The 57,671-nt window shown below is 41.0% G+C and carries 44 protein-coding genes, 2 pseudogenes and 1 CRISPR repeat array (2 of these 47 running past the window's edge); of the genes and pseudogenes, 21 read left to right on the forward strand and 25 right to left on the reverse strand.

All coding sequences use genetic code 11. The features are described from left to right. Nucleotides 1-311, forward strand: the end of a protein-coding gene (locus RM347_RS12440; protein WP_322716571.1) for a phytoene/squalene synthase family protein. The gene continues 520 nt to the left of window position 1, outside the view; 311 of the gene's 831 nt are visible here — the last part of the coding sequence; its start codon lies off the left edge, out of view; its stop codon occupies nt 309-311. 741 nt (nt 312-1,052) lie between these two features. After that, a complete protein-coding gene (locus RM347_RS12445) occupies nt 1,053-2,657 on the forward strand; it encodes a serine/threonine-protein kinase (RefSeq protein ID WP_322716572.1) in 1,605 nt (534 codons plus the stop codon). Nucleotides 2,658-2,832: 175 nt separating this feature from the next. On the opposite strand, the gene RM347_RS12450 is transcribed toward RM347_RS12445, so the two are convergent. After that, nucleotides 2,833-4,737, reverse strand: coding sequence for a serine/threonine protein kinase (locus RM347_RS12450; protein ID WP_322716573.1), 1,905 nt, complete (start codon nt 4,735-4,737; stop codon nt 2,833-2,835). A 163-nt stretch (nt 4,738-4,900) separates the two neighbouring features. Here RM347_RS12450 and RM347_RS12455 point away from each other — a divergent pair, with 163 nt between their 5' ends. After that, entirely contained in the window at nt 4,901-5,389 is a 489-nt protein-coding gene (locus tag RM347_RS12455) for a hypothetical protein (protein WP_322716574.1), read from the forward strand. A gap of 104 nt (nt 5,390-5,493) precedes the next feature. Here RM347_RS12455 and RM347_RS12460 read toward each other — a convergent pair whose 3' ends face one another. Together RM347_RS12460 and RM347_RS12465 are read right to left on the reverse strand one after the other, a co-directional pair. Continuing rightward, nucleotides 5,494-6,528 (reverse strand): hypothetical protein, encoded by a 1,035-nt coding sequence (locus RM347_RS12460; RefSeq protein ID WP_322716575.1) that lies wholly within the window; start codon nt 6,526-6,528, stop codon nt 5,494-5,496. Next, nucleotides 6,518-6,997 (reverse strand): dynamin family protein, encoded by a 480-nt coding sequence (locus RM347_RS12465; protein ID WP_322716576.1) that lies wholly within the window; start codon nt 6,995-6,997, stop codon nt 6,518-6,520. The genes RM347_RS12460 and RM347_RS12465 overlap by 11 nt, the downstream gene beginning before the upstream one ends. Nucleotides 6,998-7,215: 218 nt before the next feature. On the opposite strand from RM347_RS12465, the gene RM347_RS12470 reads away from it, so the two are divergent. Continuing rightward, entirely contained in the window at nt 7,216-7,425 is a 210-nt protein-coding gene (locus RM347_RS12470; protein WP_322716577.1) for a hypothetical protein, read from the forward strand. After that, complete coding sequence (locus RM347_RS12475; RefSeq protein ID WP_322716578.1) at nt 7,422-7,688, forward strand: type II toxin-antitoxin system RelE family toxin; 267 nt, start codon at nt 7,422-7,424, stop codon at nt 7,686-7,688. Before RM347_RS12470 ends, RM347_RS12475 begins: the two co-directional genes overlap by 4 nt. Nucleotides 7,689-7,735: 47 nt before the next feature. Here RM347_RS12475 and RM347_RS12480 read toward each other — a convergent pair whose 3' ends face one another. Next, nucleotides 7,736-7,906 carry a type II toxin-antitoxin system HicB family antitoxin gene (locus RM347_RS12480; protein ID WP_322716579.1) on the reverse strand — a complete coding sequence of 57 codons (171 nt, stop codon included), beginning with the start codon at nt 7,904-7,906 and terminating at the stop codon, nt 7,736-7,738. Nucleotides 7,907-8,032: 126 nt separating this feature from the next. On the opposite strand from RM347_RS12480, the gene RM347_RS12485 reads away from it, so the two are divergent. After that, the gene (locus tag RM347_RS12485) at nt 8,033-9,028 is read left to right on the forward strand and encodes a YgfZ/GcvT domain-containing protein (RefSeq protein ID WP_322716580.1); all 996 of its coding nucleotides are present in this window, start codon (nt 8,033-8,035) and stop codon (nt 9,026-9,028) included. A 5-nt stretch (nt 9,029-9,033) separates the two neighbouring features. Here the strand turns inward: RM347_RS12485 and RM347_RS12490 are convergent, their stop codons facing one another. From RM347_RS12490 to RM347_RS12505, 4 genes are all read right to left on the reverse strand, one after another. Next, a complete protein-coding gene (locus RM347_RS12490) occupies nt 9,034-9,993 on the reverse strand; it encodes a DUF5331 domain-containing protein (RefSeq protein WP_322716581.1) in 960 nt (319 codons plus the stop codon). 55 nt (nt 9,994-10,048) lie between these two features. Beyond that, a complete protein-coding gene (locus tag RM347_RS12495; protein ID WP_322716582.1) occupies nt 10,049-10,381 on the reverse strand; it encodes a (2Fe-2S) ferredoxin domain-containing protein in 333 nt (110 codons plus the stop codon). Between the two features lie 174 nt (nt 10,382-10,555). Continuing rightward, nucleotides 10,556-11,530 (reverse strand): cysteine synthase A, encoded by a 975-nt coding sequence (locus tag RM347_RS12500; RefSeq protein WP_322716583.1) that lies wholly within the window; start codon nt 11,528-11,530, stop codon nt 10,556-10,558. Between the two features lie 103 nt (nt 11,531-11,633). Next, the gene (locus RM347_RS12505; RefSeq protein ID WP_322716584.1) at nt 11,634-12,218 is read right to left on the reverse strand and encodes a Uma2 family endonuclease; all 585 of its coding nucleotides are present in this window, start codon (nt 12,216-12,218) and stop codon (nt 11,634-11,636) included. Between the two features lie 259 nt (nt 12,219-12,477). On the opposite strand from RM347_RS12505, the gene RM347_RS12510 reads away from it, so the two are divergent. The 4 genes from RM347_RS12510 (at nt 12,478) to RM347_RS12525 (ending at nt 18,055) form a co-directional block, all read left to right on the forward strand. Next, nucleotides 12,478-12,804, forward strand: coding sequence for a DUF3040 domain-containing protein (locus tag RM347_RS12510; protein WP_322716585.1), 327 nt, complete (start codon nt 12,478-12,480; stop codon nt 12,802-12,804). A 16-nt stretch (nt 12,805-12,820) separates the two neighbouring features. Beyond that, the gene (locus tag RM347_RS12515; RefSeq protein WP_322716586.1) at nt 12,821-14,902 is read left to right on the forward strand and encodes a dynamin family protein; all 2,082 of its coding nucleotides are present in this window, start codon (nt 12,821-12,823) and stop codon (nt 14,900-14,902) included. A 122-nt stretch (nt 14,903-15,024) separates the two neighbouring features. Continuing rightward, complete coding sequence (locus RM347_RS12520; protein ID WP_322716587.1) at nt 15,025-17,271, forward strand: dynamin family protein; 2,247 nt, start codon at nt 15,025-15,027, stop codon at nt 17,269-17,271. Nucleotides 17,272-17,380: 109 nt separating this feature from the next. Next, nucleotides 17,381-18,055 (forward strand): DUF305 domain-containing protein, encoded by a 675-nt coding sequence (locus RM347_RS12525; protein WP_322716588.1) that lies wholly within the window; start codon nt 17,381-17,383, stop codon nt 18,053-18,055. Nucleotides 18,056-18,210: 155 nt separating this feature from the next. Here RM347_RS12525 and RM347_RS12530 read toward each other — a convergent pair whose 3' ends face one another. Then, nucleotides 18,211-19,923 carry a hypothetical protein gene (locus RM347_RS12530; RefSeq protein WP_322716589.1) on the reverse strand — a complete coding sequence of 571 codons (1,713 nt, stop codon included), beginning with the start codon at nt 19,921-19,923 and terminating at the stop codon, nt 18,211-18,213. A gap of 795 nt (nt 19,924-20,718) precedes the next feature. On the opposite strand from RM347_RS12530, the gene RM347_RS12535 reads away from it, so the two are divergent. The 6 genes from RM347_RS12535 to RM347_RS12560 all read left to right on the forward strand — a co-directional run bounded on the left by RM347_RS12535 (nt 20,719) and on the right by RM347_RS12560 (nt 29,657). Further along, nucleotides 20,719-23,562, forward strand: a complete 2,844-nt coding sequence (locus RM347_RS12535) for a DUF3131 domain-containing protein (protein ID WP_322716590.1) — start codon at nt 20,719-20,721, stop codon at nt 23,560-23,562. Nucleotides 23,563-23,850: 288 nt separating this feature from the next. Beyond that, nucleotides 23,851-24,909: a hypothetical protein gene (locus RM347_RS12540; RefSeq protein ID WP_428850547.1), complete on the forward strand. Its 1,059-nt coding sequence runs from the start codon at nt 23,851-23,853 to the stop codon at nt 24,907-24,909. Continuing rightward, the gene (locus tag RM347_RS12545; protein ID WP_322716592.1) at nt 24,910-26,388 is read left to right on the forward strand and encodes a DUF3131 domain-containing protein; all 1,479 of its coding nucleotides are present in this window, start codon (nt 24,910-24,912) and stop codon (nt 26,386-26,388) included. It abuts the gene before it with no gap. A 59-nt stretch (nt 26,389-26,447) separates the two neighbouring features. Further along, nucleotides 26,448-28,430 (forward strand): glycosyltransferase, encoded by a 1,983-nt coding sequence (locus RM347_RS12550; RefSeq protein ID WP_322716593.1) that lies wholly within the window; start codon nt 26,448-26,450, stop codon nt 28,428-28,430. Nucleotides 28,431-28,516: 86 nt separating this feature from the next. Next, nucleotides 28,517-29,236: a PIG-L deacetylase family protein gene (locus tag RM347_RS12555; protein WP_322716594.1), complete on the forward strand. Its 720-nt coding sequence runs from the start codon at nt 28,517-28,519 to the stop codon at nt 29,234-29,236. A 94-nt stretch (nt 29,237-29,330) separates the two neighbouring features. Then, entirely contained in the window at nt 29,331-29,657 is a 327-nt protein-coding gene (locus RM347_RS12560) for an STAS domain-containing protein (RefSeq protein ID WP_322716595.1), read from the forward strand. Between the two features lie 43 nt (nt 29,658-29,700). Here the strand turns inward: RM347_RS12560 and RM347_RS12565 are convergent, their stop codons facing one another. Continuing rightward, nucleotides 29,701-30,891 carry a SpoIIE family protein phosphatase gene (locus RM347_RS12565; RefSeq protein ID WP_322716596.1) on the reverse strand — a complete coding sequence of 397 codons (1,191 nt, stop codon included), beginning with the start codon at nt 30,889-30,891 and terminating at the stop codon, nt 29,701-29,703. A gap of 150 nt (nt 30,892-31,041) precedes the next feature. On the opposite strand from RM347_RS12565, the gene RM347_RS12570 reads away from it, so the two are divergent. After that, nucleotides 31,042-31,458 carry an ATP-binding protein gene (locus RM347_RS12570; protein ID WP_322716597.1) on the forward strand — a complete coding sequence of 139 codons (417 nt, stop codon included), beginning with the start codon at nt 31,042-31,044 and terminating at the stop codon, nt 31,456-31,458. 67 nt (nt 31,459-31,525) lie between these two features. Here the strand turns inward: RM347_RS12570 and RM347_RS12575 are convergent. The 10 genes and pseudogenes from RM347_RS12575 to RM347_RS12620 all read right to left on the reverse strand — a co-directional run. Then, nucleotides 31,526-33,142, reverse strand: a pseudogene (locus RM347_RS12575) (ATP-binding protein); the annotation flags it as partial. 12 nt (nt 33,143-33,154) lie between these two features. Next, nucleotides 33,155-33,931 (reverse strand): annotated as a pseudogene (locus RM347_RS12580) (PAS domain-containing protein); the annotation flags it as partial. Nucleotides 33,932-33,935: 4 nt separating this feature from the next. Then, nucleotides 33,936-34,460: a Rab family GTPase gene (locus RM347_RS12585; protein ID WP_322716885.1), complete on the reverse strand. Its 525-nt coding sequence runs from the start codon at nt 34,458-34,460 to the stop codon at nt 33,936-33,938. A 50-nt stretch (nt 34,461-34,510) separates the two neighbouring features. Beyond that, a complete protein-coding gene (locus RM347_RS12590) occupies nt 34,511-36,706 on the reverse strand; it encodes an OmpA family protein (protein ID WP_322716886.1) in 2,196 nt (731 codons plus the stop codon). 98 nt (nt 36,707-36,804) lie between these two features. Then, nucleotides 36,805-37,461, reverse strand: coding sequence for a hypothetical protein (locus tag RM347_RS12595; protein WP_322716887.1), 657 nt, complete (start codon nt 37,459-37,461; stop codon nt 36,805-36,807). A gap of 230 nt (nt 37,462-37,691) precedes the next feature. Beyond that, a complete protein-coding gene (locus RM347_RS12600; RefSeq protein ID WP_428850548.1) occupies nt 37,692-42,425 on the reverse strand; it encodes a response regulator in 4,734 nt (1,577 codons plus the stop codon). Between the two features lie 148 nt (nt 42,426-42,573). After that, nucleotides 42,574-43,803 (reverse strand): hypothetical protein, encoded by a 1,230-nt coding sequence (locus tag RM347_RS12605; RefSeq protein ID WP_322722476.1) that lies wholly within the window; start codon nt 43,801-43,803, stop codon nt 42,574-42,576. A gap of 727 nt (nt 43,804-44,530) precedes the next feature. After that, entirely contained in the window at nt 44,531-44,743 is a 213-nt protein-coding gene (locus tag RM347_RS12610; RefSeq protein WP_322722478.1) for a CopG family transcriptional regulator, read from the reverse strand. 56 nt (nt 44,744-44,799) lie between these two features. Continuing rightward, the gene (locus tag RM347_RS12615) at nt 44,800-45,474 is read right to left on the reverse strand and encodes a response regulator transcription factor (RefSeq protein ID WP_322722479.1); all 675 of its coding nucleotides are present in this window, start codon (nt 45,472-45,474) and stop codon (nt 44,800-44,802) included. After that, nucleotides 45,471-45,656 carry a hypothetical protein gene (locus tag RM347_RS12620; protein ID WP_322722513.1) on the reverse strand — a complete coding sequence of 62 codons (186 nt, stop codon included), beginning with the start codon at nt 45,654-45,656 and terminating at the stop codon, nt 45,471-45,473. The genes RM347_RS12615 and RM347_RS12620 overlap by 4 nt, the downstream gene beginning before the upstream one ends. Between RM347_RS12620 and RM347_RS12625 the strand changes: the two genes are divergently transcribed. Continuing rightward, nucleotides 45,586-45,765 carry a CHAT domain-containing protein gene (locus RM347_RS12625; protein WP_322722511.1) on the forward strand — a complete coding sequence of 60 codons (180 nt, stop codon included), beginning with the start codon at nt 45,586-45,588 and terminating at the stop codon, nt 45,763-45,765. The genes RM347_RS12620 and RM347_RS12625 overlap by 71 nt on opposite strands. A 33-nt stretch (nt 45,766-45,798) precedes the next feature. Here RM347_RS12625 and RM347_RS12630 read toward each other — a convergent pair whose 3' ends face one another. Continuing rightward, nucleotides 45,799-47,487, reverse strand: a complete 1,689-nt coding sequence (locus RM347_RS12630) for a DUF262 domain-containing protein (RefSeq protein WP_322722480.1) — start codon at nt 47,485-47,487, stop codon at nt 45,799-45,801. 185 nt (nt 47,488-47,672) lie between these two features. Between RM347_RS12630 and RM347_RS12635 the strand changes: the two genes are divergently transcribed. The 3 genes from RM347_RS12635 to RM347_RS12645 all read left to right on the forward strand — a co-directional run bounded on the left by RM347_RS12635 (nt 47,673) and on the right by RM347_RS12645 (nt 51,296). Next, complete coding sequence (locus RM347_RS12635; RefSeq protein WP_322722481.1) at nt 47,673-50,420, forward strand: CHAT domain-containing tetratricopeptide repeat protein; 2,748 nt, start codon at nt 47,673-47,675, stop codon at nt 50,418-50,420. Between the two features lie 200 nt (nt 50,421-50,620). Then, nucleotides 50,621-50,800 (forward strand): chlorophyll a/b-binding protein, encoded by a 180-nt coding sequence (locus tag RM347_RS12640; RefSeq protein ID WP_322722483.1) that lies wholly within the window; start codon nt 50,621-50,623, stop codon nt 50,798-50,800. Between the two features lie 172 nt (nt 50,801-50,972). Continuing rightward, nucleotides 50,973-51,296: a hypothetical protein gene (locus tag RM347_RS12645; RefSeq protein ID WP_322722484.1), complete on the forward strand. Its 324-nt coding sequence runs from the start codon at nt 50,973-50,975 to the stop codon at nt 51,294-51,296. Nucleotides 51,297-51,659: 363 nt separating this feature from the next. Next, nucleotides 51,660-53,430: direct repeats of the CRISPR family, unit length 37 nt; unit sequence ATTGCAATCAACCAAAATCCCTATTAGGGATTGAAAC. 94 nt (nt 53,431-53,524) lie between these two features. Here RM347_RS12645 and RM347_RS12650 read toward each other — a convergent pair. The 4 genes from RM347_RS12650 to RM347_RS12665 all read right to left on the reverse strand — a co-directional run. Beyond that, complete coding sequence (locus RM347_RS12650; protein ID WP_322722485.1) at nt 53,525-54,742, reverse strand: glutathione S-transferase family protein; 1,218 nt, start codon at nt 54,740-54,742, stop codon at nt 53,525-53,527. 32 nt (nt 54,743-54,774) lie between these two features. Further along, entirely contained in the window at nt 54,775-55,863 is a 1,089-nt protein-coding gene (locus RM347_RS12655) for an ABC transporter substrate-binding protein (RefSeq protein ID WP_322722487.1), read from the reverse strand. Between the two features lie 476 nt (nt 55,864-56,339). Then, nucleotides 56,340-57,557: a chromate efflux transporter gene (gene chrA, locus RM347_RS12660; RefSeq protein ID WP_322722489.1), complete on the reverse strand. Its 1,218-nt coding sequence runs from the start codon at nt 57,555-57,557 to the stop codon at nt 56,340-56,342. An 80-nt stretch (nt 57,558-57,637) separates the two neighbouring features. Then, nucleotides 57,638-57,671, reverse strand: the end of a protein-coding gene (locus RM347_RS12665) for a beta-lactamase hydrolase domain-containing protein (RefSeq protein ID WP_322722490.1). The gene runs 416 nt beyond the window's last position; only the last 34 of its 450 coding nucleotides appear in the window; its start codon lies off the right edge, out of view; it ends in the stop codon at nt 57,638-57,640.

Genomic DNA, 57,671 nt, shown 5'->3' on the forward strand with positions numbered 1-57,671 from the left:
GGTTTGGTCGGGGTTTACAAGCAGTTAATATCCTGCGTAACCATACTGAAGATTTAGGGCGTGGGGTAGAATTCTTCCCAGAGGGTTGGAATGCAGAAAATATGCAAGAGTATGCCCGGCGCAATCTAGCTCTGGCAGAAGCTTATATCAAAGACCTTCCTACCGGCCCAGCCTTAGATTTTTGCCAAATTCCCTTCACCTTGGCTAATGGCACTCTTGACGCTCTTGCTAATGGTAAAGAGAAACTCAGCCGCAGTGACGTTTTCGCACTTATTGAACAGCTAATTAGTGTGAACATGAAAGCCAGCTAATAGTCTCTTAACGGCTCATGAAGACGATTCTCAATTGCCTCCAAATTTGGGCATCCAAAATCCTACAGCGATTTTCTATAGGAGAGCCAATGTGATATTCTCCCTTGACGCTAGCCTCTCCCTTTAGGAGAAGTGGAGACGCCAAAGGTGATAGCTTCTCTACGAGACCCTACGCGTAGCTTGCTTCACCGTAGGGGTATGCTTAGAGCGACTCTGCGTACTCTTACGGTGAAGCAAGGTCTGCACAGTGTCTCATAGAGAGCGTCTGGGATCTCCCCAAGTAGAAGAGGCAGTGCGTTGCAGGAGTTCCCCCTTGTAGCAACTGCCGTCAAGTGGCGTTAACTGGCATTGGGCACTCCCCTCCAATACCTCTGAATATCAATTCTCCAGAATAAGACTACAAATACAATGATGCAAAAACCCTGATTAAACCTAACTTTCTGAATTCCAAATTACCTTAGCGAGTCGGGAGATCGGCACGCCGCCCGTAGCAAGTTTTAAAAGAGCGTCATTAGGATTTATGAATTGGGATTTAGTATAAAGTAAATCAAGTACTATTTAAAGCTTAAGTATAATAATTCATCTGGATCTAGCGATCGCTTTACGTAATATCAGCTAAACTTTAGCAACTCTTTAAAGGTTTTCCAGCAAAAATTACCTGGCAAGAGTCGATCAATATCTAAATAATTGAAAGGGAGTATAACACTCCCCGTGATTATTCGTGCAGCGAGTTGAGAGTGCATGAGCTACTGCTTAAATCCTACCTGTCCCAATCCAGAAAATTTGGTATATAGCCAAAGGTGTCAGTCTTGTGGCTCGCAACTACTGTTGCGCGATCGCTATCAGGTGATCAAACCATTAGGTCAGGGTGGCTTTGGAGCAACCTTCTTAGCCAACGATCAAGGCTTACCAGGAGAACCGAGTTGCGTAATCAAGCAATTACGCCCATCAGGAAGCGCCCCACACGTTTTACAGATGGCCAGAGAACTCTTTGAGCGCGAAGCCAAAACTCTAGGTAAGATTGGCAATCATCCCCAAGTACCAAGATTATTAGACTATTTTGAAGATCATGAACAATTCTACTTAATTCAAGAATATATCAGTGGTGATACCTTGCAAGAGGAGGTGAAACTTAACGGCATCTTGAGCGAAACTGGAGTCAAGCAGTTTTTGAGCGAGATTTTGCCGCTGTTGCAATACATCCACGATCAAAAGGTGATTCACCGTGATATCAAGCCAGCCAACTTAATTCGCCGCACTCAAGATGCCAGAATGGTACTCATCGACTTTGGTGCCGTCAAAAACCAAATTAGCCAAGGTGGGACAAGTCCATCAGGACAGACAGCATTAACCGCGTATGCCATTGGTACTCCTGGTTTTGCGCCTCCAGAACAAATGGCTATGCGTCCAGTCTACGCCAGTGATATTTATGCATTGGGGGTGACATGCATTTATTTACTGACTAGCAAAACTCCTAAAGATTTAGATTACAATCCCAACACTGGTGAGATGATATGGGAGCAGCTTGTGCAAGTGAGTGACCACTTGAGCAATGTCTTGCGAAAAATGTTAGACGTGTCTGTACGTAATCGCTATCAGTCAGCGGCAGAAGTTCTCAGAGCATTGGAAATAGAACCATACTTAGATAGTTTGGCAAAGGGTTTACTGATTAAATCTGATAGTGGATTTAAAGAGCGAACACACAACCACCTGGAAAATTCTGCTGTTTTATCTAATAACCCTTCTACTGCTGTTACCAGTGCAGGAGTGGCACAGGTAGCGGCAGCAATTCGTGCTAGACGAGCCAAGGCAGCAGAAGCGGGTGGATTACACCAGGGTTCTGGAATGGCCAAATCAACTACTTTTGCTAACAGTAACAGTAATGGTTCACAAATTCAAAATTCTAAAGTTGAGCGGAAGTTAGATACCCAAGGTTTATTAACAGCCCATCTGAAGGGAAGACGAGATTTTGCCCTACACAATTTAAGTTTGCTGAATTTGCAAGGTGCTGACTTATCCCAAACAAATTTCCATTCCGCTCAATTGCAAAAAACCAATCTCCAGGGAGCTAATCTCCACAATAGTGACTTTGGTAGAGCCAGTCTGACTCGAGCAAATCTTAAGGATGCTAATTTGAGCAAAGCATACTTTAACCACGCTGATTTAGAAGGGGCAGACTTGCGAGGCGCAGACCTCAGCAATGCTTATCTCAGCAACGCTAACCTTCGAGGAGCCAATTTGTGTGGTGCTAATCTCACCAGTGCCAAAATTTCTGATGAGCAGCTAGCACTAGCAAAAACAAATTGGATGACCGTGCGCCCCAATGGGAAACGAGGCTTGTTGTGATTTGAAAGTGTCAGCTTTAAACCAAAGATGTTTATGCTCAGGCGAAGGCGATCAAAAACTGCGTAGGCACAGCCTGCCGCAGTTTTTGACATTACCAGTAATGATGGTGCCAGTGTTAAGCCTGATATAACGTCAAATTCCAGGAAGTTAGAGAAACAGTAAACACTCGTAACTGTTAAAAGCCGCTTTTAGGAGTTTCTGTAGCATTAGGACTCTCTGTAGTTGTAGGTTGATTAGTATTAGGAAGTTCTTGTTGGGTACTCTTTTGATTACCTTGATTTTCTAGTTTAGGTAATGCTTGTTTTGCTAGATTTTCGGCTGCTTGTTTAAATAATGGTTCTATTCTATTTCGCCAATATTGAGTATTAGGCAACTTTTCTGGATGGTTTCTATAATCTAAAACTTTATCCCATTTACCATCATCTATTGCTTTATTGATCTCATTAGATAACGCCTCCGCTTTAGCCCAATCTTCCTGCCACTGGGCAATCATTTTGCCCGTCTCTTGGATACCAGAAGCAGCATTTGCTGGAACCGATCTTAAAAGTGCGATCGCTCCAACTATATCTCCTGATTCATACTTCTGTCTTGCTTGTTCTATAATATTGGCACTGTTATCATTAGGCTGCGATCGCTCTGTTTTCCCAACCTCGGAAGTTGACCCCTTTGGCTTTTCTGGTAATGGAGTTACTACATCCCTAGATTTTGCTTTTGGCTTGGGAGTCGGTCGAGTCGCAATCAGGGTACTATCATTTAGTATTTTAATTGCAATGCCTTTTTCGCGCAGGCAAGAACCCCATTCTTGATTATTGGTTATCACATCCGAGTGTGCCCAAGCCAAACGACCAGATTTAAGTTTAACTTCTATCCAACGTCCTTTTGTTCGCTTGCCAGTCACCTCAAAACTGGTGTTATCAGCTACTGTTTGCAAAATATTATCAGAATTTATCGAACTAGGTTCAGAACGGATATTAGAATTTCCGACGACAACAGCCGAGCATTTATTTGCTAAGGCAGTATCGTTACCTGTAAGATTTAAAGCTAAATTTTTCACATTTGGATATACATTTGCGACCAAAGCAGCCGCACCACCTGCCAATAATATGCCAATTAATATCGGCCATGGGTCAGATTTACTAGAGTCTTTACGCGCAGGTTTAGCGGGGACAGGATTTGCTGGTGCTACTGCAACAGTGTGCAGCCGAGAAACTTGAGGTCGGGATTTGGCTGATTCTTGAGGTGTGGAAAGTGCTGGTACAGGATTAATCGCGTCTTTACATGCTTGCAGTGCTTCCGTGGCGTTTTGGTAGCGGTCTTTGAAGTGATAACGCACCATTTTGGTTAACACTGCCGCCAGTCGGTAGTTTACGGTTACTGATTGCTGCCAGATGATTTCGCCCGTTTCTGGATCTTCTTGCAATTCTGTTGCCTGTAATCCTGTTAATGCTTGAATAGCGATGATGCCAAGGGAATAGATATCACTGTTGGGGCGGGGTTTACCTTGCCCTTGTTCAGTGGGCATATAGCCAGGAGTACCAATAACTACCGTGGCAGGGGATTGCCCACCCACTGTTACCAGTTGTGTACGTAACTGCTTCACTGCCCCAAAGTCTACTAAAACTAACTTATTATCTGAGGTGCGACGGATGATATTATCCGGTTTGATATCGCGGTGAATCACGCCTTGGCGATGGACAAATTCGAGAATCTCCAGAACTTCCTGCAATAGTTGAATTACTTGGCTTTCACTCCAGCGCTTACCAGGTATAAGTTCCTCAGCTAGGGTATGTCCTTCGATATATTCTTGTACTAGATAGAATTCTTGGTTTTCGTCAAAGTACGCTAGCAGCCTGGGTATCTGGTCATGGTTGCCCAGTTTTTCTAAGGTTTCGGCTTCGCTGTTGAACAGACGTTTAGCAGTATCAAAAACTCTGGGGTCAGTTCCGGGTTTGAGGTGCTTGACAACGCAGATGGGATTGCCAGGCCGTCTAGTATCTTGGGCAATGTATGTTTGACCAAATCCTCCCATCGCGAGGACTCGAATTACTTGGTAACGATGGTCTAGTAGCTTGCCTATCATGTTCACTCCCCAGAGTTATTACCTAATTTTCCAGCTGGTAATAAATATCTCCAAATTTTCTTCAATGAAATCCGCTATCTTGAGAAAAGATTTAGATTAAAAACGCAGCTTTTTAATATACGCAGACTGTTTATTTTTCTTTTAGTGCCCCTGTTTACTACCAATGCCACCTAAAATAACAAACTCAGTTGCATGGCAGCAGGCTGAAATCCTCATGCAACCTGCTTTCATTCGCGTTATCGACAATATCCGCAAGCAGCTTGATGAATCTTCCTGGACGGGAACTTACCACGATGTCCTGATTTGGCCGCCTAGCACCACTGATGAAATCAAAGCATTGGTGACTGAGCTGTTGCAAGCAATGGAAACTGTAACACCTCAAGAAGCAGATGAAATCAGAGAAACTCTGGCTCGTCTGCCGATGCCCCATCCAGGATATCATCTACGTTTGCAGCGTCAACAGCAAGAAGCGAGTATCGATTTGTGGGAACTGTGTTACGAAGTGTGTTTTATTGAATACAGCCCAGAGAAGGAAGGTGCTGATATTGATACTAGTTTAATTGATGAACTCGGTGAAGTCGATTGGCTGCGTTTGGATGCTAAGGCAAAGCAGTTAGTTGAGGAGGCGTTTGCTAAATTGCCAGAAGGGTAACAAATAAAATGCCCTCAGAATAGAATTCTGGGGCTATACAAACGAAACCCACCTGCGTGGGTTAATGAGCTTTTTCAGCCTGTCTTAGCGGCCTACCTGACAGTTTATACTGGCTTCCAACTATTTAAAGATGCTTGAATAGGAGCCAATTCGCTCAAATATTCATTAAGTTTTACTTTCTGAGTTTCAACAGTTGCAAGAATTTGCTCCTTTTCGGCCTCTCTAGTTTCGCGTTCTCTCAACACGTTGTCAAACTGCTCTTGAAACTTGTTCATGTATTCATTAATTTGCTGTTTTGCATGTCTGAAATATTTCGATACCTGTTTATCAATAACTTTCTCTAGTAGGTGTTGGTTTCTCGAAACTTGCTCATCTATCTTTTGCTGAATTAACCTTGCTGTTTCTTTTAAGTCAATGTCGTAAACATTTCCTTGAATTGGAATATCAACATAATAATCTGGTCGACAGCAAGTCCCGCTTATCTTTTTTGATGTGTTTCCAATAATGACATCTTGTTGATGTTGAATTACTGCGTCAATACCTTTAAATTTAAATTTTGGAAATTGAATTTTATTAATATTAAGCTTAATTTCTAAAGTTTGTCCAAGATAATCAGATAATTCATTTGATATCGATTGAATATCATTTTGGATTATTTGTACTAATTCTTCTCGGAATCTTGTTCCATCTCTAAGCAATCTATCTTGCGTTTCTAACCATAAATTCTGAATATGCGGAGCACAAAATTGATTAATTGTAAGTTTAATTGTTTCAGCATGTTTTTTAGACTTAACTCTAATTTTGTATGGATCGGCAATTTTGGTTTGCTCTATCTCCACATAAGAATCTTGGCTATTCAAATATTCGGGAAAAGATTTTGTAAGATAATTTAATAAAGATTCTCCAACTTTAACGCTTACTCTAAATATTTTACTTAAACCTTTTAAACCAGGAAAAAATTCAAGTATGCCTTCAGTAAAATCCTCTATAATTCCTCCCAAATTATCTGTATTAGATTCCTGCATTTCCATTTTTTGAGGATTATTTTGAATTTTGGTTGTTTGATATTTAGCAGACCTAGAGTGAGCAATCTGATCAATTTCATCTTGTATGTTAGTTTTAGCACCCTCAGCAAACATCTAGTTCAAAGCGTGTGGTATTGTCATGATTAGCTGTAGCTCGAAGCTTGTGAGTGTGATCTAGAAATTTTTGCCGAATCACACTAGAGTCACCCTCGGCAATAACAACAGGTTTCTTTTGTCCCTGTCGATACTCTAACAGTCTTGGCGTAGCGCTAGCGTCAATTGGTCGGATATCAGTACGGCAGACTGTACAGGCTTCTGATTCACTTGCCAGAACATCAGCACCAATCACGGCATTCAAAAAGGTACTCTTGCCAGCCTTCATTGCTGCAATCACAGCTACCTGATAGTTTTGCTCTTTCAATGCGTGTAGGGCTTTGTTGATCTCATCCTCAACACTCTGCAAACCTTTGGTATCGTCTCCTTTGCTGAGGCGGCCTTGGCGAATTTCTTGCAGGTACTGTAAAAGACGTGTGCCAGTGTTGTATATGCTGTCGTGTGCTGCTTGAAACTGTTCAGAGGACATAATTAATTATGTGAGGGAAAGTTTAGCTAAAGCACGTACAGCTTAAATTACTAATGAAAATATTTGCCTCAGTAATTGCACTGTCACACTAAAGGCGATCGCAATTTGTTAACAAAATTGCGATGTTGGTAAGGGCAGCTTCTCCATTCATCTGCATATATAGAAAATGAAATAGGACGCGTGCTAGGATCAGGCAAAATGGAGCGATTGGAGCATATATGCCAGAAATAAACTTAGATGAAATTAAACTTAAAGAACTGTTGAAAACAGCAATTTTTGAGGTACTTCAAGAGCAGAAAGAAGTATTTTATGATTTATTCGCAGAAATTATGGAAGATATAGCCTTAGAAAGGGCTATTAAAGAAGGTGAAAAGACTGAAACTGTTAGCCGCGAAGCTATTTTTCAAATTTTGGACAGTAAAGGATGAATATAGAGTTCAGAAAAAGCTTTGAGAAAGATTTAAATAATATTCGGGACGAAGCCTTACTTAAAAAGATTAAGGCGGTTATTGAAGAAGTAGAAAACGCCGAAAATCTAGCAAATATAACTAATATTAAAAAACTCCAAGCAGATGGTAACTATTATCGCATCAGAATTGGAGACTACAGAGTTGGAATTGCAGTATCAGAAAGTGTAGTGATTTTTGTGAGGGTATTGCACAGGAAAGATGTTTACAGGTACTTTCCGTAGTGTAAGCGATCGCTTTCAGCATAACCCCTTTCACTTCTATGCCCCCGTTACAAAACCTCAAACTCTTTTGGTGGTTCAAAATGCAGTGACAAAGCTTCCTCAAGATTAGCCAATGCCTCAGTTTCAGTCTCGCCCTGGCTAGCAATATCAATCTCTAAGCACTGTGCCACAAACCAGTTACCTTCCTGCCATACACTTGCAGTAAAAGTTTGTTTCATAAGTTTTTATTGTTCGGCACTTTGATTATACGCTAGAAGAAAATCGGAGATGCATTGAAGCCGCAAACGCTTATTTGCTAAGATTTCCAGTGCGACAACATTGAAACAGGGCAACTTCTCATCACCATGCCAACATCTACACTTGACGATAAAGACGCAGCAGCTATCGAAGCTGCCAGAGTTGGGGTTGCAATCTGCGATCGCACCGCCTGGGGACGCATCAAAGTGGCTGGCGACGATCGCCTCAACTTCTTACACAACCAAAGTACTAACAATTTCCAAATACTCAAGCCAGGACAAGGTTGTGATACGGTTTTTGTCACCTCCACAGCCAGAACAATTGATTTAGCAACCGCCTACGTTAGAGAAGATGCGGTAATCCTGCTAGTTTCACCCAACCGCCGCCAGTTTCTTATGGAATGGCTGGATAAATATATTTTCTTTGCTGACAAGGTGGAATTATCTGATATTACAGAATACACCAACACCTTCAGCCTCATTGGCCCAGAAAGCGACGCTGTTTTAGAAAAGTTGGGTATTGGCGAACTCATCGGCCAACCTTACAGTAGTCATAAAGTATACACCATTGCTCCGGCTGAGGGCGTGCGAATTGCTGTGGGTAGCGGGTTAGCTGCACCCGGATACACCTTCACTTTCCCCTATACTGACAAAGCAACGGTGTGGAACAAATTGTTAGAAGCTGGGGCGGTAGAGATGAGCGATCGCGCTTGGGATGCATTGCGAATCTTACAAGGTCGCCCCGCCCCAGATGCTGAACTCACAGATGATTACAATCCTCTGGAAGTTGGTTTGTGGCAAACAATTTCTTTTACTAAAGGTTGCTATATTGGCCAAGAAACTATCGCCCGGTTAAATACATACAAAGGTGTAAAACAACACCTTTTGGGTATCCGCCTCAGTGCCCCTGCGTCAGTTGGAAGTGCGATCGCAGTGGGAGATGAAAAGGTTGGCAAACTTACCAGTTACACAGAAACGGCTGATGGTTATTTTGGACTAGGTTACATTCGCACCAAAGCTGGTGGCGTAGGCTTAAAAGTCAAAGTGGGAGAAACTGAGGGTGAAGTCATAGAAATCCCCTTTGTTTCTCACGAGTACCCATAAGTAATTCAAGTCAAAATATCTTCTTCTTTATTCCTAGCGCCGTAACAAAATTCATCTACCCAAGAAGCTAAACTACGGGCATTAGTGGTTGGTAAATTCACTTTGTTTTTAACATTTTGTGGTTGAATATTCGGTTGCTTGCCGTTACTTTTAACCTCAGTAGTAATTGCTAGCGATCGCACTGGTTTACCATTACTGTTAATCTCAGTAGTAATTGCCAGCAATGCGCCTACAGGTATTCGAACAGATGGCGCGTTGCTTTTAACCTCGCTAGCTAACGCCACAGATGGCATAGTTTTGGCTTTGCTGTTGGCTTCAGCAGTCATTGTCAGCGATGTTCCTGAAGGAAAACGTTCAAGGGGCGATGTCTGACGAGAAGCTGCAAAGTCGCTACGTACTGATTGATATTCGTTCAAGAAACCCGATGATGGCGTTTTCACCGGAGTATCTGGAGCAATTTTAGTAGTAGATGCAACTACTAACTCAGGTTTACGGGTGCGATCTACCTCTGTGGTAGCCGTAAATGATGGCACAAGTTGATCGGCGCGTGGCAAGTTTGAATCTAGAGTCTTGGTAAGAGATTGAGACACAATCTTGCTGGCAGTTACAACCGATGACAGATGTTTATCCTCAGAATGCTTCTCATCTGGCGACTCACTCTCAACTTGGCTTATAGCCATAGAATGGGCTGATTTTATTAAACGTAACTCTTCATCAGGATTGAAGTTAAGACCTAAAGCGGCAACTATTTTATCTGGATCGTTATTTAGATCCAGCATAAAAGCAAGTATTTCATCAAACTGGGGTTCTAAAACAGAGAGTGTTGCCAAAATAAAACCAGACAAAGGACGCCGCAGACCATCGTAAGTGCCCCAAATTCGCATTTTGACCAGCCAGGTAATATTTTGATCGTAGTAAATCAGCCACTTTTGTTTTAAGGATTGACGCAGCTGCTGGATATTCATTGGATGCCTCACTTCAGTCAACAAGATTGCAGACCCTGATATTGAAAATTTAGCTTTATTTCTGGGGATGAAACCGATAATAGAGCATCTGTTTAACTCTTTGACCACCTAGCAAATGATTTTCTACCAGTAGAGATACTTCATCGGGTTGAACGCCGCTATACCAGACCATATCGGGCAATACCAGCACCATCGGCCCATTACCACATTGTCCCAAACAACTGCTAGCTGTTATCGTTACACCAGGGATTGGCAAAGCTGCAAAAGCTGCTAAAACCTTGACTGCACCTTGCTTTTTACAAGTCCGATTTTGACAAACCCGCACACATCTGCCAGAAGAGGGTTGGTCTACGATCGGCAAGTTTGATGGTTGAGTTATGTTTGACATTTGTCCTTTGTCCGATGTCATTTGTTCTTTGGAATTTGTCCCCGTCCGCGCAGCGTCTCCCTTAAGAGAAGTTCTGTTCGCCAGAAGTTACAGAAGCGTCTACAGACTTCTCTGTTTGTCATTTGTCAAAAATCCCAAGCTAAGGACTAATAACTAATGACTAATGACTAATGACTAATCTATTGAAAGTCCTTTTGAGGCTAGCCATTCCGGGTTAAATATCCGCGACTGATACCGGGAACCACTATCACACAAGATGGTGACAATGGTATGTCCTGGGCCCAACTGCTTGGCTAGGGCAACAGCTGCACCAACATTAATACCTGTTGAACCACCCATTAACAGACCATCTTTCCTCAGCAGTTGGTAAACTACCCGTAAAGCTTCTTGGTCATCGATTTGGATGGCATCATCAGCAGGTGCGCCTTCCATATTGGCTGTGACACGACCATTCCCGATGCCTTCGGTGATGGAATTTCCTTCTATATTGATTTCGCCAGTTTTGACATAGCTATAAAGTGCGCTACCCAGTGGATCGGCAACAACGCATTTGATTGCTGGATTTTGTTCCTTTAAGTACAACGCCACACCAGCATAAGTACCACCAGTACCAGTTGCGGCTGTCCATGCATTTATTTTACCATCTGTCTGTTTCCAAATTTCGGGCCCTGTGGTTTCGTAGTGGGCGTGGCGGTTGGCTAGGTTATCAAACTGATTCGCCCAAATAGCATTTTCCAACTCAGCAGCGACTCTGCCAGATAGCTTGACATAGTTATTTGGGTCTTTATAGGGTACGGCAGGAACGCGACGGACTTCTGCGCCTAATGCGATCAGTGCGTCTATTTTTTCTTGTGATTGGGTATCGGGAATAATAATTAGGCATTTGTAGCCTTTGGCGTTGCAAATATGCGCCAGTCCAATGCCAGTATTACCAGCAGTTCCTTCTACAACAGTACCACCAGGTTTGAGTAAACCTTTTTTTTCTGCATCTTCGATAATGTAAAGTGCGGCGCGGTCTTTGACGGAACCGCCAGGATTGAGAAATTCAGCTTTAGCGAGGATTTCACACCCTGTTTCTTCACTGAAGCTGTTTAAGCGAATCAGGGGTGTATTGCCAACAGCGCCGACGAAGCCATTTTTAATATCCATTTTGACTATACCTGTGTGAGTATCTATAAAAATTTTGGCTTATAGCGATCGCATGATTTACATCTAATTTGCCTAATTTGCCTAAAATTCTATGATTCGTACACTACCAAACTTTACTCATATTCAAAACAAACCCAGGTAATACCGATTCACCGCTAACAGTCGCGGGATTTTCCAGACATTCCTCTGGTATACCAGGACGATAAATATAGACTCGGCGATGCTTGCGGTCAATTAAGAAGCCTAGCTGTACTTCTGGTTCCCTCATATATTCCTCCATTTTCTCCTTCAACGGTTTGAGGTTATCAGAAGGCGATCGCAGTTCAAGTACAAAATCTGGACAGATGGGGGCAAATCTTTGCTGTTTTTCTGGGGAAAGAGCATTCCACCGTTCCAGTTTAATCCACGAGGCATCAGGTGAGCGCTCTGCACCCGTTGATAGCTTAAATCCTGTACTGGAGTCAAAACAAACACCTGTCCCGTCTTTTTCTGCCCAAACTCCTAGCTGTAAGGCAACATTGAAGTTACGATTACCTGTCTCTGAACCAGTGGGCGGCATAATTGATATTTCTCCAAATTGATTCCGTTCAATGCGTAATTCACGATTAACCTGACAAAAGTCAAAAAACTGTTCGTCTGTCATTTGCATTGAGGGAGGAATTTGCACAACTAAAGGGGATGAAAACATAATGATTTCCTCTAGGTTTTGCTGTCTACCCGACTGGCTTGTATTTCTTATTTTCACGCAAGTCATTCTTTTGGTGAGACGGTAATATTCGTTTTCGCCACAAATTTATGGTACTCAACTCCAGCTTCAGTTCAGCAGCCAATGAAAAGCATAATAGTAAATTTACTGGGGTTGTTAAATATTTACGTAAGTTACTATACAGCATAATTGATGAGTAAATGCTGACATCTTTTCATTGTCTTAGACGGGATGAACACCGATGACATCTGAGAGCAATCGCCAAAAAGAACTTGAACACCGGGAACGCTTATTACGGGAACGAGAAGTTGAATTGCGGCTTCGGGAAATGGAAACTGACATCCATGCTACCGATGCGGCTTTTCATCAAACTGTGAAGCATCAGCCAGAAAATACCCAGAAACCTTGGATGAAAAAACTAATTCTGGGTGGAAAGCTTTTTGCTCTTGGTGTGGTAGCGCTAGTTGCAGTAAGAATAGCCTCAGTATTGGCTGGGTTTATTATTGTTGGTGCACTGGGGTGGATGTCTTACAAATTATTTTTGGAATCTAAAAAAACCAATCTTTAATGAAGGTGTAACTGTTATGAGTAATCAGGTAGCAACTGACAGATTTATCCAAGATTTAGAGCGGGTTGCTCAAGTGCGATCGGAAATGTCTGTATGTTTGAGTAAACTAGCTGAAACAATTAATCAAGCTGAGTTGGCTGGAGATTCTTCATCAGGAAAGCTCAGTTTAGAGCGAGATATTGAAGATATTACAATAGCTAGTAAAAACCTCCGTCAAGGTGTATTTCGCCTTTTAGTATTGGGCGATATGAAACGGGGAAAAAGTACTTTTCTTAACGCCTTAATTGGTGAAAACTTATTACCAAGCGATGTTAACCCTTGTACAGCAGTGTTAACAGTTTTACGTTATGGGCCAGAAAAGAAAGTTACCATTCATTTTAATGATGGAAAAAGCCCACAACAGCTAGACTTTCAGAACTTTAAATATAAATATACCATTGATCCGACTGAAGCGAAAAAACTAGAGCAGGAGAAAAAACAAGCCTTTCCTGATGTTGATTATGCAGTAGTTGAGTATCCCTTAACGTTACTACAAAAGGGAATTGAAATTGTCGATAGCCCAGGATTGAATGATACAGAAGCGCGAAACGAATTATCTTTAGGTTATGTAAATAATTGCCATGCAATTTTGTTTGTCATGAGAGCTTCTCAACCTTGTACCTTGGGTGAGCGTCGCTACCTAGAAAATTATATCAAAGGTCGAGGATTGACAGTTTTCTTCTTAGTTAATGCTTGGGATCAAGTGCGGGAATCATTGATTGATCCTGATGATGTTGAAGAATTACAAGCATCTGAGAATAGATTACGGCAAGTATTTAACGCGAATTTAGCAGAATATTGTACTGTAGAAGGTCAGAATATTTATGACGAAAGAGTGTTTGAGCTTTCGTCAATTCAAGCACTCAGACGACGGTTGAAAAATCCGCAAGCTGATTTAGATGGGACTGGCTTTCCGAAGTTTATGGAAGCGCTTAATACTTTTCTTACCAGAGAACGTGCGATCGCAGAACTTCGTCAAGTCAGAACCTTAGCAAGACTTGCCTGCAATCATACCCGCGAAGCAGTTGCAAGACGTATACCATTGCTTGACCAAGATGTAAACGAATTAAAAAAACGGATTGATTCAGTGGAACCTGAGTTTAACAAACTCACAGGTATCCGAGATGAATTCCAAAAAGAAATTATCAATACAAGAGATACTCAAGCAAGAACGATTTCTGAATCTTTCCGCAGTTACGTTTTAAATTTAGGTAATACCTTTGAAACCGATTTCTTGCGCTATCAGCCGGAATTAAATTTGTTTGATTTTCTCAGTAGTGGTAAACGAGAAGCATTTAACACCGCACTGCAAAAAGCCTTTGAGCAATATATCACTGACAAATCTGCTGCTTGGACATTAACTGCTGAAAAAGATATTAACGCAGCTTTTAAAGAACTTTCTCGCAGTGCTGCACAATATGGTGCCTCTTACAATCAAATCACAGACCAAATTACAGAAAAGCTCACCGGACAAGACGTAAAGGTACATACCACTACTACTGCTGAAGAAGATAACTCTCCCGGCTGGGCAAAATGGGCAATGGGATTGTTATCACTGTCTAAAGGAAATCTTGCTGGCTTCGCACTAGCTGGAGCCGGATTTGATTGGAAAAATATCTTGTTAAACTACTTCACTGTAATTGGGATTGGCGGGATAATTACAGCAGTGACAGGAGTTTTTCTTGGGCCAATTGGGTTTGCGCTACTAGGGTTGGGAGTAGGATTTTTGCAAGCAGATCAAGCCCGTAAAGAGTTAGTTAAAACAGCGAAGAAAGAGTTAGTTAAACATCTACCCCAAGTAGCACATGGGCAATCTCAGGTTGTGTACAATGCCGTGAAAGAGTGTTTTGACTCTTACGAAATAGAAGTGAGTAAGCGGATTAACGATGATATTGTATCTCGCAAATCTGAATTAGATAATTTAGTCAAGCAGAAACAAACCCGTGAAATAAATCGTGAGAGTGAGTTCAACCGTTTAAAAAACTTACAAGAAGATGTAATAGCTCAGTTGCAAAAAATTGAGGCGGCGTATAGCAATTTATTAGCTTATTATAGTTGATAAATCTCATTACTCTCGTTCTCAGCTAGAGGCTGGGAATATCTATTGGGAGGCTCCGCCTCCCATAACTATAAGAATGTGAGGTAATTGCATTACCAGACGGAGACTGGGAACGAGGAACTATGCAACAACAGTATGAAGGTTATAGGGATTTAGCAGATTCTCTCAAATCTGTATCTGCATTACTGAATTTAGAACGCAAATCGCAACTACACCAAGATATAATTACCATCTGCAATCATCTCGTTAATCCTAGCTTCCGCATTGCGGTATTTGGCCCCTTTAATCATGGCAAGTCTACTTTACTCAATGCCATGCTAGGGAATCGCACCTTACCAATTGATTTAATCCCCACTACAGGCGCGGCAATTACTGTCAAGTATGGCTGTGATGTGCGGACTCGCATCATGTTGGCAGATAGTACAGAAGTCTATCGCAGTGGCACAGAAATTTTACAGCAATTTGCTATTCTTGATGGCAATAGGCAGATGCGAAAAGATGTAGCATCTGTAGAACTTTTTTGTCCGCATCCCTTCTTAGAAACAGGTGTAGAATTTCTCGATTTACCGGGAACAAATGATAGAGATGAACAAGATAATTTGGTCAGGGAACAACTATTAAGTGCAGATTTAGTTATCCAATTATTAGATGCTCGTAAGTTAATGACTTTAGGTGAGCGGGAAAACTTACGAGATTGGTTATTAGATCGCGGTATTAAAACAGTTATATTTGTTGCTAATTTTCTGAACTTACTCGAACCCGACGAGCAAAAACAAGTCCAAAATCGCCTGCTGTTTGTTGCAGAAAGCTTTCGAGCCGAATTACCTCCAGGTTTTAGTAATTTATATCGCGTTGATGCTTTACCTGCCTTAAGAGCTAGATTAAAAGGCGATGTTGCTGCTGCCAATAGTAGCGGTTTAGCAGCTTTTGAAACAGCTTTGCAAAATATTGTGGGAATTTTTCAACCAAATCGTGGTAGTGTGCGTTTGCCAAGAGTACAAGCGATCGCTTCTCAAATCCAACTATCATTAAAAGCCAAAATTGACCCAATTGCTATTGAAATAAAATCCTTTGATGATAAACAAAATAGCAAAATTGAAATAAAACAAAAAGCAGCTAACTTAATTTATAAAGGTTTCACTACCAGCATCGGAGAATTACGCAATTGGCTAGAATTACCCAAGTTACTCACAAAATATCAAGCTGATGCGGCAGTAGCATTGGCAGAAAATAACTTTAAAGCATGGCAAATAAATAGTCTTAAAAAAGACCTAACTCAGTTGCAATTAGCTGTGGTGAAATGGCTTTATCAAGCTTACGAATTTTTCCAAGAAGAACGACCGCAAGATTTATTAATTCCCTTTCCTAGCGAACCACAAGTAATACTACCTTCAAAGCCAAACAATAATGATGATTTGAGTGAACCTGGTTCCATCGCTGTTGGTGGTGGTATTGGTTGGTTGTTAGGTGGCCCGGTGGGTGCTGCTGTCGTCGGAAGTATTTCTTATTTATTAAACAAGAATATCCAAAAACAAGACGAACAACTAGCAAAGGAATCTTATCATCAGGAAGTTGCTAAACTTTGTATAACTGCAATTGAAGATTATTTATCTAGTTTTAGCAGCCAAGGGTTATCCATTTTAGCTGAATATGAACGGAAAGCTGAAAAAGTAATTTGTTTTGAATTCAGCCAAGAGCCAGTAGAAGTTAGTAGTAAACGTGATAATCTACAACGGTTACAAAATGGTTTTAATCATTTGTTACAAGAGCTAGAAAAAGCCAAAATCTTCTCAAATCATCAAGCTTATAAAGAAATACCAAAAAACACAAATATTAATAGAAAATATTTGCCACAACCAGAAAGAGTTAAACTTTCCCCTGAAAAAGATCCTGTTATTAAGCAACAACAGGAAAAGACTGCTAAAAATAGTGGCACAAGGGTAGAATCTGTTTCTCCACCACCACCGCCAAAAGCTTCTCCGTCTCCGCGTCCAGAAGAGGTGGAGGCGAAATTTCGTGATTGGGAACTCAATGAGGAAATAGCGCGGATGAAAGCAGAGATGCGTAGCCCTAAGGCTTGTCGTCAGACATCGCCTAGTTCTCAAACTAGCAAACAGCAAAATTCAACTCAAAGCAATAAAGCACCCAACCAACCGGAAACCCAGACGGAAAAAGATAAGATTACTCGCGCCTACGGCATTTTAGGATTGCAAACAAATGCTTCTCAGACTGAGGTAAAGCAGGCTTATCGAACTTTAGTAAAAAAATGGCATCCAGATTTGTTTGTAAATCAGCCGCAACTGCTCAAACAAGCACAAGAGAAAATGCACTTAGTTAATGATGCTTACACAATTTTGAGTGAGAAATAAACAACAAGATACTGGACTTATTTAATTAAGTGAGATTTCATCCTAATTTCATTTCTGGCTGCAAAGCTAAGAAGTAAATATAGAATTAGGAAACTGTTAGGTGAGATTTATGCAACTCCTATCTTTGAGGAATGGCTTTTTGGCGTTAACCTTGACTGCGATCGCTTCAGCCAGTGGGTTAATCACAGCCTGTACCAATGCTGCTTCCCAGAACCAAAGCCAAGCCCCAAACGCAACCGCTACCAATACTAGCGACAATCATACAAATCACAGCATGGCAATGGATTTAGGCCCAGCCGATGCTAACTTTGATTTACGCTTTATTGACGCGATGATACCGCACCATCAAGGGGCTGTGGAAATGGCTAAAGAAGCGCAGCAGAAATCAAAACGTCCTGAAATCAAAAAACTAGCAGACGATATCATCAAATCGCAAAACCAAGAAATTACTCAGATGAAGCAGTGGCGACAAGCTTGGTATCCCAACGCGGGAGATAAACCAATGGCTTATAACAGTCAAATGGGTCACATGATGGAGATGTCGTCTGACCAAATGAAAGCCATGATGATGAGTCAAGATTTAGGTGCAGCTGATGCTGAATTTGATCTGCGTTTTATCAATGCGATGACTCCTCACCATCAAGGGGCTGTAACAATGGCAAAAGATGTCTTGAGTAAGTCTAAGCGCCCTGAAATCAAGCAATTAGCCCAAGAAATTATCAACGCACAAAATACAGAGATTAAGCAAATGCAGCAGTGGCGAAAAAGCTGGTATAACAAGTGATGCATTGCCAAAAATCTTGGCAACGAATGAATCAGCTGTAGGAACGTACAAGGGACTAGGAATTAGGGAATAGTATTTTTTACTCAGCACGGGCTAAACGCCCCGCTACCACTAACAGCACTTTCAAGTCAGGTTGGTAGAATAAAACCAATCTTTTATTGCTTAAGCAAAGTTTCTAGATTTTTTTGAAGTAAACCAATTAGGGGAACGAGGAGTGGAGCCGGCACAGTCAGAAGATAGAGGCGAAAGGTTGCAATATCGAAAGGCCAGTTTGGGAATTCATTAGTTATGGTGTAGAATTCACGCAATTCTCGAATTTTTTCGGTTTTCCTCCTCAAAGTCGCTGCATCTACATTCAAACTGCTTTGAGTTTGGAAATAATCTTGCTGGAATTGGCGAGCAATCTTGGATAAAAGCTCATTCTTAGCTCTCTCCATACCCCTATGAGCAGCTAATAACGGACAAAAAAAGCATGAAGTTGACAGTAAGAGATATAGCAGGAAGATGAAGGAAATAAACCAATAATTTTGTCCAATTCCCTGTGTAATAACCTGATAAGCAACAATGCCAATCCAGATTCCTAAAGCAGCCATGAAATAGGCAGTTTTAAGCGAGTAATCACTGAGATATCTGAGACCGCCACATCGATCGGGATGAAGAAGATTAATATTAAATTGCTTATCCTTGAGAATAAAATTAAGAATCTGTATATTAGCAATAAAATTGGACACTAGCATGGTAACCATGTAGGCAAATATCCAAGTAAGAACTGTAATGCTCAAATTTGGTAGAAGCCCTGAACCTATCCAACTATTCTTAAATAGAGGCAGAGTGGCAGAGACAAAAATACTGATACTGACAGCACTACTAAGTGATAATAAATTGCGCCATCTTCGACGATACACAGTTGCAGCGATTTGCTCATTCTCTGTATCAATTTCCACTATATCAGAAGCTTCAAGGTAATTAATTATATTATTGATTGCCTTAAAACTCCATAAGTAATATGCTAAGATTACTGGATTTATAAGTATTGCTAGAACCCAGGGAATCCAGTCTTGAAGTAATCCTACCTGACCAATCTTAGACCACATTGTATCGCTTAACCATGCGGTCAGTAATAATAACCCAGTAGTAATTAAAATTGATAATAAGCTAAAGCTCAAGGGAGAGAGATAAAGCTTTTGAATTAGAAAGTAAGCTATAGGATCAGAACGATAGATGTTCAAATTTTCTAACTCGTTAGGAGTCATCCTAAATGCAAATAAGGCAAGCAATAGGAGAAATAAAATAACAGTTATATTAACAACAGTAATCCGAACTGATGAGTTTTTTTTACCAACACTAGAAGATGTTGAGCGTCGCTGTGAAACTGAAGATTTCACAACAGGTGAAGATGTTTGATGTAGAGTAGGTTGAACAGATGATGGTTGTTTAGGAATTTGGGAACCTGTATGCTGTAGGGTCTGCTCAATTGATGGTCGTGATGTAAAAGTTAATTGTGAGAACAGATTCCTAGCAAAAAGTAAAGAAATCAGAACGACAAGAATAATAACTGCTATTCCAAATCGTTTTGCAAAAGATATTAATAAATCTATTAGTAAATTTTGCTGACTAGTACTTTGATTTGCAGAACTCTTTCGATCTTCTTGCATCTTGAGAAGAATTGAAAGAATAACTGAGATCAATAAACTTCCTATAAGGATGATAAGAAGAATATTCTTCTTCGATGGATTTTCACTATCAAGCCACGATTGAAAAATTGATGGAGCTAAATTTGTAAGAAAATTTGTTATTACTGTAACAAATCCTAATGATATTGCTGAGGAAAAGAATACCGCATCTAAAATTTTTTGAAGCCATTTCATAGAAGATTTACTTTATTCTCCATAGTCTTAATTTTTAAAATGAACTCTACTCGTGAAAACTAATGCAACAATGAGGTCTTTTTTACAAAACCCTCTGTAACTAATTAATTACAAGTACCCATCAATTATCAATTGCTTTTAGTAATTTCCCTACAGAGCCTAAGCAGGGTCACTAGTTATTATACTGACGATTTTTCCATATGTAATTGTGTAATCACTGAATATATTGCTATATGAAATCTATAACTCATATTTCATAATATACGTTTTTTAAAATATCGAAACGTACTATTATCTATCCGCTTATTTACGCAATTTTTCATCAATATACAGAAACTTTCTCCATAACATCTATTTTTGAGCAACATACAAACTTTTTCCGTATACAGACTCCGTTTAAGGAAACAATATAGAAAATTTCCGTATAATTCACCCTGATATCCAGAATTTTTACGACTATTATCCTGTAGTCAGATATTATATAGGCTTTTTCTAAATGTCAAACTATGCAAAAACGCCCGAAGAAGTTGATAGAAGAGGTTCCGGATGTAATTACGTTAAACATTATTCGTACAGTACTAAGAAAATTTAGATTCTAAACCGTGATGATCGAGGTGTTCGTAGTCCGCTTGACTAATAAAAAATCTATTATGGGTGCGCGATTTGATCTTGTCCCCTGGCACTACTCGACTGAATTGATAAAGCCATTACGAAAAGAATAGACCTGATAAAACTCAATTTATGAAATATAACTGTACAGACGGGCTGTGACGTTCCTAACTCCTTTTTTGCAATATGATATATAAGCACCATCAACAAAAGCTGTTGAGATGGATTGCATTGTTCCTAGTTGGGACATTTCTGCAATTGTTATTTTACATCCCGACACCAGTCTTATCCGAAAATTCTAATAGCTGTAGCAATATTACAGCCCCGCTCACACCTGAAGAACAAACTTATGCTCGTGCTGCTTGGCAGTATTTTGTCAAAAACTATCAGCCAGCAACAGGATTTACCAATTCTACTGGGGGTTATCCTTCTGGTACGCTTTGGGATATGGGTAATTACTTGATGGCATTGAATGCTGCACGCTGGTTGAATCTCACTGACCAAGCAGATTTTGATACACGCCTCAATAAATTTTTAACGACTCTCAGCAGCTTGAAATTATTTGAGGATGCTTTGCCCAATAAAGTCTATAACGCAGCCAATGCACAAATGGTTGATTATGGCAACAATCCCCTTGAGCGGGGGATTGGTTGGTCTGCTTTGGATGTTGGGCGAATCCTGGCGGCGTTTGATGTCATCCGCACCTGTCATCCTCAATATAATGACTGGCTCAAAGGAATTGTAGCGAAGTGGCAGGTTGCGCGATCGCTTAAAGATGGGCAACTTTTTGGCGCTACTGTTCTCCCAGACAATAAAACGTTACTGGTGCAAGAAGGACGACTAGGCTACGAAGAATACGGCGCGAGGGGTTATCAACTTTGGGGTTTCTCTGCACCCAAAGCTATTGCTTTTGAGCCGTTTAAGTTAGTCGAAATTAATGGTGTGCAAATTCCCGTTGATACCCGTGACTTTCAAAGCACCAACGCTAATAATTATGTTGTTAGTGAGTCTTATATCCTTGATGGGATTGAATTTGGCTTGCAAGGTGAGTTAGCTGATTTTGCTGCCAGGGTTTTAGATGTGCAAAAACGGCGTTACGATACCACAGGTCAGTTAACTGCCGTCACAGAAGACAATATTGACCAAGCCCCTTATTTTCTTTACAACACCGTCTACGCCAACGGTGCAAGCTGGGCAACAATCACGGATGCCAATCAACCTTATCCACAGTTTCGCAGCATCAGCACAAAAGCTGCTTTTGGCTGGCGCTATCTTTTTCCAGATAATGCCTATGCTCAAAAAGTTTTTGATGCAGTCAAGGATCTCCGCAGCCCTGATGATAGTGGTTACTATGCAGGGATCTATGAAGAATCAAAGCAACCCAATAAAGCTTTGACAGGTAATACTAATGGGCTGATTTTGGAGATTTTATACTACAAAGCTAAGGGAAATCAGCCTTTAATTGCTTCTGGTTCTGTGAGTGTATCTACTGGCAAGCCCAGTGGAGACACTTCTCCTGCAACCCCCTCAAATGAACCGAATTCTACTGTTACGACTCCGATCGCAAATCAAGCAAATTCTACTGCTACGACTCCGATCGCAACCCCTGCGGATACTTCTAAACCAACAGAAGTGGCGGTTGCACCTATTCCACCAGTGGATAGTCCCCAGTCATCATCTAACCTCAAACTAGATCGACCACTGACGGTTATTGAACGGCGTTATGCAGAAGCGGCTTGGCGATACTTTCAAGCCAATTATCACTCCAAGAGTGGACTGATAGACGATCGCAGTGATTTCAAAGGCGCAACCCTCTGGGGATTAGGAGATTATCTCGCAGCCCTCCATGCAGCGCGATCGCTCGATATAATTACCCCCAAAGAATTTGACCAGCGCACCCGACATCTTTTAGCAGCCTTGACAAAGTTACCGTTGTTTGCCGGAGAATTACCAAGCCGGGGTTATGATACCAGAACATTGCAATCAGTAGATTATGGTGGAAATCCGATTCCAGAAGGAAACGGCTGGTCAGCTTTAGATTTAGGTAGAATGCTGGCAGCACTTTACAACTTAAAAACTTGTCATCCAGAATACACAACTGCCGTAGATAAAATTGTGCTGGATTGGTCATACTTGCGTGTGGTGCGCGAAGGTATTCTTTCCAGTGCCACTCTCACCAAAGAGCAAGATGGGCGATCGCTTACTCGCGTCAACCCCGAAACCCGCTTGGGTTATGAAGAATATGCCGCTCGTGCTTTCCAATTATGGGGATTTAATGTTGATGCTTCTGCTGTTGGCGGTGAATATCAAACTGCCTCAGTAGAGGGAGTGAAAGTACCAATCCAACGCCGTCGCACGGATACTAACTCTAAAGTTAACCAATACACAGTTAGCAATCCTTTCTTACTCTATGCACTGGAGTTTGGACTAGATCCAAAAATGCGATCGCTTTTTGAGCCAATTTTTCAGGCGCAAGCTGAACGTTACCGTCGCACCGGCACTCTCACAGCCTCAGCTACTACTTTGATCGATCGTAAACCTTACACTGTTCACAGTTCAATTACTGGACAGGGCGATCCTTGGGTGGCTTTAGGAGACGATGGTCAACCTGTACCAAAGGGGCGATTGGTAAGTACAGCAGTCGCTTTTGCGTATCATGCTCTGCTTCCAGAAAACAAGTATAGTCAACAGTTATTGCAAGGAACGACTGACTTATATAACCCATTAGCTGGATTTTATGAGGGCTTTTATGAAGCCACGGGTAAAACGGCAGTTGGTTTCACCAGCAGTACCAACAGTATGATTTTGCAATCCTTGCTGTACAAGGTAATGAATCGACAACCTTTAATTCGTCCCACTACCAGTATGAAATCTCCTTGGTGGGAAGAAGTTACTAAAGGAAATTCTGGGCGAGGTCTACCCAACACTGCAATACAACGAACTAAGTTAATTTCTGATAGTTCTGGAAGTTACTGGTTTTCAGGTAGTGAAAATACTAAGTTAGTAACGGATACAAAAGTTACAAAGTAAGAATCCCTGACCATACTGGAACTGAATACTCCTGAAGTAGCTCCACCTACAACAAAGTAAGCGAATCGGCAGAGTTAAAAGTCAGAAAACTTTTTGACTCTGCTTTTTGACGGGTATTTTGCGAAATAGTACTACCTAGACCTAGATTAAAATGCAACTCCCTGTAATTACAAAGGCATGTTTGTTAATAATCAGTTGTATTTGGGAATACTTGTACATGATGCAGTTCGTAGCTTGTACGAGCAACAGACATCTCGATTCAAAATCCCTGTTTATTCCTTTAAATCTATGAACAAGGTACGACTGGCGCTGATGATGCTAATTTTACTAGGAAGCATCTTTGCGAGTAAAAATTTAGTGGCGATCGCAGATGCCTCAAGGCGACTCGAAAACCCTAAATTAAACCAAATTCGCAACCAAACAGCTTCCAATACTCCTGTACTGCTGGGATTGTATGCCCCAGATTACATCGGAAATCAAAGTACAATTGACAACCAATTGCGTCAAGTCGATCAATGGATTGGTAAACGCCATTCTATTGCTGGATTTTTCTTTGATATCGAAGACTCGAATCCTGCCTATAACATCCCAGTTTCCCTAGAAAAACTCAAGCAGAATGGATACACAGGCTTTATCAATCTCAAATCGACTCGTTCAGCAGCGCAGATTGCTAAGGGAGATGTAGATAGTTTTCTGCAAAAAGTGGCAAAAGCATACTCTGACTGGGCAAAACGAGGCGAGGGACGTATTGCGTTTATCGCTCCGTTGCAAGAGATGAACATTCCTGGAGAAGCATACAGCAAAGACCCGCAGAACTTTAAGTTAGCTTATCAACGTATCCAAAAGATATTTAAAGAGGCTGGTGTATCTTCACAGGCAATACGTTGGGTATTTGCACCTAATGGTTGGAGTGAAAACAATGAACATCGCTTTGAAAACTACTATCCTGGGGACAAGTCGGTAGATGTCGTTGCTTTTAGTTCCTACAACTGGGGATATTGTAGTAATTCTTCTTGGAAACACTGGAATAGCCCAAAAGAAGTTTTTGAACCATATATGAAGCGGATGAAGGTTATGGCTGGCAGTAAGCCGATTTTCATTGCTCAAACAGCTAGTACGAGTAATACGCAAAATGGTTTACAAAACAGTGCCAAAGACCAATGGTTACGAGACTCTTACGCTCAGTTAGCTGGGTTGGGGGTAAGAGGCATCCTTTACTTCAATATTAATAAGGAATGTGATTGGGCAATTAATAGTAATAGCGGCAAATCTGCTGGTTATAAAGACGCGGTAAATAATCCGGCTTTCGGCTATTTATCGCCTGCTGAGTTGGCAAAGAAAATATAAATGGCAACAAGCGGCATCAAAAGCATGATTTTGCAATCAGTTTTGTACGCAACGACAAATCAACAACCCCTGCTTTGTCCGAGTACTGCGACGTGGCAATGCTCTCCTACCCCATCTACGATCATTGCTGCCCCTGATAACTTTAACCCTGATATCCAAATACCACCACTACAAACCGTTCCAGAACTTACTGCTCCTATAGTCACGCCACTACCGCTAAAACCAAAACCAACAGTTACACCAGAAAAACCTGCTATTCCTTCGCCAACAACTTCTTTACCACGATTGACTCAAGAAGCGGATCAAATTGCCGCCGAGCGGGCTTGGAAGTATTTTGAGCGTAACTGGAATCCTCAAACAGGTTTAGTAAATTCGGTAGACAACTTGCCCTGGACAACTTGGTGGGATCAGGGTAGCGCCTTATTGGGAATTCATGCGGCTTACCAGTTAGGGTTATTGCCGCAAGATGTTTTCCAAAAGCGGATGAACACATTGCTACAAACGTTGGAAAAACTGCCGCTACCTGCAACTGGTTTGCCCAACAAAGCTTATAGCACCCGTACTGCCCAGATGCGCCAACTCAATGACACACCCGATCCCAAGGGTACAAGTGGTTGGTCAGCTTTGGATATGGCGCGATTTTTATTAGGATTGCATGTTATGCGATCGCATTATCCAGAATATAGCGATTCGCCTAAGGGCGACAGCTTCGCTTCACGCATTAATCGCATCGTCGCTCGTTGGCATACATCGAAACTAGTCAAAGATGGATGGTTAAATGGTGCTATCCCCAGAGCAGGCAAACTTCTCGAAGTGCAGGAAGGGCGATTAGGCTACGAGCAATATGCTGCTCACAGCTTAAAGCTGTGGAACATTCAAGCTTCAAAAGCTCTTTCCAATCCACCAATAAAAACGGTTGAAATTGATGGAATTAAACTACAAATCGATGAGCGTAATTTCAAAAACTCTGGAGCTACTAACTACCTAACGAACGATCCTTATTTACTCTGGGGTTTAGAAATTGGTTGGAATGATGCTGTTAAACCTCAAGTGCAAAATCTTTTCAAAGTGCAACAACAACGGTTTAAACGCACTGGTATTTTAACTGCTGTAAATGAAGATTCCTTAGATCGTCCGCCTTACTTTCTGTATTACAGCGTCTACTCCAATGGTCAATCTTGGCAAGCCGTGAACACGAATGGAAAAGCCTATCCCCAATTACGGTTTGTCAGTACGAAAGCAGCATTTTCTTGGTTTGCTCTCATGCCAGATGACCCTTACAGTAAAAGATTGCGAGACTTTGCTCAAAATTTATCCGATAAAAATCGCGGCTATCTTTCAGGAAGATATGAAAATTCTAAACTAGGTGTTAATGCTTCAGTTGACATTAATACGAATGCGATCGTTTTAGAAAGTCTGCTTTACCAAGCTAGAGGCAGACATCCACTAGTGCTCGATCCTTCGGAAATTAAAAATTAAAACTTAAAGCAATTCAATTTTTAATTTTTAATCATCAATTTTTAATTACTGGTACTAACATGACTTCAGTTTCTCTTATTGATAATTCCTCAAACTTTTCCGGCAACAGCCGTTCATTACTCAAAAAAAGAACACTGTTATTTCGCTACCTGGCAGAAATAAATTTAATTTTTGGTATCTGGTATTTGCAATGGCGCGTCACCCATTCCATCAATTTTGATGCGCTCTGGATCTCGATTCCTTTGCTGATAGCAGAGATTTATAGCTATTTCGGCGGCGTCATGTTTGTGATTGGGTTGTGGCGGCCTTTAGTCAGACAGATTAAGTCTCTCGACCAGATGACCCCAGCTATACCTAGAGCTGACTGGCCAACAGTAGATGTGTTTGTAACCTGCTATAACGAGCCGCCGGAAATTGTAGAAGAAACTGCAAAAGCTGCTCTGGCAATGGATTACCCAGCAACAAAATTACGAGTTTATGTGCTGGATGATGGCAACTCGGCTGATATGCGAGCGATGACAGAAAGATTGTGTATTGAGGATTTGCAATCACCACTACTACAGCAAGAAGCGAATCGAATTGATGCAGAACACTCTAGTTTGTTGGAGCGCTTGAAGCAACTGGAAAATCTCACACCTAATACTCAAGTCGCTGAACAATGGCTGCAAGCATCATCAGAATCAGGGGTTAGCGAGTCTACTAAGGGATTTGTCCAAAGTCTGCGACAGTTGATTCTTTGGTTACCTCCACAGCATCAAAGTATAAGCGAACGTCTAACTACCGAACGTAAAGCTTTAGAAGAAGCCATTCGCAAAAAAGAACTAGAACTAGTTGAACTCGCTCGTTTTCGCTACATTGCTCGTCCCAAGCCTGCTGGTGTACCCCACCACGCTAAAGCGGGTAACCTCAATTACGCGCTTTTTTCTGGAGAAACTTCAGGACAGTTTATTCTTACCCTAGATGCTGACCATATTCCAAAGCCGCAATTTATCAAGCGAGTTCTGCCTTATTTCTACACCTATAATCTTTTCACAGGGAAATACGACCAGAATCAAATTGCTTTTGTTCAGACCCGCCAGGATTTTTACAATATTCCTCCGGGCGATCCCTTTGGACATCGAGCAAATTTGTTTTATGGGCCACTTCAACAAGGCAAAGATGGCATGAATGCCGCCTTTTATACAGGTACAAATGCAATCTTGAGGCGGGAAGCACTGATTAGTGTTGGACTACAATATTTTGCTGATGAGTTTGCTAAAGATGAGAAACGTTTAGATGAATTTCAATTAATTGGTGGTGTATCGAGCAACAGCATTACAGAAGATATGAATACAGCTATGCGTTTGCATGGTGCCGGCTGGAAATCTATTTATCACCATGAACTTTTAGCAGAAGGTTTAGCACCAGATGACCTGAGTTCAACTCTTAAACAACGGCTACGCTGGGCACAAGGAACTATCCAAGTATTACTGAGAGAAAATCCGCTCACAAAACCAGGGCTAAGTTTTTGGCAAAGGTTGCACTATTTTAAGACGATGTATAGCTATTTCTCTGGTTTTGCGACTCTGGTTTTTATTGCTTGTCCAATTATCTATTTTTTTACGGACATTATTCCAGTTAAAACCTATGGTCCTGACTTTGCCTTACACTTTTTCCCAGCTTTTATTATCAACCGTCTAACTTTCCTAGCAGCCACTTGGGGCATTCCAGCTAGTGAAGTTTGGCGCTCCGAACAATATGCGATCGCCTTATTCCCCCTGCTGATCCAAGCTGTATGCAGTGTATTCACCGGAAAAAAACTTAATTTCCAAGTAACACCTAAACAACGGCAATCTGGGATTTATCTCAGGCTCGTTTGGCCACAATTAGTTGTTTTTATCCTTACCATACTAGGGATATTATGGAGCCTTTACCGCTTTGCGATCGGTCATTTGAATTATCCTGAAGTTCACCTGCTTAATGGCGCATGGGCTATCTACAACTTATTACTTTTGTCGGCTATCATCCGCGCATCTGTTTGGCAACCTCCAAAAGAGGTCTAAGAGATAGGGGGAGCAGAGGGGACAAGGAGAATAACTACTGGCTTTTGACTATTTCTGAATAAATGCAATCTAGAAAGAAAAAAGTTATGAATACTTATTCAGATTCAAATAACTTCAGTCAGCGAACTGTCTTAACAATTTATGCCCATGCTGATGATGAAGTCTTACCTGCTGCTGGCACTCTCAGTCTGATGTCTAAAGTAGGATGGAACGTTCGTTGCTTAATTTTGACTGAAGGCAGTCTTTCCAGTTCACCTATTAAAGGTACACGTCATCAAGAAGCAGATGCAGCAGGTAAAATCATCGGTGCAACTTACGAGTTTCATGCTCTTGAAGAGTGCAATTTTTCTACACAAGCAGTGATTAAAGTTGCTGAAGAAGCTATTGGGCGTTGGCAACCGGATCTGATTATTACTCACGCACCACAACCTGAAAAATATGGACATAGAGATCATGAAGTGTGTGCGATCGCAGTTTCTAATGTTGCTACCCGCAAAAATATCCCTTTGTGGTATTCAGCACCGCCTGTTTTTTTGCGTGGTTTTGAACCAAACTTTTTTGTAAATATTACCTCTGTAATTGAAGAAAAAGTTGCGGCTATTGGTTGTTATGAATCAGAGGCAAATAAAGCATTTATGCAACTCGATGCGATACTTGTCTTATCTCGATTTTGGGCACGCGAATTAGGTCAAAAAGATGGCTATTTTGAAGCTTTTGAAATTTCTAGGCAATGGGTTGATGCTAGCTTTTTTGCTGCGATCGCAAATAATAACCAAGCAGCAAAATCGATTAAGTTGCATTTATAAAACAAAAGCATAGCTATAGCTATTGCCGTTTATCTTAGACCAATGCCAAAATAATCATATATAGTTTTCAAGCAAATAGTAGGACAATAAAACCATGAATATGAGTGTAAGTGTACTAGAATTATCTGGAATTTTAGATGGAATTAGAGGTAATGAACTGCGTCGTGAAGTTAGCAGTATTCTGGCAAATGGAGCCGATATTTTGTTGCTTGACATGAAAGAAGTAAAATTTATCGATAGCTCAGGTTTAGGCGCTTTAGTATCAGCAATGCAAATGGTGCGAAATGCTAATGGTAAACTTTTCGTCTGTTCTATCAGCGACCAAGTTAGGATGTTATTTGAATTGACTAAAATGGATAGAATTTTTCAAACCTTCGCTGACCAAGATGAATTTAATCGCCAAGTATTAGCAATACAGTAAGCTGCTAGGTCAGATAAAGTTTGAATGTGAGCATTTGACTCTACTAACCAAAATTAACTTTTACCAAAGATAAGTCATCATCAAGATTATCTTGAGTATTTAAGCTGAGAATGTTCGCTAATAGTTGATTTAGGTTACAGGTATCTTTCAGGCTATATTTGGTTAGTAAGTCTATGAAAGCATCGATACCCCAAATCTTACCATCTGGCTGATTAATTTCATAAGCACCATCGCTAAAGATGTATAAAGTGCTGTTTTCTTCGACCTCAAAAACAGCATCCTCAAATTGGACTTTAGGTAAAAAGCCAATTGGTAAATCTAAAGAAGTTAGCTGTTTAACTTGGATGCTTGTTGCAGAGGTATTGGATAACAGTAAAGCTGGTGGATGTCCGGCGTTAGCATAAATGAGTTGACGTTTAAGGCGGTGATAAACTCCATACCAGATTGTGAAGTATTTATCACCGTGCTTCGTCATTTGGAAGGCGTGATTGAGAGCTTTCAGGACTTCACTTGGTTGACAAAAGTTAGTGTTCGGTAGAGATTGCGATCGCAAAACATTCAGCACAGATACAGATAGGAGCGCTGAACCCACCCCATGACCTGATACATCTAATAAATAAATTGCTAAATGATCCTCGTCGATCCAATGATGATCAAAACAATCACCCCCTAGCTGTGCTGAAGGAATAAACAGATTTTCTGTAGTCACTGCTCCTACAAGTGGTGAGGGTAGAAGCGATCGCACATAATCAGCGGCCTGTTCCAATTCTGCTTCCAAAATTTGCTTTTGAGTTTGCAAATCCTGATTGAGTGTCTCTAAAGCTTCTTTTTGACTTTGTAAATCCTGATTTAGCTGGTGTAACCTTAGCCCTGCTCTTACCCGTGCTTTCAATTCATTCATCTCTATTGGTTTAGAGATAAACTCATCTGCTCCAGCGTCAAGTCCCTTAACTCTATCTTCCTCCTCTCCTCGAGCTGCTCCCCTAGCAGTCAATAGAATAAAAAAAGTAGTCGCCAACTCTGGATCTGCCCTAATTCGACGACACACTTCTAGCCCATCTACCTGGGACATCATCCAGTCACAGATAATTAGAGCAGGATGTAGCAGTTGTGCTTGTGTAATTCCTTCTTCGCCATTTTTGGCGATACTGGTATCATAACCCTGATTTTGGAGTGTTCTTTTCAGTACTGTTCGCACTATAGGGTCATCATCAATAACTAAAATTTTAAACATAAATTAAAGTTTACTAAGTAGATTGTAAAGTAAGTAATTGCTTTAATTCAACTTATATGCAATTTAGTTTTGAATGTATAGTGAAAATACTCAAATTAAATAAATTAATTACAGAATATGATTGTCTCAAAATATTTTATTGGTTAAGAAGTGAAAAATAAAGTTTATTTAAAAGTCAACACAGACCTGACAGCCTCGCCTCAAGTATTATCTTGGTTCGAGCAGATGAATCAACCACCTATTCCCGATAAACAAATTTGGTGGCAATGTCAAACACTGATGATAGAAGGGTTTACTAACATTGTTGAACATGCCCACAAAAATTTACCTATTGAAACTCCTATTGAAATAGAAGCTGTACGGTTAGATGAATACATAGAAATTCGCATCTGGTCTCAAGGCGAACCCTTTGACTTAGAGCAGCAATTGCGGCAAACATCAGAATTTGAGGATAATGCTCAAGAGCGCGGGCGTGGCTTAAAAATCATGTCCGCCATTGCCGACAAATTGAGTTATGAACCAACAGTAGATAATCGTTACTGTTTATTTATTAGTAAATATTATTAACGATACCGATGATAGGCACTACTGTAAAAAAGGGAATGGTAAGTAGGGAGATAAGGGATAAATAACACTAACTTTTAACTTCTGACTTTTGACTCCTAATTAAAAACTCTTGGATACGTTTAACAAAGTCTTCTAACTCTAAGATTAAGTTACTAGTACCTCGACGCTCTTGATTGTGAGCTAGTTGTTCTAGTTTTTCTGCTACTAGATGCATGGTTGTAACTCCCATATTGGCACTAGCACCTTTAATTTGATGGACTTCGTGCGCTAGTTGCCCAAAGTCATAAGTTGCGATCGCTATTTTAATTACCTCTAGACGAGGTTGAGTATCTTCAACAAATATTTGTAGTAGTTCCAATTCAAACTCTGGGTTGTTTTCTGAGAGTTGATGCAAGCGTTCCCAATCAATTGGGAGGTCAACTGAACATACATCTGTTGTAGAAACTGTCTGCTCTGTGGCAGCTATTTCTTTTGCCCTGAATATCACATTTTTCCAATGCTCTAGGGTCGCCGCCAAATTTTCTTTCATCACCGGCTTGCTCAAATAGTCATCCATTCCAGCATCTAGACACATTTGTTGGTCTTCTTTCATGGCATTAGCTGTCATCGCAATTACTACAGGACGACGACCACTGGCAAAGCTGCTTTCTTGCCAACGATGAATTTCTTTTGTGGTTTCTAAACCGTCGATAACTGGCATTTGGCAATCCATCAGAATCAAATCGTAGGGAATTTTTTCTAATAGCTCCAACGCTTCTTTTCCATTACCAGCGACATCAGCACTGTACCCCAGGCTTTGGAGTTGCTTCAACGCTATTTTCTGATTTACCAGATTATCCTCAGTTAAAAGAATTCTTAATTTATGGGAGTCAAGAGACAAGGAAGAAGATAGGGGAATGCTCTTACGCGATGATAATAAAAATAACTCCTGACTCCTAGCTTCTGTCTCCTCTGGAATAACAGAAGCGGCAATCGTAAAGTAAAATGTGCTACCTACATTAAGCTCACTTTCAACCCAAATTCTACCACCCATTAACTCGCATAGCTGCTTGCAGATGGCAAGACCTAACCCAGTACCGCCATACTGTCGAGTAATGGAGGAGTTAACTTGGCTGAAGGCTTTAAATAAACGCTCCAGGCGATCGCGTGGAATTCCGATGCCTGTATCTTTAACACTAAAGTGAATTTCGTCAGTATTTGCAGCAGAAGAATGATTAATATCATTATTTTTGCGGTTTATAACTGAAACTTCTATACTTCCAGTTTCGGTAAATTTAATCGCATTACTGAGTAAATTAATCAAGACTTGGCGCAGTCTGGTAATATCCCCCACAATCGTAGTAGGAAGTTGAGGAGTATCTAAAAATATGAGTTTTAAACCTTTTTCTCTGGCTGTGGGCGCAAGCATATAAAGAGCTTCATTAATGCAATTTCGCAAAGCAAAAGGCTCTTCTTCGAGTTCCAAGTTGCCTGATTGTATTTTGGAGAAATCAAGAAAATCGTTAATAATTTTGAGTAAGGAATTTCCACTGGTGTAAATAGTTTCAACAAAGTCTTGCTGTTCGGCAGTCAATTCAGTATTTAGCAACAAACTGGCCATACCAGTTACCGATGCGATCGGAGTTCGAACCTCATGGCTAATCATCGCTAAGAATTCCTGTTTAGCAAGTTCTGCCTGCTTTCGTTCAGTCATGTCTCGCAAAATGTAAACATAACCTTGAAAATGCTCAATTTCTGTCTTCACTATTGAGGATGAAAAAGCTACGGGAATTGTTTTCCCACTTTTGGTATAGCAAACGGTTTCTACTTCTTTTACTAAAGGGCTTATGTCTTGATTATGGGATATATAAATACTTTCAATATTTCCAATTATCAGAGGATAGTTATTGACTTCTTTAATAACTTTTGTGATAGGTTGACCTACAAGTTCTATTTCATTATATTGTAATAAAATTTGTGCTGCGTAATTGACTTTTTTTATCTCGCCTGATAGCGTTGTCACTAACAACGCATCTGCCATTGATGTCACAATTTGGTCAATATATTGTTTAGAAGCCTTTAAGTTACGTAGCAAAAGATTTGCTTCATTTGCACCTTGAAACAAAGATTGCTCAAGAACCATCCGTTCTGTCGCGTCTTCGATAACAATGAGTAGTCGATTGCTAGAATGGTCTTCTTGGATATTATTAATAATACGAATATCAATATACAAAGCAGAAGACGGATCTTGCGATCGCCTAATTCCTTTTAATTCAAAATTATCTTGTTCCCCCTGCCGAATTGCATCAAAAATATCTTCAAGTCCCTCTAATTCGGGAAACACAATCCGAACATCCTGACCTAGCTTAACTTCACTAGGAATGTCGGCAAAATGATTTAGTCCTAAAGACTTCTCCAGAATCTTTAAGTTTTCATCAATTATCAAATATTCAATACCACATACAGATAATAGCTTTGTCAACAATGAGTTCATTTTACTAAATTAAACGAGTAGCTAAAGTGTGAAATATTTTATCAACATTATTACCAGTTTTAGCTGAAGTTATATATGTGTCTAATATATTAGTTTGATCGGTGAATTGATACATCTGACGGATGTTTTCTAAATATTCGGCTGCAATCATATCTGATTTGTTCAATGCAACAACAATATAGCTTTTAGGATTAACAGCTAAAAAAGTTTGAATATGCTCCTGGATATGATGGAGCGTTTCTGGTTGTGTCACATCACCAACTATCACAGCACCTTTAGAACCTTGAAAATAATTTTTAGCAACTGCCTTAAACTTATTACTGCCTTCAATATCCCAAATGATTAACTGTAAATTTTGTCCATTAATTAGGTCTTTTTCTGAAACACCAATCAATTTTCGAGATATTTTTACTCCTACAGTTGAAAGGTATTCGTCACTAAATTTACTCTCAACAAATTGGCGAATTAGACTAGTTTTACCTACACCAAAATCACCAAACAAGCATATTTTTTTAGAGATTGTAGACATAGCTGGGGAAAAGTAGGGAATATTTTATCCAAATCATAGCTACTATAAACTTAAAATTGCTTGTTTACCGGTTCTAGAGCGACACACTGACTTAACCACAAGGGGTGAGTTACATCAATACCTGGTGGTAAATTTGTCCTACCAATGGCCTGTAGACGAGATGGCTCGACATCTAATTTAATCAGTGCTTGTTGTACAGCTTTTGCTCGCGCCAGTGCCAATTTTTGAGATTTGTTCACGCCAGTCCGGTCATAACCATAACCAATGATTTTTAAATGCTTATTTGGGTGCTGATTGAGGAAAAACTTGACCTGTTGAACCTTGTACGCTATATCTGCTTTCATTAAACTTGCTGAGTCGGGTTGAAAGTAAAATCGAACTTCAATCTGTGGGGGTTGTACTCGCACCGCGCTAGACACAGATTTTACGCCTGGAATTTGTTCAAATGCATTAGCAATAATCTGAGCATCTGCAATTCGGTTGACAGTTCCTTCAACAGCTACTTTACCAGCGATATATTGAGCAGAAATTGCTATATTGTCAGTCTGATTTAAAACTGCTGTGACTCGTTTGACTTCAGCAGCAGCTAATACAGGGTCTGCTGGTACTTCTACTAATAAAATTTGATTGTCAATCAACCAATTAGGAGAGGTTATTTTGACAATTTGCTCGGCTTTCTGGCGAAGAAGTTGGTTAGGTAATCTTCCTGTTAATTTTAATTTATTGCGTTCTACCTGCACGGTGAGCCGATATACAGCTAGTTCTGGAACAGAAGTTAGAGCCAGCGAAGTTTGATTTTCAATGGAACGTATAACTCCACTATGGTATTGCCAAATACCGCAAGGAATGAAAATCGTGCTGATAACTGTTAAACCTAATATCAGTAGCGGTGAAAATTTTGTTTTCTTTTTCTCCTGAATATCTGTACCTTTCAGTTCTTCTAGAAGTGTATGAACTTCAATAGGTATTAAATCGGGATTGCCGTCGAATTTTTCAATTAAATCACCATATTTTTTAACAATAGTGCTGAAGACTTGCCGCATTTTCAAAATAAAGTTTTTGCTTGGCTCTCCTCGCACAACAATCGCTAAATAACAATATCCTGCAACTTCTAAAATTATTTTGGATGTCCCATATTCAATTGCATCTAATTCTGTTATGCTTCCAGATTGATTGATGCAATCATTGGCAAAGCTACGAATTGCTGTCAGCATTCCTGCTACCATTTCAGCCTCTAGCTGCTCTACATCAGAGTGCTGAATATCTGAAATAACTAAACCAGATGTTTTATGAATCAAGAAAATGGCTTGAATTTTAAATGGTAAAGCTTCTTTAAGAATTAATTCTGCTTCCGAAACTCCCTGTAGCTTGGCACGAATTTTACGTTTGATGCCTTCAACGCTCAGGGTATCTTCAACTTGTCGGTTAATTGCACGGATTGTCTCTACCATATATTTGGCTATGGTACTACCAATAATTGGGTAGAGTGCATCCACAACAATATTCTGTTCAATTTCAATTTGCTTTTTTATAGCTCGTCCCATTGCAGGAGCGATCGCATCTGAAACTTCTTCTGGAGCTGTAATAATCTGTTGGGAAATAGCCAGCGGAACAGCAGGTGCGATCGCTGTACTCATGCTAATTTTATCCTGTTCAGTACGACTGCGGATAGTCTGATCAATAATAGGAGCAATTATCTCTATAAATTCCTCTCTCGACTCCACAATCGTCAGCCTTAAAAGCTCAGAAATCCACGGTAGTAGTAGATTTATTAGCTCTTTAGGATCGTAAATTTGATGTTCTATTTTTGTTAACTTTTGTTTGAGTGTAGCTGTAATATTGTTTATTTCTGCTAATTCATATCCGACTAATATTTCCCGTAGTTTTTGCACTGCATCCTCTGAGTTATCTAACTTGTCCTCAAATTCTGCAAATATTTCAATAGATTCTTCTAATTCTTCCTGAGTAGCTTGTGAGTAATTAGATATGTGTGGAGGACAATTAAAATCCGATTCTAAATAAGCTTCACATACTTCTAATGCCACTGGAGGAAGTTGCGATAATTCACTTTTTTCTATAATATACTCATTAGTATTATCAGTTTTTGATGGTAATAAACAAAAAGATTGCTCAGGTGATTCGATAATTTTGAGTTCGATTAACAAATGCAGCAAATTGTCAAGTTGCACAGCTTTTTCTGGCTTTAACTCAACAGATTGAGAAATCGAATTTTCCACCTGAGTCATCCTTTTAAGAGCGCTGTTAGTAGTAGCAGGGCTTTAGCCCGTGTTGAGTGCTGAGTTAGGAGTTAGGAGTCATTAGCTCTCTTATCTGCCTCATCTGATTACGAATGTAATTCTGCCGTACTGTTGGAGTGAGTTAACACTTTTGACAACTTTGTAGTTTCTAGAAGTGGTACAGCACTATAGTCCTCGCTGAGTTCATCGACTGCTTCTCGCAATTTAGGAATGAATTCAGTTTCTTTCAGACGCATTCCCAAGGCAAATAAAGTTTCGGCCATGTCGTCCTTAGAAACCTTAGTGTCTGTCAACTGTGAGAAGCGTCGATCTATTTCTTCTAAAATCAAATCGCGTAATGCCGTAACATCATCTTGTAATTGGACTTTAGTTTGAAAGATTTCATCTCGAATCGAGCTAGTTTGACTATCTAATGTCTCATCAAGCGACTGAACACTGCTAGAGAACTTTTTATTGAGTCTATCAACCTGTTGCCGTAAGTCAAGAGTTTCTTCTTGAGTTGCCAAATTGAGTGATTTCAGCTTTTTATCCAGCGCTTCAAACCCCGCCTTTAGTTCAGCCGAAAAGTTGGACTTGAGTTGCTCGACGTGCGATCGCATCTGTTGTTGCAGGAGAGAAATATCTGACTCCAGCTTGCTAAATCGATTTTCGTACTCTCTTAGCTGTGTTCCGAGAATAATATCGCGGATTTGATCGATATTGCCAAGCCTTTCTCGTACATCGTCTTTACTCATCTGACTCATCAGTAAAACCTCACTTTTCGGGTATGAATTGGGAATAATAGATAATGCATTTAACTGACATTTAGGCTAATAATTTTTAGCTTAAGATGCAGCTAACTCACCGAACCTGCTTTTAGGACATTAAAGTTATTATTCCCATTTGTTCACAAGTTATATCTGTAAGTGAGATTTTTCATACTTAATCATAAAAAATCGGGACTGTTAATTTATTAATAAATATTATGAGATTTTCATGTTTTGGTGTTACTATCTTTACAGTTCAAAAATTCTTGGATACGTTTAACAAACTCTTCTAACTCTAAGATTAAGTTACTAGTACCTCGACGCTCTTGATTGTGAGCTAGTTGTTCTAGTTTTTCTGCTGCTAGATGCATGGTTATAACTCCCATATTGGCACTAGCACCTTTAATTTGATGGACTTCGTGTGCTAGTTGCTCAAAGTCATAAGTTGCGATCGCTATTTTAATTACCTCTAGACGAGGTTGAGTATCTTCAACAAATATTTGTAGTAGTTCCAATTCAAACTCTGAGTTGTTTTCTGAGAGTTGATGCAAGCGTTCCCAATCAATTGGGAGGTTAACTGAGCCTATATCTGTCGTAGAAACTGTCTGCTCTGTGGCAGCTGTTTCTTTTGCCTTGAATATTACGCTTCCCCAACGCTTTAGGGTCACTGCCAATTTTTCTTTTATTACTGGCTTGCTCAAATAGTCATCCATTCCAGCATCTAGACACATTTGTTGGTCTTCTTTCATGGCATTAGCTGTCATCGCAATTACTACAGGACGACGACCACTGGCAAAGCTGCTTTCTTGCCAACGATGAATTTCTTTTGTGGTTTCTAAACCGTCGAGAACTGGCATTTGGCAATCCATCAGAATTAAATCGTAGGGAATTTTTTCTAATAGCTCCAACACTTCTTTCCCATTACCAGCGACATCAGCGCTATAACCTAGGCTTTGGAGTTGCCTTGAAGCAACTTTTTGATTCACCAGATTATCTTCAGCTAAAAGAATTCTAAGTTTAGGGGAGTTAGGGTAAGAAGACACAGGGACGTTCTGACGTGGGGACACGGAGAATGTACTAGATAGATTTTTTGCGTCTCCTCGTCTTTGCCTCTCCCAATTTCCCACTCTCCCACTCTCCCCGATGACTTTTGTCTCTTCTTCAAACTGGGTTCCTAAGATAGTCGTGATGGTATCGAGGAGTCGGGATGGCTTCACAGGTTTAACTAAATAAGCCGCAAATCCTATTTTTAGCGCTCGTTGGATTTCATCTCGTTGATTAGTAGAGGTAAGCATAATCAAAGGTAGCCCAGCGCTCGCTAAATTTGTCTTAATTTGTTCTCCTAAAGTCATGCCATCTATTTCTGGCATCTGCATGTCAATCACAGCTATGTCATAAAGATTTTTTTGTTTGGCGGCTTCCTGAATAGCTTTAAGGGCACTAGTAGCCGAAGCAGCCTGATCCACCAGCATCCCCCAACGGGTAGCTTGATGGTGGATGATTTTGCGATTAGTGGCATTATCATCCACTATTAACAAGCGCCGATTAGTCAGAAGTTCGGGATCGCTTTCTGAGGAAATAGGGTAAAGTTGCTTGGCGAGAGTTATTTCAAACCAAAACTTAGATCCTTTCCCCAACCGACTTTCTACGCCAATTTCTCCTCCCATCAAGCTCACCAGTTGCTTGCAGATGGCTAATCCCAAACCTGTGCCACCATATTTACGGGTAGTGGAAGCATCTACTTGAGTAAATGGCCTAAAGAGTTTGCATTGGTTTTCAGGGGTAATGCCAAGACCAGTATCTATGATGGCAAAATAGATGGTGGCTGTAGTAGAGCTTTGCGATCGCAATTCTGCTCGTAATACTACCTCTCCATTGCTGGTGAACTTGATCGCATTGCTGATCAGGTTCATGAGAATTTGCCGTAGGCGGCCAGCATCGCCTTGGAGCTGGGTGGGGACGTTGGGATAGATTAACGCGGCAATTTCTAATCCTTTATTATGGGCTGGGGGAGCTAATAATTCCAATACCTCTTCCACACTGGTAGATAAGTCAAAGTCTAGAGTTTCTAGTGTCATTTCCCCAGCCTCAAGTTTTGACAGATCCAAAATTTCGTTGATTAGGCTTAAGAGAGCATCTCCACTAATGCGAATTGTTTCGATAAAATCCCGTTGCTCTGAGTTTAGGGGAGTTTCTAACATTAAGCCTGTCATCCCCAACACAGCATTCATCGGAGTCCGAATTTCATGGCTCATATTGGCCAAAAAGGCACTTTTGGTTTTAGAAGCTAATTCAGCTTGGTGACGGGCAATTTCGAGTTCTCGTCGCTGTTGAATTTCTGCATTTAACATTTGGGCTTGGGCTAAAGCAATACCTACTTGGTCAGCTATTTGCCGTAAAAGATGAGTTTCAAAGCTAGACCATTGGCGGGAATTGCCGCACTGATGGACAATCAGTAAACCGCAGAGTTCTTCTTTGACAAGAATCGGTATGACCAAATTGGATTTGACTCCAAATTGTTGCAGTAATTCGATATGGCTTTTTTGGGCTTCAACTAGATCCAAGTCAGCAAGCCCCAGATTCCGTCTTTGACGGTACTGTTGTAGATAGTACTGCTGTATATATTCTGCTTGAAAGTAAGCATCGACTAGCTTTTTCTCTTTTATTGCCAGCCAGCCAGAAACTACCGCCTCAACCACGGTGGCACCAGATCCATCAACCTTTGGCTGATAAATCAAAACTCGATCGCTATGGAGAATTTTTTGCACCTCGGTAACAGTAATTTGAAGAATTTCTTTGATTTGCAAAGACTGACGAATCTTGAGGGTGATTTCAGTAAATAGTTGCGATCGCAAGTTTTGACGTTGGAGTTCTTCTTCTGCCTGCTTGCGCTCGATAAACTGCCCTACTTGCTCACCAATAGAATTCATGACTGTTGCCAAATCTGGATCAGCTTGCTGGATCTCATGGCTAAAGCAGGTAATGACACCGATGACTTTTTTACCACTACGGATCGGAAAACCGAAAGCTCCGTGCAGTTCTGCTTGGGCAGCAATTTGAGAACGGATGAAATTCTGATCTTTAACGACATCAGCCATCCAAACAGGTTCAGCACTAGCCCAGACCCGACCAGGCAGCCCAATTCCTGGTGCAAACCTGGTTTGCCGACTGAGAATGTCAAATTCTTGCATCTCGAAGGATATTTTATACCATGCATTTAGCAAGCTCAGTAGATTTGCTTTCTGATCTACTATCCAAAATTCACTTAGCTCCCATCCCAAACTTTCGCAAATTCCTTGCAGGATTTGAGGCATGGCCTCATTGATTGTAGTTGACTCTGCTAAGACACGGGTTGTAGTATACTCTGCTTTCAAATGTTGTTCAGTTCGTTTGCGTAAACGAAGCTCCTCGGAGACATCGCTGATGTCGATACCTGTGGCAACAATATATTCAACATAGCCCTCATGGTCTTGTAAGGTAGTGTTAGTCCAGGCAATGAGCCGTCGGCTGCCATCCTTAGTTACCCAATAGTTTTCGTACTCTTTGGGCGCTTCACCAGATCGCAACTGCTCAAAAACTGCTTTAACTTGCTCTACCTGTTCCGGAAGTAAAAACAGGTTCCAGAAATGCCTTCCTCTCACCTCATCAAATGAGTAACCAGTTGTTTGTTCACAAGCTTGATTGAAGCGAACGATTTGACCTTGTATGTCAAGAACTATTACCAAAGCACTGGCTGTATCAAGAACTGCTGAGATAAAGTTGCGTTCTGTGTTTAGTGTTTCCTCTGCCAATTTACGCTCTCTTACCTCACGATCAATGAAGTAGTAGACTATAGCCAGAATCAGAAAACTTAGACAAATAGCGATCGCAAGTGTCAAACTCGTGTTTTTAGCACTGGCTTTTGCCGCTTGTGACTGCTGTTTAAGCAACCTTTTATCCTCATTCTCTATCTCATTGATAATCTTGCGGATATCATCCATGAGATGTTTTCCCTGATTTGTCTGAATTACCTGCAACGCCGGCTCGAATCCCTGATTTTGACGCAGGTCTATAGTCTGCTTGAGTATGTCAAGTTTTGCAGCTATCAGAGGTTCAAGGGTTGCAAACCGTTTTTGTTGGTTAGGTTGATTTGCGATTAAATCCCTTATCTCTACAATTTTTTGATCGATCTTTCCAACTACTGCTTGATAAGGTTCTAGATAACTTTCTTGTCCAGTGAGGATATAACCGCGTTGTCCAGTCTCAGCATCCTTCATCTCGGACAGTAATTCTTCCAGTTTATTGATTTTCTCTTGAGTTTTTTGTACCTGATTACTAGTATCAATCAATATGCGTGTGTTTTGATAAGAAATCACGCCAATCAAAACTAAAATTACCGATGCTAACCCAAACCCTCCAGCTACTCTTTTAAAAAATTGTTTGCGTCCCTTCTGTGCCTGTTTGCGTGTATCACTTGCCAATACCAAACTTGCTAAAGTGCGCCGCATTTCTAGTTGCTTAATTACCTGGCGACCTAGAATTCGCAATGCTTCAACTTGTTCTGAAGAGAGGTTTCTTGGTACATGGTCAATTACGCAAAGTGTTCCTAGTGCATATCCTTCAGGGTTAGTCAGTGGTACACCAGCATAAAACCGAACATTTGGATCAGAGGTTACTAGTGGGTTTGTCGCAAATCTTTCGTCTTCAGTGGCATCAGGCACAACAAAAACTTCAGGTTGCATAATAGCATGGGCGCAGAATGCCACATTTCGGGGTGTTTCTAGGGCATCCAAACCAACTTTTGACTTGAACCACTGGCGATTGGTATCAATTAGACTGATTAAGGCAATAGGAGTTCCACAAATATATGAGGCTAAACGGGTAAGGTCGTCAAAGGCAGCTTCCGAACGAGTATCGAGGATCTTATACTGCAAAAGAGATTCGATTCGCTGTGTTTCGTTATCAGGTAATGGTGCTTTCATTCTTCAGCCTTATCCCATTTTTGATTTTAGATTTTGGACTTCGACTTCTCTTTGAGACGCTACGCGTAGCTTGCTTCCCCGCAGGGGTACGCTCAGTCGAACGATTTTGGATTTTAGATTATTATTTATAGGGCTTACCCCCTGCCTCCTAAAATTTGACCCGCAACTGTCCTGTCAAGGAATTACCACTGTAGGCACTTCCCCCGGTTTCTTGATTTCGGACATTGCTAAAGCTATAGCCCAAGTCTGCTTCTATATTGGGCGATAGCTTTACCGTACACCGCGTTTGATAGGTATTAGCGTTGTCAAATTCTCCTTTAAGCCGCTGCCGTCCTAAGTTGGCAGCAAGGCGACAGCGTAAGAAATTAGCAATATCTCCCTCCCAAGCTATCTCACCGTTGTAAACTAGGAAATCTGGTGGAGAAAAATAGCCACTTGTGCGTTCTAAATCGCGATCGTAACTCCAAGTGAATAAGTTAGCTGCCAAAGAAAATTGTCCGAACTTGCGCTCTAACCTACTAAAAGACTGCACCTCGGAATTACCATCGTTGTAACTACCTAAACGCAATGACGAAAATAAGCTAGTGTCACGGTCAATCTGCCAGTATAAATCAGGCCCAAATCGCCAAGCAGTAATTTGATTGTCTAAAGTTCGGGCATTGGATTTATAAGGCCCTTGTTCTAAATTACCTGATAGTACTACTACCGATAGCAATCGACCTGATGACGAAACTTGCGGCGGCGAAATGGGAGCTTCCACCTTAGCATTGAGATTGATAGCTGTGGGTAAACGATTGAACACATCGACTCCGGCTGCTGTTTGTAGAGTCACTTGCCCAATTTTTCCTTGCCATCCAATTTGCAAGGGAAAATTAGTTACTGATTCAACACCGCGTTGCTCAAAGAAGTTAAAACCTGTCTTGAAAAATATTTTATTGCCATTACTCAATCGAAACTGAACCGTTGGTTCGAGGAAAAAATTGGTTTGGCCAAAGTTGTCTGTGTCATAGCGATAATCCGTATGAATACTTTCCAAAACTGCATCCGGCGTTCCTGGTTCGGTGGAAGTTGTTGGTGGGCTAGAATTCTGCGGTGGTTCGGGTAACACTGGCGGTAATCGCAGATTAGGATTGAAGTTTTCGGGTGCCGCCATCAAAATAGGTGTTGGCTCAGGATTTACTTTGGTGACTCGCTCGGTCAATTCTGAAGGTGATTTCCAGGTCTGATGTACTTGGGCAGCTTGTAACTTCGCCTCTGATAATGTCCAAATACTTAGGCTACAGATTACTCCCAATTGAATCTGTAGGCATCCCAAAATCAATCCAGTGTAGATACTATATCGAGAAATAAAGAGATCAACTATAAAACTATTTGCCATTGGTCGATACTATATTTGTAAATAAAAAACTTGCTGCCAAAAGTTTTCTGGCTGCTCGCTGATGTATTCAGCTTGGAATTATGATGCCCAAAATATACGGTTGTTAAGACATGGCAAAGAAAAAAGGCTTTGCTTTTATAAGGTGAAGGGGACGCAGGGCGAGTGCTTTGTTCCATGCTTAACGATCGCCTGCTACGTACCAGCTTTGATACTAAGTCCCACTAATTACTTTTGATTGAAATCTTTTTAGTCAAGAGGCGGCAACCCTCCCATTATGTATTCCCAGTCGGAAACTGGGAACGAGACAAAAAGGTAAGGGATGAATTGAAAACCCTTATCCTTTTCCTTTTAACCGAGAAGCATCGCCTTTAGTCCTATCTGTCGGCAAGTGATAGTAGCAGATTTTTGAGATTTGGCGGGATATAGGAATCCGATTTGATTTCTGAAAAAATCGAAGTATCTGTAGGGTGTGTTATCGGCGAGAGTACGGCACCAAAGCCTTCGGACGGTGCGTTATGCCTCTGGCTAACGCACCCTACTGGCCTGGCACAGCTAAAATGATGCATTAGATGTAGGTTGGGTTGAGCAACGCGAAACCCAACATTAATAGGAGTGTTGGGTTTCGTTCCTCAACCCAACCTACAAATTTTTTTGCAACAATTTAGCCTTGACACGCTACTACGTATATTTCAAAAATCAAATATGAGTCTTATATTCTGGTGAAGAGTTACTGTGATTTTGACCAACTGCCAACAGTTCTTGTTGAGTCTACTGTTTCTTTATCAGAGTTTTCAGCATTCTCAACCTCAAGAGATCGGAGCAATTCTCGAATTACATCTGTTGCTGGTCTTCCTGTCAAAGCACAGTATTGTTCAAGTTTCTTCATTTCCTCGGTTGTGAGATTTACTGTTAGTCGTTTAACAGCCCATTTTTTATTCATGATCCTCTTTTGTTTTTAATATATTGCTTTTTGTCGAAATCACCAAGTCATTACCATTACTCCCGCAGTGCATAGCCTACACCACGGACTGTATGAATCAAACGCTTTTCATTATTTTCTTCCAACTTGAGTCGCAAATAACGAATATAAACCTCAATAATATTAGAATCACCCATAAAATCGTAACCCCAAACTTTCTCTAAAATTTGGTCTCTAGTAAACACTTGACGAGGATGTGAAAAAAGATATTCTAATAAATCAAACTCTTTTGCTGTTAATTCAATGCTTCGTTTTCCCCGAAAAACTTCACGGGTACGGCGATTTAAGGTTAAATCTTCAAATTGCAACAAATCTTCGTCTGTTTCTTGGGTGCGGCGGAGATGAGCGCGAATTCTAGCTAGTAGTTCCTCAATGCTGAAGGGTTTAACTACATAATCATCGGCTCCTGCATCTAATCCGGCAACGCGATCGCTTACTTCATCTTTTGCTGTCAACAAAATCACTGGTACTGTACTGCCTGTTGCTCGTAAACGGCGACAAATTTCCAAACCCGTTAGGCCTGGGAGCATCCAATCTAGAATCGCTAAATCTGGTGATGAGTCTCGCGCCAAGGTTAGACCAGCAATGCCATCGTGGGCTACACTTACTTGGTATCCTTCACTACTCAGTTCTAATTCGACAAATCGCGCCAGTTTGACTTCATCTTCCACCAAAAGGATATGTGCTGTCATATTTTTGCTCCTAAAGCAGGTAATGTGAGAAGAAAATTGCTACCTTCACCTGGCTCTGAAAGGACGGCAACTTTGCCTTCCATACCTTCAGTAGGGTTAACTAGAGGGTTTATGTATGCAGGCAGTCCGCGAGTCGGGGTGAGTTTGTGGGGTATAGACGATCGCGCAACATCCAAACTCATGAAGGTATTTTACAAAAAGATGCTACAAGAAGAATTAAAGCCAGCACAAGCATTACGAGCAGCACAGATCAGGCTCAGGGCTATAGAACGAAGATATTGGGTTTGGTAGCGTCAACCTAATTTATAACATTAGCGATCGCACTTACAGCCGCCATATTTTTCTCAGACTTTGCAAACAATCTTCTTGTCGCTGCTCAATAACTGCTGGAGTCCATTCAGATTGTTGTAAAACTTTGGTTGTCAGAACAAAAGGCACGATACTTGTATTGCTAACAAAATACTTCTTTTTCTTTTTATCAAAATCGTAGTTTTGCGCTTCAGCATTCTTCTTTCGAGAGAGCAACGCTAAATTACCTATGCGATGCACATACTGAATACGCTCTTCATCATTCGGAAACCATTCAAGCCATATACTTCCTTTACTTGGATTTTGAGGAAGAACATGCTCAACTGTAATAACTGGATAGTCATAAGTCGCTTCCCCTTGTGAAAGTGCAGAGTCAAGGCGCAGAAGAACATATTGTCTAATTCTCTTGATTAGATATAAATCTCCATCAAGTGTTTTAATGATTCGACTTATTTCTTCAGGAGTTAGTTGTAAGGGTGACTCAAATGCGTAGAGATCAATATCTCCTTCAATAGCGGTAAGAAGTTTTCCATATCGTCGTATACGATCATTGATATCTGCCCGCAAAATCATTAAACCTGCTGCTAATCTCTCCAGCTCAGTAAAAAAAGGCTTTAATTTATCAGGAGCGTGGCTATTTTTAGAAAAATAGAGAATTGCTGGTGGAATCCAATCAACGTTGTCTATTTGATTCAACCATCGAAGGAAATAATTAACAATTTTTGTATCTTTATCGCTGTAGTAGTTTGCTTTTTTGATAATTTCTAAAGCATCAGAATAGGGCTTTAGTAAATCATTAATAAATTTTTGTGGTTCTTTGTTTGTCTTGGGCAATATATGTTTGCGAAACTCATTAAGGGCTGTCTCACTCGGTTTTGCCTTACGGTCAATCATACGGATATGAGCAAATAGTTCTTGAAACGTCTCTCGACCTAAATCTTCTTCTTCGGTTTCCCAGATTCTTGTATATTTATCCTGTTGAGATTTCTCAATTGCTCCAATAACCTCTGATTTAAGAAAATCACTAAGCGAAAGGTCTAGACCACGCGCATTGAGAATAGAAAATATGCGATAAGCTGAGTCAAGATCCGGTGTGGAAACAACTACTAAGAAACAGCACGTCATTAAATAATGAATAAAATGACTTCGTTCTTGCTCAGAAAGTTGACTTAATCTATCAAGGAAATAACGGGCATTAATTTGAATGTTTCTTTGGCTATCTGTTAATTGTGAAGTATCAAGCTTTAAAAGTTCGTCTAGTTTATTCTCGTCTTGTATATAGTGGCGGAAAAAATCTTCATCTCGTTCTCGTAGCTTGAGGCGATAACAATCATCTGTTCCTTCAAACTCATCGCCTTCTTGATAAATATATTTTGTAATTTTTGATGCATTGTTTTGACTGGATAAACACCGTAAAACAGCTAGAAGAATTGTGAGCGTTGTCAAACGCTGTTGCCCATCCACTACATCTGCTTTAGAAGCATCTTCACTCTTAATCAGAACTATACTTCCTAAAAAATAAGGGTTGGCATCAGTTACAGCATCTGAACCATCCCCTAAAAAAGATAACAAATCAGTTAACAAGTCACTTGCTTGGTCTTTTGTCCACGCATAAGGACGCTGATAAGCCGGTATGGAAAATGCGAAGTCGTTACTAAAAACCCTGAATAGTGCTTTCTCTGTGGCGTGAATGGCTACTGGCATAAAATTTCAAGTACTACCTGAGTATAATGTGATGCTACATTCCCTAATCAGACGCAGTTTAACTCACTCATTACTGCGATCGCCAGACTGAATTAACTCAAGTTATATACAATGAGCGAACCTACGGTTTTTTACTTACTTTTGGGAATTCTAAAACTAATAAGCTATAGAAACCGCAGATGTATATGACTAAATTTAAGATATGTGACTCAAGACAATGGCAATTTCTGCCCTTCGTAACAGGTCGCGCTATTATTCTTTTTACCAGCATTTTATTATTTTCAGAATCAAATGTGGCAACTGCAAGGCAGTATCCGGCAAACATTGCACAGATGACGCAGACAAATGATCCAACTGTTGCTGCGGCCGAACTTGCATATAAACAGGGAAAGCAACTATATGAGCAAGGAACAGCAGAATCTTTCTTACAAGCGATCGCAAAATTTGAAGAAGCACTTTCACTATATCGTCAAGTGAGCGATCGCTCCGGTGGGCAAAGCCTGCGATCGTTAGAAGCTGACACCCTCGTTTATATTGGCAAAATCTACTCAAATTTAGGAGAAAAGCAGAAGGCACTGGATTATTACAAGCAATCCCTACCTCTATCTGAACAAGTGGGGGATAAACAAGCCCAAGGTACTACCTTGAATAACATTGGCAAAATCTACTCAGAGTTAGCAGAAAAGCAAAAAGCGCTCGATTACTACAACCAATCGCTATCTTTAAGGCGACAAGTGGGAGACAAAAATGGGGAAGCTATTAGCCTCAATAATATCGGCTCCGTCTACCATTTCCTGGGAGAAAAGCAAAAGGCGCTCGATTACTACAACCAATCCCTGTTACTGAAGCGACAGGTAGGAAACAAGGCAGGGATAGCGACTACCCTGAACAACATTGGCAAAGTCTACTTAGACTTAGGAGAAAAGCAAAAGGCACTCTCATACTTTAGTCAAGCCCTGTCTTTATACCAACAGGCTAAAGACGCAGAGAAAGAAGGGATACCAACTGCTCTGAGCAATATTGGCACAGTTTATTTAGAGTTAGCAGAACAGCAAAAAGCGCTCTCGTACTTCAACCAAGCTCTGGTTTTATACCGACAGGCGGGAGACAAAGGAGGGATAGCAACTGCTCTAAACAATATTGGCAAAGCTTACTCAAATTTAAGAGAACACCAAAAGGCGCTAGATTATTACAGCCAATCCTTAACTCTATACCAACAGACGGGGAACAAGGCAAGGGAAGCTCGTACACTCTATAACATCGCTTCTGTTCAACACGACGGAGGCAATTTTCTGGCCGCCCTGACTCAGATAGAGAGAGTCATCAAAATTGTTGAAGATTTACGTAACAAAATTAGCTCTCAGGAACTCCGCACTTCCTATTTTGCCACAGTGCAGAATTATTATGAGTTATACATCGATTTGCTGATGCAGTTACACAAACAACAACCATCACAAGGATATGATGGTCTGGCACTGCAAACCAGCGAACGCGCCCGCGCCCGCAGCCTTTTGGAATTGCTGACAGAAGCTAATGCTGATATTCGCCAAGGTGTGGAACCAAAGTTACTCTCTCAAGAACGCGACTTACAGCAACAACTTGATACTTTAGAAAAACGCCGGATACAAATATTAGGTGGTAACCATACCGAAGCGCAGGCACAAGCTTTAGAAAAAGAAAATGAGGCACTTCTAGAACAGTATAAGCAAGTCCAGGCACAAATCCGTGCTACCAGTCCGCGTTATGCGGCACTAACTCAACCCCAGCCTCTTTCACTCCCGCAAATTCAACAGCAAGTACTTGATGACAACACCCTGCTTTTAGAATATTCTCTGGGGGAAAAACGCAGTTATGTTTGGGCAGTTACCAATAAAAGTATCACCAGTTATGAACTACCTAAGCGTGCAGACATTGAAGCTACCGTCCAAAAATTTCGTCAAGAAATCACTACTCCGTATCTCAGAAATAGCCCATCTATAGATGTTCTATCTCAACAAATACTTGCACCAGTCGCCCAGCAATTGGAAAAGAAACGCTTAGTGGTTGTCAGCGATGGCGCTTTGCAGTATGTACCATTTGCTGCTCTAACAACAGGTAGCATTATCAACTATGAACCATTACTACTCAACCACGAAATCGTTACTCTACCCTCAGCGTCTACATTAGCTATCCTCAGAAGCGAACACAAAGAACGCAAATCTCCTCCTAAGACGTTAGTTGTGTTGGCAGATCCGATTTTTAGTAGTAATGATGAGCGTCTTGGAGGTAAAGTACAAGTATCTCACCCACCTGTGCCAGAAAGCAATTTAGACAACCTTGCTTTAACCAGATCCGCCCAAGACTCAGATATTAGCTTTGAGCGTCTGCGTTTTACACGCCAAGAAGCCGAGCAAATTCTTGCTCTTGTCCCTGTTAGCGATCGCAAGCAAGCTTTTGATTTTACCGCTAGTCGTACCACTGCTAACAGCGAAAATTTAAATCAATATCAGATTATCCATTTTGCTACTCATGGCATTCTCAACAGCAAGCATCCAGAATTATCAGGAGTGGTGTTATCGCTATTTGACGAGAAGGGAATGCCACAAAATGGCTTTTTGCGCTTACACGATATTTTCAACCTCAATCTGCAAGCAGAACTAGTAGTACTCAGCGCCTGTCAAACCGGGCTGGGAGAAGAAGTTAAGGGAGAAGGATTAGTAGGGTTAACCAGAGGGTTTATGTATGCAGGCAGTCCGCGAGTTGTGGTGAGTCTGTGGAGTGTAGACGATCGGGCAACATCCGAACTCATGAAGGTATTTTACAAAAAGATGCTGCAAGAAGGATTAAAGCCAGCAGCAGCATTGCGGACAGCCCAGATAGAAATATGGCGCACTCAAAAATATGCTGCACCTTATTATTGGGCAGCTTTTACTCTACAAGGCGAATGGAAATGAAGAGGCAAGGGAGCAGGGAGCAGGGAGCAGGGGGAAAAGGAGAAAACTCTTCCCTTGCCCCCGCCCCAATTCCTCTTCGTTGAGCAGATTTTTCTTCAGATTTTCTTTATTCACTCAATGTTGCATTTTTTTAAACATCTGTTACATTACTTTACAGACAGTTACAACTGCTACAACACTTGAACTTTGGAGTTTTACTCATGACAGGTTTTAAGAATCCTGCGCCTACTGTTTCAGAAGATCCTAATGCTGTGCGTTTTGGCTTCACTCCTCAAAGTGAAAATTGGAACGGTCGTCTTGCAATGATTGGTTTTGTATCTGCAATTTTGATTGAAGCTTTTTCTGGTCAAGGCTTACTCCATTTCTGGGGTATCCTCTAAATTGATGCTAGGAGGGGCGTACAGCTGTGCGCCCCTTAACTTTCAGTCCACCAAGTAATTCGTTTCTAACCTATGGCGGTTGTTGGGATTGGTGCAAAATATCAGATTTTTCCGGTTGAGCCAAAATATAAGTGAATAATTACTTTACATTGAATATGTATAGCTAAAACTCATGGAAATACCCCAACGCGTATCAGTCCGCTACAAAGACGCGTCCTTCAACAGTAATGAAATCCGTTTGAGAACTTTTCGGCTTGGGTTACAAATATGGGAAGAACAAACCAAACCTAGAAAAACAGAGCTTTATCAGTTTATATCGTCTTGCTTGAAGCAAGTTGACCGCCAAGATCGTTTTATGTTTTCTCTGCTGTTCATAGAATTAACAGACCTCATACGCAATTCTCCGCTGGAAAGGGGAACGAAAGAGGTTCTGATTAAAACAGCTTTTAGAGAATTTGCTTGTGCGATAACAGACTTTGAAGACGTTGCCAAGTAATTGGTTATGGGTTGCTGGTACTGCGTAGGCATAGCCCAACCCAGCCATCGCCCTTAAGTCAGCGAAACTAATAAAGTAGGATATCTATAAGTAAGCACGCTTTCTAATCAGATTAGTTTAGTTTTTTTTTGCTGAATGCGCCGATCGGTAGGTGTACAAAACGAGAAGGGGCAAAAAAAGGCTGAACTTTAATCTATACAAGGCTTTGGGGGCAATATTACTCTTTAACGATCGGCGCACCTTACAGGGACTAGTTTTCAGCCATTTGCATCTGGTGTTACTGCCATATACTGTGTTATGATTCAGTGGTTGACGCAACTGCACCTTGAAAACCAAATACTACAACGGTTTGAGACACCAGCCATTGCAATCAACCAAAATCCCTATTAGGGATTGAAACCTCTGAATCATTACCAAGAAAACTCTCTACATCAATCAAATTGCAATCAACCAAAATCCCTATTAGGGATTGAAACTAATACCGATACACGCACCAAGAAGACCAGTAAGGATTGCAATCAACCAAAATCCCTATTAGGGATTGAAACTAAACCACTGAGTTTTAGCGCAGCACCTTTTCAATAGATCGATTGCAATCAACCAAAATCCCTATTAGGGATTGAAACCATAACGTTCCCCATACCAAATGTTATGGATTCAATTGCAATCAACCAAAATCCCTATTAGGGATTGAAACAGGCATTGGAATTGATGCTTGATTTCTTGGTTTGATTGCAATCAACCAAAATCCCTATTAGGGATTGAAACTTGGCGCTGTGCAAGGTTGGCTTAAAGGAAAAGTCCCATTGCAATCAACCAAAATCCCTATTAGGGATTGAAACGAATAATGCACCGAGATTTTCAAGGAATTCTTCTAATTGCAATCAACCAAAATCCCTATTAGGGATTGAAACCCTTTCTGTGCCTAACACTAAAAAGTAGCACTCCAGAATTGCAATCAACCAAAATCCCTATTAGGGATTGAAACGCAACATTGACCATGCAAGCCATAGCCGTTTTTAATATTGCAATCAACCAAAATCCCTATTAGGGATTGAAACTATTTGGAATTTCAACTGGAACGCTACTGACAAAATTGCAATCAACCAAAATCCCTATTAGGGATTGAAACAAGATCCAAGATTTCGTTAAAGTTATAAACTGAGTATTGCAATCAACCAAAATCCCTATTAGGGATTGAAACTAGCTCTGCTGCTACCCATTCTCGTAATGTATTCAAAAATTGCAATCAACCAAAATCCCTATTAGGGATTGAAACTACGGACTTGTGGATGGAAACGGGAAGATTCCCATTGCAATCAACCAAAATCCCTATTAGGGATTGAAACTCACGTATAGAGGTATAGCGATCGCAGTCACTGATCGCATTGCAATCAACCAAAATCCCTATTAGGGATTGAAACCCAAAAGTATTATCTAAAAATTCTTCATTTGCACATTGCAATCAACCAAAATCCCTATTAGGGATTGAAACATTGCGTAGCGGTTATAGCAATAATGGGGTGACAAATTGCAATCAACCAAAATCCCTATTAGGGATTGAAACTAGGAGCGTTGTCGGTTTAAATCTCACGGACATTGCAATCAACCAAAATCCCTATTAGGGATTGAAACCGACTCTTGCCATTAGTCGCCGCCGCCTCTCCTAAATTGCAATCAACCAAAATCCCTATTAGGGATTGAAACAAAACACCACAGAAATTCATTATCTACACTCACTGATTGCAATCAACCAAAATCCCTATTAGGGATTGAAACGGAAAGTTTCAAGGCGATTGGTTACCAGATTTCAATTGCAATCAACCAAAATCCCTATTAGGGATTGAAACTTGCTACCTTGAGCTACGATATCTACCAATCCTCCAATTGCAATCAACCAAAATCCCTATTAGGGATTGAAACCTTCGTAATCGGGGCATTTCTGCTAATAGTAAATTGCAATCGACCAAAATCCCTATTAGGGATTGAAACAAGACCCGGCATCCCCGGTGCTCAAGGTATACCAGGATTGCAATCAACCAAAATCCCTATTAGGGATTGAAACACTTTTGTACTTGTGATTGGATTGCATCAAGAATTGCAATCAACCAAAATCCCTATTAGGGATTGAAACCGCAAGATAAATTGGTGAGAAAAGCAGGTGGTAGCTAAAAATTGTCCAGACTACCACCATGCGAAATAGAATCTTAACCTGTCAGTAGCGATCGCTAATAGAGAGATGCCAACACCTTATCTGCTGCTGCCCTGAATGCAGTTGCTGCACCGGCGCTCATGTCCCGTGGTGCACAGATGCGATTTCTCACATAGGCGAGTGTGATGGCTCCAACCGCAGACACAATCGGATCGGCATTGTCTTTGCCGCCCACGCGCCCCCACGGTAATGCTGCACCATTGCCATTGATGAGATAGTCAGCCAGCAATCTGAGGTGAAAATCAACCGCTTCTTTAACGGCTGTTGTGTCGCCATTAACTGCCAATGCTTGTACCCCGGAGTTTTTCAGGATGTCTCCTAAAGCAACTTCTCGGTTATCAGTCAATCTCTCAGCCGCTTCTGCCCGAAATTGGATTTCTTGACTAGTTGCTGGGTCTGGGGGCAAGGGATTGCCGATTGGTGTCACGCCCCATCGCCGACGCAAGAGTAAATTGTTTGTTGTATCATCCGATTTGACGCGGTGATAGGCGGGACGCTGTTTGAGTGCTTCAAACCAAGCGTTGATGCGAGGATACCGGGGATTTCCCTTGAGGTGATATCCCCGATAAACGGGTAAGTTAGCCGCCAAGCGGTCTAAATGAGGGCTATAGGTAATATCTACCACGCCAAAGGTTGACAAAAAGTAGGGGCCAGGATACTTTCCAAGAAGTTGCTCTAGTTCGTCTAATTTCGCTTCAAAAGCTGCCTGTAAGCTTGCTAATTCATTAGGATCTTCAGGCGCTTGTCTGAGAAATTTGTAGGCAATATCTCTGACACCATTGGTTTCAGCATCCTCAAGCCACTGCCTAGCAACGGCGTTTTCCTCTGGGTCTTCAGGAAGTAAAGTTGGGCCAAATTGTTCTTCCAATGCTAACAGAATATCTTTGGATTCATAGACTAACTTTCCCTCAATTTTCGCTGCGGGGACAAGGGTTGTGGGAACTAAATCGGTATACCATTTAGGCTTGTTAGTTAAGTCGATAAACTCTGTAGCAAAGGGAATTTCTTTTTCTTCCAGAGCAAACCAAACCCGTTCGCAAAATGGACACCAAGAGTTGGTATCGCGGTATAGCAGTACTGGCGGTTCTGTATCTGGCGGCAGTTTATGAAGACTGCTAGGGATGGGAGCAGTGGAAGGGGATTGACCCGGTCTACGTACCCGTCGAGCCGGGGTATTTTTTTGGGCAATTTCTAACAGTTGTTCCCAATTAGATACTGTGTCTTGAATTGACATATTTCACCTTAGTTTAAGTTAACTTTTTTCTACTATTTGCACTTATTAATCGCATTAGTAAAGCTTCCATCCCATAATGGTTTCACGTCAACCTTCGTTGGGATGACGCCTGCACGATAAAATGTGTCAGCTACATCTTGCTGGGAAGCGATCGCTTGTTGGGAAATTGGCAGCACTTGCGATCGCCTTTGTTTTAAACCCTCTTTGGCATCTTTGAGGACAAAGGTTTCATCAACTCCAATTGCTTTTGCATAGTTTTTTGACCACGCTTCTATATTCGATGCTTGCCAATCTTGCGATTTCTGGATGCGGCAAAGGAAGTCTGCGATCGCAGCTTTTTTATTGGGGTCTGCGATCGCACTCGGCGCTGCGACAATCGTAAAATTGCCTGAGAGAATGTTTTTCGCTGATTTGAGTACTTTAGCTCCGTCTTTCTGGGCTTGCTGGATTGCGTAACCATAGGTAGCCCAAGCATCTAGGTCACCTCTTCTGAATGCAGAGAGTCCATCTGGAATAGTTAGCGGCACGGCATTCACATCTTTGAGCGTTAATCCCTCTTGTGCCAACATCTTAATCAGGAAGTAATGAGCTGTGGTCGCTTTGACATAGCCGATTTTCTTACCTTTGAGGTCAGTAAACTTTTTTGCCTTGGAGTTTTTTGGCACGAGTACAACTTGACCCACAGTCGGGCCCTTGACGGAAGCAATGATTTTCACCGCCGCTTGCGATTGAACCGCAAAAATGGGTGGAATCTCGCTAGCACTACCGATGTCAATAGCGTTGGCGTTGATTGCCTGTACGATAAAGTTTCCCCCAGTAAATTCTGTGAACTCAGTTTTGTAGGGAAATTTATTTTGCCCAGCTAACTTGAGTTGCAAATCCCAACCGCCTTTGTACTTAGAAGCCCGTAGGGTTACGTTTGATAAATTGGCGGCAATCGGGTAAGCGGCTGTAGCATTTTCGGAGTTGCTGGTAGTAGTGGCGATCGCTAAACTCAAAAAAGCACCTAGTGTAAACATTGCCGAAATACTTCGGCATAAACCTTTCTGGTTTTGCCCTACATACTCTTGCTCTTTAGATCGACCCCAAACTGGGATGAGACGAAATGGCTGGAACTTCATAGATAAGTTTCTGACTCTTGAGGATAGTAATTTAGATGGTGGAATGGAGATAAAAATTGGCACGAAAAATTTATCCGTTGCCGTTTAGAAATTAAATCTAAAATATGCACAGATATAGATAACGATGTGTGCTACAACACAAATTAGCAAACTTTTATAGATAGCAGCCCTTAAGCTATAGACTGGTATGTTTATAGCTTTTAAACAGATAAAAAGCTTAATTACTGAACTGTTATTGCAAACTCCGGTAAGTTTACGCTTTTACCGGAGTTAATGGTGATTATCACATGAAAATAGTTTGAAAGCAAGATTTAATATATCTATTTTTTGACTTGTTTAAGTCTTCAAAATCAAAAAAATCTCTATAAATTCGAGTCAGAGAGAGGATACAAAGCTTAAGTCAAATAAATACACCTAAAATAAGATGTATTTAAAATCAAGCTAATAAACGCTAGTAATTTACAATACTTGCAATTTCATCGAGTGTAGCCCAAGAGTGAAGCACCCCATCCAATGAAAGCGCTACCAAAGACTAGCCATGCAGCATTGATGCGGAAATGAATAGCTAAAATAGCTGAGACGATCGCGATCGCACAGCCGAGAAAATCTACAAATGGGGCTTGTGGTAAAGTTAAAGTCGCTGCCCCCAGTTGCAGGGTGGTAACAACCATTAGCGCTACAGCACTAACATTCACAGCATCCAAAAATGCTCTTGTCCAAGAAGAGGCCTGTAAGCGCGGGATTAGGGGATTTAGGGCAGCAACGAAAACAAAAGAAGGTAGAAAAATTCCGATTGTGGCAACAATTGCGCCAGGTATGCCGGCAATGATATAACCAATAAACGTAGCAGTGGACAGTACTGGCCCAGGAGTAAATTGACCAATTGCGATCGCATCTAGTAACTGCTGTTGTGTCAGCCAGCCGTATTCTTCAACTAATCCTCCTTGGAGAAAAGCCACCAAAAGGTAGCCACCACCAAACAAGACACTCCCGACTTTGAGAAAAAACCAACCCAACTGCCATAAAGAAACGTTGATTGCAGAGACAGTAGCTACCGATGCAGCAATAGCCGCTGATGCCTTTAAAGTCGCACCTGTGCTGAGACTAGCAATTAGAAAGTTGGCTTTATCTCCTGGTTTAGCGTTTTTATCACCAGAATGTAACCAAAGCATACCCAGCAATCCCCCAATTAATAGGGCGATTACTTCATTTAATTTGAATAATAATGTCAGTAATGCCACAGCTAAAGCAATTACCAGCAATTGGCGAGTTTTCACAGCCTTTTTTGCCAAGCCCCAAAGGGCATTGATGATGATTGCTAAAACAGCCGGTTTAATGCCATAAAGTAAGGGAGCGACTTGTGGTAGAGTGCCGTAGGCAACATAAACCCAAGCAAACCCACCAGTAATGAGAACCGCAGGTAAGACAAAACAGACACCTGACACAATCAGTCCCAGCCATCCTGCATAGATGTATCCTATATGGATAGCCATTTCTGTGGAATTTGGGCCAGGAATTAGGTTAGTTGCGCCCAGCAAATCCAGAAAATGCTCCCTTGTCAACCACTGACGCCGCTTAACCACTTCATCTTCAATCATGGCGATATGGGCAACCGGGCCCCCAAAGCCGATGACGCCCAGTTTAAAAAAGAGGTTGGCGAGTTCGCCCAAACGACTTGGTGCTGAGTTAGTCACGTCGCTTCGCTCCGAATTCAAAATTTAAAATTAATAATCCCCATAAATTTAGTTACTCTGTCATAAGTTGCACAAAATCACTAACTATTTTCTGCTTGCTTGGCAATATACTTC

The organism is Nostoc sp. ChiQUE02 (genome assembly GCF_034531305.2).
Classification (GTDB): Bacteria; Cyanobacteriota; Cyanobacteriia; order Cyanobacteriales; family Nostocaceae; genus Nostoc.

Excerpts from the sequence above, each read along its gene's own strand:
- RM347_RS12445 (WP_322716572.1), top strand. The coding sequence starts at position 1,053 with ATGAGCTACTGCTTAAATCCTACCTGTCCCAATCCAGAAAATTTGGTA.
- RM347_RS12450 (WP_322716573.1), bottom strand. The coding sequence starts at position 4,737 with ATGATAGGCAAGCTACTAGACCATCGTTACCAAGTAATTCGAGTCCTC.
- RM347_RS12455 (WP_322716574.1), top strand. The coding sequence starts at position 4,901 with ATGCCACCTAAAATAACAAACTCAGTTGCATGGCAGCAGGCTGAAATC.
- RM347_RS12460 (WP_322716575.1), bottom strand. The coding sequence starts at position 6,528 with ATGTTTGCTGAGGGTGCTAAAACTAACATACAAGATGAAATTGATCAG.
- RM347_RS12465 (WP_322716576.1), bottom strand. The coding sequence starts at position 6,997 with ATGTCCTCTGAACAGTTTCAAGCAGCACACGACAGCATATACAACACT.
- RM347_RS12470 (WP_322716577.1), top strand. The coding sequence starts at position 7,216 with ATGCCAGAAATAAACTTAGATGAAATTAAACTTAAAGAACTGTTGAAA.
- RM347_RS12475 (WP_322716578.1), top strand. The coding sequence starts at position 7,422 with ATGAATATAGAGTTCAGAAAAAGCTTTGAGAAAGATTTAAATAATATT.
- RM347_RS12480 (WP_322716579.1), bottom strand. The coding sequence starts at position 7,906 with ATGAAACAAACTTTTACTGCAAGTGTATGGCAGGAAGGTAACTGGTTT.
- RM347_RS12485 (WP_322716580.1), top strand. The coding sequence starts at position 8,033 with ATGCCAACATCTACACTTGACGATAAAGACGCAGCAGCTATCGAAGCT.
- RM347_RS12490 (WP_322716581.1), bottom strand. The coding sequence starts at position 9,993 with ATGAATATCCAGCAGCTGCGTCAATCCTTAAAACAAAAGTGGCTGATT.
- RM347_RS12495 (WP_322716582.1), bottom strand. The coding sequence starts at position 10,381 with ATGTCAAACATAACTCAACCATCAAACTTGCCGATCGTAGACCAACCC.
- RM347_RS12500 (WP_322716583.1), bottom strand. The coding sequence starts at position 11,530 with ATGGATATTAAAAATGGCTTCGTCGGCGCTGTTGGCAATACACCCCTG.
- RM347_RS12505 (WP_322716584.1), bottom strand. The coding sequence starts at position 12,218 with ATGTTTTCATCCCCTTTAGTTGTGCAAATTCCTCCCTCAATGCAAATG.
- RM347_RS12510 (WP_322716585.1), top strand. The coding sequence starts at position 12,478 with ATGACATCTGAGAGCAATCGCCAAAAAGAACTTGAACACCGGGAACGC.
- RM347_RS12515 (WP_322716586.1), top strand. The coding sequence starts at position 12,821 with ATGAGTAATCAGGTAGCAACTGACAGATTTATCCAAGATTTAGAGCGG.
- RM347_RS12520 (WP_322716587.1), top strand. The coding sequence starts at position 15,025 with ATGCAACAACAGTATGAAGGTTATAGGGATTTAGCAGATTCTCTCAAA.
- RM347_RS12525 (WP_322716588.1), top strand. The coding sequence starts at position 17,381 with ATGCAACTCCTATCTTTGAGGAATGGCTTTTTGGCGTTAACCTTGACT.
- RM347_RS12530 (WP_322716589.1), bottom strand. The coding sequence starts at position 19,923 with ATGAAATGGCTTCAAAAAATTTTAGATGCGGTATTCTTTTCCTCAGCA.
- RM347_RS12535 (WP_322716590.1), top strand. The coding sequence starts at position 20,719 with ATGATATATAAGCACCATCAACAAAAGCTGTTGAGATGGATTGCATTG.
- RM347_RS12540 (WP_428850547.1), top strand. The coding sequence starts at position 23,851 with ATGAACAAGGTACGACTGGCGCTGATGATGCTAATTTTACTAGGAAGC.
- RM347_RS12545 (WP_322716592.1), top strand. The coding sequence starts at position 24,910 with ATGGCAACAAGCGGCATCAAAAGCATGATTTTGCAATCAGTTTTGTAC.
- RM347_RS12550 (WP_322716593.1), top strand. The coding sequence starts at position 26,448 with ATGACTTCAGTTTCTCTTATTGATAATTCCTCAAACTTTTCCGGCAAC.
- RM347_RS12555 (WP_322716594.1), top strand. The coding sequence starts at position 28,517 with ATGAATACTTATTCAGATTCAAATAACTTCAGTCAGCGAACTGTCTTA.
- RM347_RS12560 (WP_322716595.1), top strand. The coding sequence starts at position 29,331 with ATGAATATGAGTGTAAGTGTACTAGAATTATCTGGAATTTTAGATGGA.
- RM347_RS12565 (WP_322716596.1), bottom strand. The coding sequence starts at position 30,891 with ATGTTTAAAATTTTAGTTATTGATGATGACCCTATAGTGCGAACAGTA.
- RM347_RS12585 (WP_322716885.1), bottom strand. The coding sequence starts at position 34,460 with ATGTCTACAATCTCTAAAAAAATATGCTTGTTTGGTGATTTTGGTGTA.
- RM347_RS12590 (WP_322716886.1), bottom strand. The coding sequence starts at position 36,706 with ATGACTCAGGTGGAAAATTCGATTTCTCAATCTGTTGAGTTAAAGCCA.
- RM347_RS12595 (WP_322716887.1), bottom strand. The coding sequence starts at position 37,461 with ATGAGTCAGATGAGTAAAGACGATGTACGAGAAAGGCTTGGCAATATC.
- RM347_RS12600 (WP_428850548.1), bottom strand. The coding sequence starts at position 42,425 with ATGAAAGCACCATTACCTGATAACGAAACACAGCGAATCGAATCTCTT.
- RM347_RS12605 (WP_322722476.1), bottom strand. The coding sequence starts at position 43,803 with ATGGCAAATAGTTTTATAGTTGATCTCTTTATTTCTCGATATAGTATC.
- RM347_RS12610 (WP_322722478.1), bottom strand. The coding sequence starts at position 44,743 with ATGAATAAAAAATGGGCTGTTAAACGACTAACAGTAAATCTCACAACC.
- RM347_RS12615 (WP_322722479.1), bottom strand. The coding sequence starts at position 45,474 with ATGACAGCACATATCCTTTTGGTGGAAGATGAAGTCAAACTGGCGCGA.
- RM347_RS12625 (WP_322722511.1), top strand. The coding sequence starts at position 45,586 with ATGTATGCAGGCAGTCCGCGAGTCGGGGTGAGTTTGTGGGGTATAGAC.
- RM347_RS12620 (WP_322722513.1), bottom strand. The coding sequence starts at position 45,656 with ATGAGTTTGGATGTTGCGCGATCGTCTATACCCCACAAACTCACCCCG.
- RM347_RS12630 (WP_322722480.1), bottom strand. The coding sequence starts at position 47,487 with ATGCCAGTAGCCATTCACGCCACAGAGAAAGCACTATTCAGGGTTTTT.
- RM347_RS12635 (WP_322722481.1), top strand. The coding sequence starts at position 47,673 with ATGACTAAATTTAAGATATGTGACTCAAGACAATGGCAATTTCTGCCC.
- RM347_RS12640 (WP_322722483.1), top strand. The coding sequence starts at position 50,621 with ATGACAGGTTTTAAGAATCCTGCGCCTACTGTTTCAGAAGATCCTAAT.
- RM347_RS12645 (WP_322722484.1), top strand. The coding sequence starts at position 50,973 with ATGGAAATACCCCAACGCGTATCAGTCCGCTACAAAGACGCGTCCTTC.
- RM347_RS12650 (WP_322722485.1), bottom strand. The coding sequence starts at position 54,742 with ATGTCAATTCAAGACACAGTATCTAATTGGGAACAACTGTTAGAAATT.
- RM347_RS12655 (WP_322722487.1), bottom strand. The coding sequence starts at position 55,863 with ATGAAGTTCCAGCCATTTCGTCTCATCCCAGTTTGGGGTCGATCTAAA.